This is a genomic window from Brachybacterium paraconglomeratum (genome assembly GCF_003994255.1).
Taxonomy (GTDB): domain Bacteria; phylum Actinomycetota; class Actinomycetes; order Actinomycetales; family Dermabacteraceae; genus Brachybacterium; species Brachybacterium conglomeratum.
The window spans coordinates 1-55,964 of record NZ_ML133862.1; the positions used below are offsets into that span (position 1 = coordinate 1).

Annotated in this window: 51 protein-coding genes (1 of these 51 running past the window's edge); 23 read left to right on the forward strand and 28 right to left on the reverse strand. The window is 71.9% G+C overall.

What is annotated here, in order from left to right; translation table 11 throughout:
- Window positions 1–222: 222 nt before the first annotated feature.
- A complete protein-coding gene (locus tag DS079_RS15205; protein ID WP_126988648.1) occupies window positions 223–1,149 on the forward strand; it encodes a capsular polysaccharide synthesis protein in 927 nt (308 codons plus the stop codon).
- On the opposite strand, the gene DS079_RS15210 is transcribed toward DS079_RS15205, so the two are convergent.
- From DS079_RS15210 to DS079_RS15305, 20 genes are all read right to left on the reverse strand, one after another.
- Window positions 1,143–3,011 (reverse strand): ABC transporter ATP-binding protein, encoded by a 1,869-nt coding sequence (locus DS079_RS15210; protein WP_126988649.1) that lies wholly within the window; start codon window positions 3,009–3,011, stop codon window positions 1,143–1,145. The genes DS079_RS15205 and DS079_RS15210 overlap by 7 nt on opposite strands.
- A complete protein-coding gene (locus DS079_RS15215; protein WP_126988650.1) occupies window positions 3,008–4,147 on the reverse strand; it encodes a glycosyltransferase in 1,140 nt (379 codons plus the stop codon). The genes DS079_RS15210 and DS079_RS15215 overlap by 4 nt, the downstream gene beginning before the upstream one ends.
- A complete protein-coding gene (locus tag DS079_RS15220; RefSeq protein WP_126988651.1) occupies window positions 4,147–5,094 on the reverse strand; it encodes a glycosyltransferase family 2 protein in 948 nt (315 codons plus the stop codon). Before DS079_RS15220 ends, DS079_RS15215 begins: the two co-directional genes overlap by 1 nt.
- Window positions 5,088–5,879 carry a hypothetical protein gene (locus DS079_RS15225; protein ID WP_126988652.1) on the reverse strand — a complete coding sequence of 264 codons (792 nt, stop codon included), beginning with the start codon at window positions 5,877–5,879 and terminating at the stop codon, window positions 5,088–5,090. Before DS079_RS15225 ends, DS079_RS15220 begins: the two co-directional genes overlap by 7 nt.
- A 52-nt stretch (window positions 5,880–5,931) precedes the next feature.
- Entirely contained in the window at window positions 5,932–7,005 is a 1,074-nt protein-coding gene (locus tag DS079_RS15230; RefSeq protein ID WP_126988653.1) for a glycosyltransferase family 4 protein, read from the reverse strand.
- Window positions 7,002–8,234, reverse strand: coding sequence for an ABC transporter permease (locus tag DS079_RS15235; RefSeq protein ID WP_126988654.1), 1,233 nt, complete (start codon window positions 8,232–8,234; stop codon window positions 7,002–7,004). Before DS079_RS15235 ends, DS079_RS15230 begins: the two co-directional genes overlap by 4 nt.
- Window positions 8,231–9,334 carry a glycosyltransferase family 4 protein gene (locus DS079_RS15240; protein ID WP_126988655.1) on the reverse strand — a complete coding sequence of 368 codons (1,104 nt, stop codon included), beginning with the start codon at window positions 9,332–9,334 and terminating at the stop codon, window positions 8,231–8,233. The genes DS079_RS15235 and DS079_RS15240 overlap by 4 nt, the downstream gene beginning before the upstream one ends.
- On the reverse strand, window positions 9,331–10,332 hold the full coding sequence (locus DS079_RS15245; RefSeq protein ID WP_126988656.1) for an acyltransferase family protein: 1,002 nt from the start codon (window positions 10,330–10,332) through the stop codon (window positions 9,331–9,333). The genes DS079_RS15240 and DS079_RS15245 overlap by 4 nt, the downstream gene beginning before the upstream one ends.
- Complete coding sequence (locus DS079_RS15250) at window positions 10,323–12,572, reverse strand: N-acetylneuraminate synthase family protein (RefSeq protein WP_126988657.1); 2,250 nt, start codon at window positions 12,570–12,572, stop codon at window positions 10,323–10,325. The genes DS079_RS15245 and DS079_RS15250 overlap by 10 nt, the downstream gene beginning before the upstream one ends.
- Window positions 12,569–13,276 carry an acylneuraminate cytidylyltransferase family protein gene (locus tag DS079_RS15255; RefSeq protein ID WP_126988658.1) on the reverse strand — a complete coding sequence of 236 codons (708 nt, stop codon included), beginning with the start codon at window positions 13,274–13,276 and terminating at the stop codon, window positions 12,569–12,571. Before DS079_RS15255 ends, DS079_RS15250 begins: the two co-directional genes overlap by 4 nt.
- On the reverse strand, window positions 13,273–14,361 hold the full coding sequence (locus DS079_RS15260) for a hypothetical protein (RefSeq protein WP_126988659.1): 1,089 nt from the start codon (window positions 14,359–14,361) through the stop codon (window positions 13,273–13,275). The genes DS079_RS15255 and DS079_RS15260 overlap by 4 nt, the downstream gene beginning before the upstream one ends.
- On the reverse strand, window positions 14,349–15,377 hold the full coding sequence (locus DS079_RS15265) for a CgeB family protein (protein WP_126988660.1): 1,029 nt from the start codon (window positions 15,375–15,377) through the stop codon (window positions 14,349–14,351). The genes DS079_RS15260 and DS079_RS15265 overlap by 13 nt, the downstream gene beginning before the upstream one ends.
- Window positions 15,374–16,351 (reverse strand): glycosyltransferase family 2 protein, encoded by a 978-nt coding sequence (locus tag DS079_RS15270; protein ID WP_241237686.1) that lies wholly within the window; start codon window positions 16,349–16,351, stop codon window positions 15,374–15,376. Before DS079_RS15270 ends, DS079_RS15265 begins: the two co-directional genes overlap by 4 nt.
- Window positions 16,348–18,075 (reverse strand): tyrosine-protein kinase domain-containing protein, encoded by a 1,728-nt coding sequence (locus tag DS079_RS15275; protein WP_126988661.1) that lies wholly within the window; start codon window positions 18,073–18,075, stop codon window positions 16,348–16,350. Before DS079_RS15275 ends, DS079_RS15270 begins: the two co-directional genes overlap by 4 nt.
- A gap of 439 nt (window positions 18,076–18,514) precedes the next feature.
- The gene (locus DS079_RS15280; RefSeq protein ID WP_126988662.1) at window positions 18,515–20,266 is read right to left on the reverse strand and encodes a pyruvate dehydrogenase; all 1,752 of its coding nucleotides are present in this window, start codon (window positions 20,264–20,266) and stop codon (window positions 18,515–18,517) included.
- Between the two features lie 191 nt (window positions 20,267–20,457).
- Entirely contained in the window at window positions 20,458–21,795 is a 1,338-nt protein-coding gene (locus tag DS079_RS15285) for a hemolysin family protein (protein WP_126988663.1), read from the reverse strand.
- Window positions 21,796–21,904: 109 nt separating this feature from the next.
- Complete coding sequence (locus DS079_RS15290) at window positions 21,905–22,834, reverse strand: serine hydrolase domain-containing protein (RefSeq protein ID WP_126988664.1); 930 nt, start codon at window positions 22,832–22,834, stop codon at window positions 21,905–21,907.
- 134 nt (window positions 22,835–22,968) lie between these two features.
- Window positions 22,969–23,982 carry a glycoside hydrolase family 43 protein gene (locus DS079_RS15295; RefSeq protein ID WP_164736282.1) on the reverse strand — a complete coding sequence of 338 codons (1,014 nt, stop codon included), beginning with the start codon at window positions 23,980–23,982 and terminating at the stop codon, window positions 22,969–22,971.
- A 194-nt stretch (window positions 23,983–24,176) separates the two neighbouring features.
- Window positions 24,177–25,256, reverse strand: coding sequence for a CPBP family glutamic-type intramembrane protease (locus DS079_RS15300; RefSeq protein ID WP_126988666.1), 1,080 nt, complete (start codon window positions 25,254–25,256; stop codon window positions 24,177–24,179).
- Entirely contained in the window at window positions 25,253–26,170 is a 918-nt protein-coding gene (locus DS079_RS15305; protein ID WP_126988667.1) for a class II glutamine amidotransferase, read from the reverse strand. The genes DS079_RS15300 and DS079_RS15305 overlap by 4 nt, the downstream gene beginning before the upstream one ends.
- Before the next feature lie 111 nt (window positions 26,171–26,281).
- On the opposite strand from DS079_RS15305, the gene DS079_RS15310 reads away from it, so the two are divergent.
- The 3 genes from DS079_RS15310 (at window position 26,282) to DS079_RS15320 (ending at window position 29,411) form a co-directional block, all read left to right on the forward strand.
- Window positions 26,282–26,968, forward strand: coding sequence for an NADPH-dependent F420 reductase (locus tag DS079_RS15310; RefSeq protein ID WP_126988668.1), 687 nt, complete (start codon window positions 26,282–26,284; stop codon window positions 26,966–26,968).
- A gap of 71 nt (window positions 26,969–27,039) precedes the next feature.
- Complete coding sequence (locus DS079_RS15315; protein ID WP_126988669.1) at window positions 27,040–28,491, forward strand: histidine kinase; 1,452 nt, start codon at window positions 27,040–27,042, stop codon at window positions 28,489–28,491.
- The gene (locus DS079_RS15320) at window positions 28,476–29,411 is read left to right on the forward strand and encodes a response regulator transcription factor (protein ID WP_241237687.1); all 936 of its coding nucleotides are present in this window, start codon (window positions 28,476–28,478) and stop codon (window positions 29,409–29,411) included. The genes DS079_RS15315 and DS079_RS15320 overlap by 16 nt, the downstream gene beginning before the upstream one ends.
- Window positions 29,412–29,418: 7 nt before the next feature.
- On the opposite strand, the gene DS079_RS17180 is transcribed toward DS079_RS15320, so the two are convergent.
- Entirely contained in the window at window positions 29,419–29,595 is a 177-nt protein-coding gene (locus DS079_RS17180; RefSeq protein WP_164736283.1) for a hypothetical protein, read from the reverse strand.
- Window positions 29,596–29,756: 161 nt separating this feature from the next.
- On the opposite strand from DS079_RS17180, the gene DS079_RS15325 reads away from it, so the two are divergent.
- The 5 genes from DS079_RS15325 (at window position 29,757) to DS079_RS15345 (ending at window position 35,341) form a co-directional block, all read left to right on the forward strand.
- Complete coding sequence (locus tag DS079_RS15325) at window positions 29,757–30,488, forward strand: cytidylate kinase-like family protein (protein WP_164736284.1); 732 nt, start codon at window positions 29,757–29,759, stop codon at window positions 30,486–30,488.
- Window positions 30,485–31,186: a response regulator transcription factor gene (locus tag DS079_RS15330; RefSeq protein WP_126988671.1), complete on the forward strand. Its 702-nt coding sequence runs from the start codon at window positions 30,485–30,487 to the stop codon at window positions 31,184–31,186. Before DS079_RS15325 ends, DS079_RS15330 begins: the two co-directional genes overlap by 4 nt.
- A gap of 139 nt (window positions 31,187–31,325) precedes the next feature.
- Window positions 31,326–32,246, forward strand: coding sequence for an ABC transporter ATP-binding protein (locus DS079_RS15335; protein ID WP_126988672.1), 921 nt, complete (start codon window positions 31,326–31,328; stop codon window positions 32,244–32,246).
- Complete coding sequence (locus DS079_RS15340; RefSeq protein ID WP_126988673.1) at window positions 32,243–33,025, forward strand: hypothetical protein; 783 nt, start codon at window positions 32,243–32,245, stop codon at window positions 33,023–33,025. Before DS079_RS15335 ends, DS079_RS15340 begins: the two co-directional genes overlap by 4 nt.
- Window positions 33,026–33,166: 141 nt before the next feature.
- A complete protein-coding gene (locus DS079_RS15345) occupies window positions 33,167–35,341 on the forward strand; it encodes a sensor histidine kinase (RefSeq protein ID WP_164736285.1) in 2,175 nt (724 codons plus the stop codon).
- 163 nt (window positions 35,342–35,504) lie between these two features.
- On the opposite strand, the gene DS079_RS15350 is transcribed toward DS079_RS15345, so the two are convergent.
- Complete coding sequence (locus DS079_RS15350) at window positions 35,505–36,497, reverse strand: aldo/keto reductase (RefSeq protein WP_271190712.1); 993 nt, start codon at window positions 36,495–36,497, stop codon at window positions 35,505–35,507.
- Between DS079_RS15350 and DS079_RS15355 the strand changes: the two genes are divergently transcribed.
- The 3 genes from DS079_RS15355 (at window position 36,411) to DS079_RS17185 (ending at window position 37,584) form a co-directional block, all read left to right on the forward strand.
- Window positions 36,411–36,644 (forward strand): hypothetical protein, encoded by a 234-nt coding sequence (locus DS079_RS15355; protein ID WP_164736281.1) that lies wholly within the window; start codon window positions 36,411–36,413, stop codon window positions 36,642–36,644. The two genes, DS079_RS15350 and DS079_RS15355, sit on opposite strands and share 87 nt — an antisense overlap.
- Window positions 36,645–36,688: 44 nt before the next feature.
- Window positions 36,689–37,267 carry a hypothetical protein gene (locus DS079_RS15360; protein ID WP_126988675.1) on the forward strand — a complete coding sequence of 193 codons (579 nt, stop codon included), beginning with the start codon at window positions 36,689–36,691 and terminating at the stop codon, window positions 37,265–37,267.
- Between the two features lie 173 nt (window positions 37,268–37,440).
- Entirely contained in the window at window positions 37,441–37,584 is a 144-nt protein-coding gene (locus DS079_RS17185; RefSeq protein WP_164736286.1) for a hypothetical protein, read from the forward strand.
- A gap of 199 nt (window positions 37,585–37,783) precedes the next feature.
- Here the strand turns inward: DS079_RS17185 and DS079_RS15365 are convergent, their stop codons facing one another.
- Together DS079_RS15365 and DS079_RS15370 are read right to left on the reverse strand one after the other, a co-directional pair.
- Window positions 37,784–38,806: an aldo/keto reductase gene (locus DS079_RS15365; protein WP_126988676.1), complete on the reverse strand. Its 1,023-nt coding sequence runs from the start codon at window positions 38,804–38,806 to the stop codon at window positions 37,784–37,786.
- Between the two features lie 447 nt (window positions 38,807–39,253).
- A complete protein-coding gene (locus DS079_RS15370) occupies window positions 39,254–40,720 on the reverse strand; it encodes a thermonuclease family protein (protein WP_241237689.1) in 1,467 nt (488 codons plus the stop codon).
- A gap of 148 nt (window positions 40,721–40,868) precedes the next feature.
- On the opposite strand from DS079_RS15370, the gene DS079_RS15375 reads away from it, so the two are divergent.
- Window positions 40,869–41,354: a DUF2087 domain-containing protein gene (locus tag DS079_RS15375; protein WP_126988678.1), complete on the forward strand. Its 486-nt coding sequence runs from the start codon at window positions 40,869–40,871 to the stop codon at window positions 41,352–41,354.
- A 94-nt stretch (window positions 41,355–41,448) separates the two neighbouring features.
- Here DS079_RS15375 and DS079_RS17190 read toward each other — a convergent pair whose 3' ends face one another.
- Window positions 41,449–41,970, reverse strand: coding sequence for a hypothetical protein (locus tag DS079_RS17190; protein WP_164736287.1), 522 nt, complete (start codon window positions 41,968–41,970; stop codon window positions 41,449–41,451).
- A 98-nt stretch (window positions 41,971–42,068) separates the two neighbouring features.
- Between DS079_RS17190 and DS079_RS15385 the strand changes: the two genes are divergently transcribed.
- On the forward strand, window positions 42,069–42,965 hold the full coding sequence (locus DS079_RS15385; RefSeq protein WP_126988679.1) for an ornithine cyclodeaminase: 897 nt from the start codon (window positions 42,069–42,071) through the stop codon (window positions 42,963–42,965).
- A 203-nt stretch (window positions 42,966–43,168) separates the two neighbouring features.
- On the opposite strand, the gene DS079_RS15390 is transcribed toward DS079_RS15385, so the two are convergent.
- Both DS079_RS15390 and DS079_RS15395 read right to left on the reverse strand, forming a co-directional pair.
- Window positions 43,169–43,501, reverse strand: coding sequence for an NIPSNAP family protein (locus DS079_RS15390; protein ID WP_126988680.1), 333 nt, complete (start codon window positions 43,499–43,501; stop codon window positions 43,169–43,171).
- Between the two features lie 27 nt (window positions 43,502–43,528).
- Window positions 43,529–46,156 carry an FAD/NAD(P)-binding protein gene (locus DS079_RS15395; RefSeq protein ID WP_126988681.1) on the reverse strand — a complete coding sequence of 876 codons (2,628 nt, stop codon included), beginning with the start codon at window positions 46,154–46,156 and terminating at the stop codon, window positions 43,529–43,531.
- Window positions 46,157–46,303: 147 nt separating this feature from the next.
- Here DS079_RS15395 and DS079_RS15400 point away from each other — a divergent pair, with 147 nt between their 5' ends.
- The 7 genes from DS079_RS15400 to DS079_RS15430 all read left to right on the forward strand — a co-directional run bounded on the left by DS079_RS15400 (window position 46,304) and on the right by DS079_RS15430 (window position 53,709).
- Window positions 46,304–47,350 carry an amino acid ABC transporter permease gene (locus DS079_RS15400; RefSeq protein WP_126988682.1) on the forward strand — a complete coding sequence of 349 codons (1,047 nt, stop codon included), beginning with the start codon at window positions 46,304–46,306 and terminating at the stop codon, window positions 47,348–47,350.
- Window positions 47,347–48,273 (forward strand): amino acid ABC transporter ATP-binding protein, encoded by a 927-nt coding sequence (locus DS079_RS15405; protein ID WP_241237690.1) that lies wholly within the window; start codon window positions 47,347–47,349, stop codon window positions 48,271–48,273. Before DS079_RS15400 ends, DS079_RS15405 begins: the two co-directional genes overlap by 4 nt.
- Entirely contained in the window at window positions 48,270–49,271 is a 1,002-nt protein-coding gene (locus tag DS079_RS15410) for a transporter substrate-binding domain-containing protein (protein ID WP_126988683.1), read from the forward strand. Before DS079_RS15405 ends, DS079_RS15410 begins: the two co-directional genes overlap by 4 nt.
- A complete protein-coding gene (locus DS079_RS15415) occupies window positions 49,268–50,344 on the forward strand; it encodes an LLM class flavin-dependent oxidoreductase (protein WP_126988684.1) in 1,077 nt (358 codons plus the stop codon). Before DS079_RS15410 ends, DS079_RS15415 begins: the two co-directional genes overlap by 4 nt.
- Entirely contained in the window at window positions 50,341–51,714 is a 1,374-nt protein-coding gene (locus DS079_RS15420; RefSeq protein WP_126988685.1) for an LLM class flavin-dependent oxidoreductase, read from the forward strand. The genes DS079_RS15415 and DS079_RS15420 overlap by 4 nt, the downstream gene beginning before the upstream one ends.
- Before the next feature lie 333 nt (window positions 51,715–52,047).
- The gene (locus tag DS079_RS15425) at window positions 52,048–52,965 is read left to right on the forward strand and encodes a LysR family transcriptional regulator (protein WP_126988686.1); all 918 of its coding nucleotides are present in this window, start codon (window positions 52,048–52,050) and stop codon (window positions 52,963–52,965) included.
- Window positions 52,966–53,103: 138 nt separating this feature from the next.
- A complete protein-coding gene (locus tag DS079_RS15430; RefSeq protein ID WP_241237691.1) occupies window positions 53,104–53,709 on the forward strand; it encodes a hypothetical protein in 606 nt (201 codons plus the stop codon).
- Between the two features lie 21 nt (window positions 53,710–53,730).
- On the opposite strand, the gene DS079_RS15435 is transcribed toward DS079_RS15430, so the two are convergent.
- The gene (locus DS079_RS15435) at window positions 53,731–54,015 is read right to left on the reverse strand and encodes a YciI family protein (RefSeq protein WP_010551819.1); all 285 of its coding nucleotides are present in this window, start codon (window positions 54,013–54,015) and stop codon (window positions 53,731–53,733) included.
- 289 nt (window positions 54,016–54,304) lie between these two features.
- On the opposite strand from DS079_RS15435, the gene DS079_RS15440 reads away from it, so the two are divergent.
- Both DS079_RS15440 and DS079_RS15445 read left to right on the forward strand, forming a co-directional pair.
- The gene (locus DS079_RS15440; RefSeq protein WP_053916291.1) at window positions 54,305–54,850 is read left to right on the forward strand and encodes an ArsR/SmtB family transcription factor; all 546 of its coding nucleotides are present in this window, start codon (window positions 54,305–54,307) and stop codon (window positions 54,848–54,850) included.
- Between the two features lie 2 nt (window positions 54,851–54,852).
- Window positions 54,853–55,964: the 5' portion of a serine hydrolase domain-containing protein gene (locus DS079_RS15445; protein WP_126988687.1), read on the forward strand. It continues 109 nt past the right edge of the window; 1,112 of the gene's 1,221 nt are visible here — the first part of the coding sequence; the start codon lies at window positions 54,853–54,855; the stop codon falls past the right edge of the window.

Consider the following 55,964-nt stretch of genomic DNA (forward strand, 5'->3'; position numbering starts at 1 on the left):
GGGGCACGTCGAGGTCTTCCAGATGGCGAGCGTCAGAACTTCCATCATCGGGAGACCTCGACGTCTATCCCGGCACCGACGCGCCCACCCCGTGACCCGCACCTACACCCTCAGATGCGAAGAGCCACTTAAGTGGAATGACGTAGAAGCAGCACGTAAAGCGGCTTCACAAATAAGTGATCCCCCACACCGCTCTCGGTGCACCTCAGAAGGAAACAGCCCATGACCTCCCGGTCCCTAAGCCAGCGCATCGCCGGCAGGCTCAGGCACTACCGCACACGCTGGCGTCAGACTTCACGTCGGGTGGCATTCGCTACCGAACGCACCCTGCACAGGCGGGACAGCTACAGCTACGATGCAGAACGCCACAAGCTCTATCTGGACCCCGGGCGAACACTCCATGCACCTCGAGCCTCGACCTTCGGCGTGGACCATCTCCTGCACCCCTCAGCAGCGACACATCAACATTCGCCGGCAGAAGTTCCTGCGCAGATCTTCGTGGCCTGGACCGGCGGCAATCCGATGTCGGAGAATCGCACTCGTGCACTCACCCAGCTCAGAGAGATAGCCGACGGAATTCCAGTACACCTGGTGACGCCGCGCACGATCGACGATTACGTGCTGCCAGGGCATCCGCTGCACCAGGCGTACGAGCACCTCAGCCTTGTGCACCGTTCCGACTACCTGCGCGCCTACCTCCTACGGCACCATGGCGGAATCTATATGGACCTGAAGCCGGTCATCGGACAGCCGCGGGACTTGCTCCTGCGCCTCACTTCCGACAACTCACTCTGGGCAGCCGGTGCCCAGGAGATCGGACCCGACAACCTGGCGAGCAACCCATTCGGACCGCTCGGAAGGGACGAACGTGTCTACTTCGACCGTATCCTTCAACAGGCGTTGCTCGCATGCAGACCTGACACTCCATTGGTAGTGGAGTGGTTTCGAGAGGTCGAGCGTCGCCTGGACTACTTCGCTGATCTGCTCGAGGAATATCCTGCGAAGACCCCTCGGGGGATCGAGGAGAACTATCCGGTCCCCTGGCACGCCCTTCTCGCAGAGGTCCTCGCCCCGCTGTGCCTCAAGCACGCGGCCCACATCGAGACATTGCCCAGCATCACGTTCGATTTCTCGGCTGAGTACTACTGACCCTCAGCGGAACCATCCTTGTTCGACGCAGAGAGGTCACCGAGCTGGACGAGGTGAGCGAAGCCAGCATTGTTCTGCCTGAGCTCGTCGAACGACCCCATCCCGGAGACCCGGCCGTCCTCCATGTAGACGACGGTATCCACGTTCTTGACCGTCGAGAGCCGGTGCGCGACGACGATGACCGTCATGTCGCCGTGCAGCGCGTTGACGGTCTCGGTGACCCTACGCTCAGTCTCGTTGTCGAGAGCAGAGGTTGCTTCATCGAGCACGAGAAGCTGCGGGGAGCGGTAGAGGGCGCGCGCGATACCCAGTCTCTGCCGCTGGCCACCGGAGAGTCGACTCCCCCAGTCCCCGACGTCGCCATCCAGGCCGCCGGGTAGCGACTCGACGACGTCCTCGAGCTGCGCCATCTTGACGGCCTGCCGCAGACGCTGCTCGTCGGCTTCCTCGACCGGCACATCGAAGAGGATGTTCTTCCGCACGGTGTCCTCGGCGATGAAGACATCCTGGGCGACGACACCGCAGATGCGCTGCCAACTGTCGATCCCCTCGGCGATGTCCTTGCCGTCGGACTTCACACTCCCGCTTGTCGGGCTCAGCAGGCCGAGCACCAGGTCCACGAGAGTCGTCTTCCCTGCCCCGGACGAGCCGACTAAGGCGACGGAGCTTCCCGCAGGAATGTCGAGGTCGATGCCCCGCAGCACTTTGTGCTCGGCTCCTGGGTATCGGTAGTGCACGTCTTCGATCCGAAGCGATCTCGAGAGCGTCATCGGGATGCGACCGCCTGATGCAGGCGTTCCCGCACGCTCACTGGCATCGCGAAGCTCTTCCTCGACCAGGAGGACGGACGCCCGCCCAATACGGAACCCGTTCACCGCACCCACAAGGGAGGAGATGTTCGGGAGGAGCCGGAAGCCGGCCGCGACGAAGAGTGCCAATGATCCCACGGCCTGGCTCTCGGCTCCGGAGAGGAAGCTGACCGCGAGGAGGGCTCCGACCCCGAGGATGAACAGGATCTCGAGGAGATACTTGGTGATCGAGCTGAAGAAGTTGCCTTCACGTGCAGCTCGCTCGTTCAGCAGGAGGCCCTTCGTGAAACGCCCGACGAAGAAGTGTGCGGATCCGCGGACCTTGACCTCCTTGAATCCCTGCAACCCCTGGAGGCCTGCGATCGTAGCGACCTTCGAGCCCTCCATGATGTCGTCGCCGACCTGCGCGATCCTCGGGCGGACGACTCGAAGATAGGCAAGAGCAGCGATGCCGAAGTAGATCAGGGCGAGCATCGCCTGCACTGGGGTGGTCACCAGCAGAGCGACCAGGATCGCGGTGACGGTGAGCCCGGACGAGACGATCGTGATCGTGGAGCTCACGGTGTTGAACACCTGCCCGACCGCAGCGTTCATGGTGCGGATGGCTTCACCGATGTTGCGCCGACGAAACTCTGCCATCGGTTCGTGAAGGAACCCCTGGAAGAGCTTGGTGGACATCTCGACCCGCTTGTCCATCACGAACCCGGACTGCCACCAGACGAAGGCCATCGCCAAGACGTCTTTCAGGATGAAGAGCCCCACGACGACGCCGACGAGGACCATGCCGAAAGTACCCCGTCCCGGCTGGCCCAGCAAATTCCACACCATTCCGGTCGCCCCGTCATCGAGCGGCGCCCCGGTGGCGATCTGGACCAGCGGGAGCACCGTCACGATTGCGACTGTCTCCACGAGGGCCAGGGCGCCCGAGAGCACCGCCGCGATCACGAGCCGCCACCGTGTCGGTCGATCGAGCAGCCGCAGCAGGAGACGGAGTGTTCCGGCCCGTTTCTCGTCTCTCACCTCGGGCTCCTCGGGGCCCTGCTGAACGGTCACGGGGTGGTGCTCCTTCTGACGTCGTCGATGTTCGCGCGCAGCTCGGCATGGAAGTGTGCTTCGGAGAACTTCTCCGCGTTCATCCGGATTGTGTGGGCGTTCAGGTGGACGGCCTGGGAATGTTGCTCGATAGCGCGGCGAATCGAGGTGGGCTCCGGCGAGTCGAAGAACGTTCCATTCACACCGTCCTGCACCGTATCGAGGTACCCGCCCGCGCGCAGTGCGATGGTCGGGACCCCATGTGCTCCCGCCTCAAGCGGGGTCAGGCCGAAGTCCTCATGGCTCGCGGTGATCAGCGCCGTGGCATGGCCGTATGCCCATCGCATCTGCGCGTCGGAGAGCCCCTCGACCAATCGCACGTTCTCGGGAGCGATGTCCAGCAGACGCTGCTTCTCGGGCCCCCGGCCGATCACGAGCAGGCGCCGCTCCGGCATCCCGGCTAATGCCTCGATCACGGCGCCGACGTGCTTGTACGGCTGGAGCCTCGAGACCACGAGGTAGTGGCCGCCTTCGGTCCCGTCCTCTCCGGCCCAACCGGCGAGCCCGCCGATCGGCTCCTGCTCGCCTTCGGCGACGGCGGGGCTGAACGGAGGGAACAGCGCAGGGGCGTCGAGCCCGTAGACACGGTGGATCCGTTCACGCACGACGGACGAGTTCGCAAGGTACTGGTCCGCCGTCCGTGCGGCGCGCTGGTCCCAGCGGGTGAGGAACGGGGTGAGCACCTTGAGCGCCAACCGCTTCGGATCGAACGGGCCGGCCTCGCCGAGGTAGTCCTCGGGAAGGTAGAGCCAGCGGGCCGGCGAATGGCAGTACACGATCTTCCGTCCCGTGGTCGGGTAGGCGTGCGCCCAGCCGGACGAGGACGCGATCACGACATCCGCATCGATCCTCATCCTCGACGACGCGGGAGCGAGAAGGGGCAGAGCGATCCGCGGGTCCCGCCGGAATGTGCCGACACGGTTCAGGCCGCTGGTGTGGATCCGCATCTCCCGGAACTCCGGGTAGGTCTGCTCCGGCTCGTAGAACAGCGTGTGGATCTCCGCTTCGGGGAACGCCTTGGCGAGGGAGAGCACCACCCGCTCTGCGCCCCCGCGTTGGGTGAGGTAGTCATGGGCGATCGCGATCTTCGGAGGCATCAGAAGTTCTCCTTCGCCGTGTGCGGGCTCCGGTATCCACCGAGAGCAGAGGATTCCACGCTGAGGGCGACGAGCTTGCGTCCGACTCCACGCGGCAGGAACCGCAGCAGGGCGTCCACGACGCCTGCGAGGCGGGCGGGATTCAGCGGGACTCGGGAGAGCCCGCGGACGAGTGCGTTCCAGAGGCTCCATCCGGGGACCGCGCTCGGAAGCCCTGCCTGCGGGTGCTTCCGCTCGAACAGCCGGCGAGCAGCACCCGAGTGGAACGCACGCCGGGCGCGAATCGCGGTGGTGACGGCTGCGACCCGATGCGGGGTCTCGAGCTCGGGCGCAAGGCGGACCTCGAAGCCGGCGGCGATGATGCGGTAGCCGTAGTCCACGTCCTCCCATCCATACAGTCGGTATTCGGGGTCGTACGGGCCGACGGACTCCCACACCTCGCGGGTGATCGAGCAGTTCCCTGCCCAGTAGCGCCAAACGACCGACGGTGCGGCGCTGTATGCGTCGCGTCGGAACCTCTCGTCAGCGTCCCTGCCGTACACCTCGGCGTAGGGGGTGGTCGAGTACTCGTTGAGGTATAGCCCGATCACGCCGCCCGAGCTGCCTCGGTGCGCGTTCACGTGCGCAGAGACGTAATCGGGTCCAGGGACGAGGTCGTCATCGCAACGGATCAGCACGTCACCACGGGCCGCCTCGAAACCTGCATTCAGCGCGGCGACCCGTCCACGATTCTCCGGGAAGACGATGCTGCGCAGGTCGAGCCGGGTCTCGTTCTCGAGGAGCGCCACCGAGCCGTCGTCGGCGCCGTCCACGACGACGATGACCTCGAAGGACGGCGTGCCGTCCTGCTGGTCGGCCAGGCTGTCCAGCAGCTGCGGAAGTCGATCCACGCCTCGATAGGACGGGACGATGATGGTCGCGTCAACCTCCGGCTTCTGCGTCACCATGCCTCCCCCGTTCCCGCACGCCCGCGTGAGCAGTTGCGCCAGCGGACGACCAGCGGCTTCAAATAGGGCTTGGCCCGGCCGATCGCTTCCTGGCGCAACGCCCTGCCAGACCGCTCAACACCGCTCATCGGGGACCTGACGGTGACGCTGTACTTGTCCAGCAGGTCTTCCGGCACCAGTTCGTGCCCCACGCCGAATCGTTCAGCGAATCTGGCGATGCCAAGAGGCTTGTCCCGATGCCCGCAGAAATGCATGACGGCCGCATCGCTCAACGAGCTCTCGTAATAATGACCGCGAGAGTTCAGCTCTCGATGGCCGACGACAGTTGTGTCCGAGATGAGGCCAGTCTCCTGCAGCACCCACCACATCTGGTCCTGGTCGCCGCCGGTGAAGACCCCGTCTCGCGTGTCATCCCACCATGCCCTGACAGCACCGAGGTCGGCGCTCCACATGCGGTCCAGCAGCTGCTCCCCTCGGATGTCGTTCTTGAGGAGGATCACCCCGGTATTGATGCGTGACCAGAAGCCGTTGGGTTCCTTCGGCCCTTCAGCGACGACGAGGAACTTGCCCTCGGACTCGGCAGCTTCGACCAGCTCGCCGATCGTGTCACGAGCGAAGTCGGTGAAGAACGCGTCATCATCGATCCATGCGATCCAGTCATATCTTGGGAGGATCCTGCGGAGGATCGTCGTCTTGTAGAAGAACTTGTTCGTCACCCCCTCGCCCAGGCCTATCTCCAGGCGGTAGTCCAGCCCATGCTCCTGGGCGTAGATCTGGTGGTTCACATAGGAGCGGAGCCGAACCTCATCGCCTCCTGAGACCAGGCAGACTCTCTGATCACGCATTTCGTCCTCCCCCTGCAGTCGGTACGTCGAACCGTCCTCCCATCGACCCGAGCAGCTCGGCAACTCTGCGGGATCCTGCCCGCGGGGAGTAGCGCGTCTCCCAGCGTGCGCGGCTGTTCTCGAGAGTTCGCCCGGACGTGCTCAGAGAAACGAGTGCCTCGCGGATGATGTCGGTGAGGTCTGCGGCGTTCCCGCGTCGAGCAATCCACGGGAAGTGCTCACCCGCCACTTCTGGAAGTGCGCCAGCATCCGAGATAACGAACGGCACCCCTCGCGCCATCGCCTCGGCAGCGACGAGTCCGAACGGCTCCTCCCAGACGGAGGGGAACACTGCCAGGTCCACCTGGTCGAAGAACGCTTCTCGGCGCACCCAGCCCAGATGGTCCACGGATCCGGTGAGCGGCTCGAGGGCGGCTTGGATCTCGCGATCGTCGGCCGAGTCGCCGAAGCGGTTCTCGCCGGCGAGAACCAGGCGCACCTCGCGCTCCGACCGTGCGATCACCTCGATCATCGCGCGTGCGAGCACATGCACGCCCTTGTCCTTCGTGAGGCGCCCGAGGAACCCCACGCGCAACGGCCCCTCCGGCCGGGACGCCATGTCCCGGAAGGCGATGTCCTCGGTCCAGTTCTCCAGCACGTGAGTACCGCGGATCCGAGAGGCCATGAAGTGCGAGGGGACCAGGACCCGTGCAGCGCCGAGACGACCGATCCGCGCCGCCAGCGCATTGACCCCGGTGGGGAGGATGTGGAGGTGCGCGATCCGCGGCCCCATCCCGGTGGTCGCGGCAGTCGGCACCAGCCCGTTGCACCACAGCGGGACCGCGCGGTTCCGCAGGCGCCAGGCGGCGAGCGCACGCATGTACCCGAGGCGGGTCGATGCCTTCAGTGGCACCACGTCGAAGCCGCGTGCACGGGCCTCTTCGAGCAGCTCGCCCGGCGTGGTCGGCGCCAGCACGGTCACGTCGATGTCCATCGACCGCAGGGCTGTCGCGATGTTGAGCAACATGACCTCGCCGCCGCCCATGTCGCCGTTGTTCGTGGCGATCGCGATCGTCGGAGTGCTCACCGAGCTCCCACCTCGGCAGAGGAGGGTCCGCCTGGCGTCGCCGTTTGCCGTGCCCGCGCATGCGCATAGAGCGCGATGGCGATGACGAGGGCCCACTGGAGGGTGAACAGCACCTCGCCGAGGCGCCAGGCGCAGATCAGCGTGGTCACGGTCGCGGCCTGGGCGACGATCTCCTGACGGCTCAGCTCGCGAGTAAACGGGCGCAGGGCGAACACCACGGTCACTCCGAGAACGATGAGCAGCCACGGCCACCCGCCCTCGACCAGTGCCGTCCAGTACGAGTTGTGGAACAGCCAGACCTTGCCCGGGTCATCGTCGAACACCACGTAGGCCTCGCCGAGCCCCGAGCCGAAGAAGCCGGCGTCGTGCACCTTGACCTCGGAGGCCGCGTCGATCCGACTGCGCAGCAGATCCGATCCCTCTCGATCCGAGAAGACCCCGATCTGGGAGTAATCTTCCGCGACCTGGGACACGCCGATCACGATCACGATCCCCAGCAGCCACCGCCCGAGGACCGACAGCTTCGGCGCCAGGACGATCCATCCCACCCCCGCCGCGAGAGCGGCGATCGACGTGCGAGAGCCCGTCTCCCAGACGAGGACTCCGATGAGGAGGACCAGCAGCACCCTCGCCCAGCGACGCTCCACCACAGCGAGCATCAGCACCCCGAAGACGGCATAGGCCATGCCCGCCACGTTCTTGTCCTCGAAGAAGCCCGAGAGGTATCCCCCGTAGTTGTCCGGCGCAAACCCGCCGTAGAACGCGAATGCGTTGAACAGCATCCCCACGCCGAGACCTGCCAGACCGGAACGGAAGTCGATGCGGCCCGAGGCGAGGACCATGAGCAGGACCGCCGTCAGAGCCAGCCTGATCAGCCGTCGCTTCCAGTCGAACGCGAACTCAGAGGGATCCGCGAACATCGAGATCATCCCGATGTAGAACAATCCGACCACCAGCAGCGGCACCAGCAGCTGAAGCCGGCCGAGCTCCACCTGCGGTCGGCGGATGATCGCGAGCAGGATGATCCCGACGACAACCACCTGGTTGAACGGGATCGGCAAGCCGAACATCGATCCCTCGAAGATCAGGCCGAAGAACAGCACGAACTCCGGGATGCGCAGCTTCCCGACAGCGGACAGCACGCCCGTGGTCTCGGCGCGCAGGCGGGAGCCGAGCGCGGTGGCGGTACGGTCGATCCGCGCATCCTGCGAGGCGGTGCGGGGGCTCATGCGGCCACCTCCCGGTACACGTCCGCGATCGCCGCGGTCATCCCCGCAACGGTGAGTGCGTGCGCCGCAGGCCCAGGTCGCGCCGCAAGGTCGCTCCCCTGCTCGATGATCCGAGCGGCCACGGCCTCCGGCGAGCGCGCCTCCTCGGCCGTGACCAGGCACCGCTCGGGCACGATCTCGCCGTTGCCGCCCACGTCGGTGGCGACCACGCCGAGGCCGTGGGCCACGGCGTCCAGCAGCGTGTAGGAGAGGTTCTCCCACGCGGAGAGCTGCACGACCACGTCGTGGGAGCGCAGCGCCTCGCCCGCATCCACATGGCCGGGGAAGTCGATCCGGTCCTCGAGGTGGAGGGAGTAGGCGAGGGTGCGCAGCGCGCCCTCCTCCAGACCGCGGCCGGCGATCGTGAGCCGAGCCTCGGGGTGCTCGCGGGCGACGTGGGCGAAGGCCTGCATCAGCTGGTCGATGTTCTTCTCCGGGGCGAGGCGCGCGAGGGACAGCACGCGCAGACCCTCGCGGGGCTGCGGAGCGGGCTGCGGGGCGTCGACGCCGTTGCGGATCACGGTGAGCTTCTGCCCGCTCCCCCACTGCGCCGCGACCTGCGCGGCGGTGGAGTCGCTGACGGCGATCACCCGGTCGGTGCGCAGCAGGCGGGCGCGATGCGCGCCGGCCTTCACCCGGGCCTGCAGGTCGCCGGACTGGTAGTAGCCGCGCACCCCGGAGATCCCGTGCTCGGTGGAGACCAGGTGGATCCGCTCACCGCGGCCGGAGCGCAGCCCGGTCGCCGCCGCGACCCCGGCGAGGTCCGCGAAGGCGAGGTGGGTGTGCAGGAGGTCGGGGCGCAGGCGCTGCAGGGTGCGGCGGATCGTGCGCACCGCGGCGGCGGTGCCGTCGGCCGGGGAGACCGGCCCGGTCACCACGGGCGCGCCCATGCCGCGCAGCGCCTCGGCGAGCGGTCCCTCGGGGCACAGCACCACCACCCGCCAGCCGGGGATCCCGGCGCGGGCGGCGTCGAGCACGTGGCGGGCCACGCCGCCGAGGTCGGCGACGGGCACGCACCACAGCGCGATCCGGTCACGGCTCCCTGCCGTCTCTACGGTCACGACCGCGCCTCCGCGAGATGGCGCGGGGCGTGGTTCGTGGGCACTCGCAGCTCGGGGAACACGAAGAGCCAGTCGAGCCGGGGGCGAGCCAGGATCAGCAGGGTCGGGACGCCGACGCCGGCGATCGCCAGCACGGGGACCACGATCCCCGACTCCCCCGCCCCGATCGCGGCGAGCACGCGGTAGGTCAGATAGACCGCGAGTGCATGCCCGACGTACACCACGATCGAGTTCCGTCCGTACCACTGCAAGAGCCGCGTCACCGGGGAGCTCGGGATGCGCGGCGCCAGCCACAGCGCGAACAGGATCCCGAGCACGGAGACCAGGAAGTACGCGGGCTTCTGGGAGATGACGAGCCTCTCGGCCGCGGCGACGCCGCCGGCCACGACGACGAGGCCGAGCAGCGCTCCGCCCCACCCCGGCAGACGGCGCTGCAGGGAGTCCAGATGCGGCTTCAGCGCGGCGCCGAGGAAGAAGAAGGCTCCGAACCACAGGAGCCGCTGCGGGACGCCCGACTCCGGCTCGAGGATCCACAACAGCACGAGGGGTGCCAGCACGAAGAGCTCCCACGGGAGCCACCTGGGCCTCAGCATCGCCACGGCGTAGCAGACGATCAGCACCGCCAGGTACCAGAGGATCCCGCCCGCGAGCCAGTTCGTCGGGTTGGTGAGGGTCACCAGGGAGTCGATCGATCCCATGATCAGCACGAACCACAGGGCATACGGCCACACGATGTGGCGGAGCTTGCCCACGACGTATCGCCGCGGCCCCTTGCTCAGCGAACGTTCGAGGAGCAGCCCGGAGAGCACGAGCAGCGTCGGGATGCGGAACGGGGCCACCGCCGCGTTGAACGACTCGAGGGCGTCGCTGGTCTCGTTGCCGCCGAACTGCTCCGGGATCGACACCGCATGCCAGGCGACCACGAGGAGCACCGCGACGCCGCGCAGCAGATCCATCCACTCCATCCGCCCTGTGGGCGGCGTCTCGGTCAGAACCATTCCTGCAGCCGATCCAGGGCCACGAAGAAGCCCTCTCCGGTGTTGACGTGCCCCATCCAGATCTCGGGGATGAACGGCGCGTCGGGGGCGAGACGGTCCATGCGCTCGGCGAGGTCCTTGAAGTCGACCTCGCCCTCGCCCACCTGCACGCCCTCGCCGTCCACGCCCACCGAGTCCACGATGTGCAGGTGCTCGGTGTGCGGGCCCATCAGGTCGATGTACTCGCTGAAGGGGCGCTGGTAGAAGTTCGCGGCGAGCTTCGAGTGGGACACGTCGAAGGTGAGGCGGCGGCCGTAGGTCTCGCAGAACCACACCGTGTCCTCGGGCTCCATGAACAGGTTGTGGTGCTGCTGGCCGCCCATCAGCCACGGGAACGGCGGAAGGGTCTGCGCGGTCAGGCGCACCCCGGCCTCGTCCACCCGCTCCAGGCCCTGCTGCACCCGCTCGTACAGCGGGTAGCGCTCCTCGGGCCGCAGGTGACGGTCCGGGAGGAAGCCGCCCATGGTCACCACCACGATCGGGTCCTGCTCACAGGTGAAGTGCTCGCGCAGGTCGCGCGTCAGGTCCACCACGCGCTGCACCTCGTGGATCGACCGCTCCCAGATCGCCTCGTCCGGGGAGGCGAGGTCGATCAGGAAGTCGCCCGGGTACAGGTCCGGGGCGTGCACGGTGAAGAACTGCTCGAGCTTCTCCCCCGGGGCGAAGAACTCGGAGAGATCGAGGTCCATGTCCTTCGCGCTCTGGTGGAACTCGAGGAAGTCCGGCTCGGAGACCTCCAGCAGGGCGCGGAAGTCGTGGAAGCGCACCGGCAGCCCCCAGGGGCGGCGGAAGCTGTAGCCGCTGCGCTGCTGGGGCCGACCCGCGAGGTCGCCGGGGTAGAAGAAGTCCCCGGCGGGCACGTCGCGGTGCAGGGTGGTGCCCAGCAGCGCCTCGCGCTGGTTGGGCTGCAGGCCGCGGCCGGGGCTCTTGACGTCCACGTCCGCGGCGGTGACCACGTCGCCGGAGCGCAGGTCGCGTGCGGCGACCAGCGACTTGGCGAGGTTCACGCGGTTCATCAGCTCGCCGGTGGAGAGCTCTCGCGGGCCGTCGGTGCCCAGCGCCTCCTCGACGTCGCGGATCTGGCGGACCATCTGCCCCAGCTCGTCGGGCAGCAGGGAGACCTTGTGGTCGTTGCCCTCGAGGGTCTTGTCCACGGTGACGTGCTTCTCGATGATGTGCGCGCCGCGGGCCACGGCCGCGACCGGCACGTGCCAGCCGCGCTCGTGCCCGGAGTAGCCCACCAGGCCGTCGCCCAGCTCGGCGAGGCGGTCCATGTACCGCAGGTTCACGTCCTTGTAGGGCGCGGGATAGGTCGACTGGGTCTGCAGCAGCGCGAACGGAGCGCCCTGGCCGCGCAGCACCTCGACCGCGCCGGTGATCTCCTGCTCGGTGCTCATGCCGGTCGAGACGATCATCGGGGCGCCGAAGCCGGCGACATGCGCGAGCAGGTCGTGGTTGGTGAGATCCGCGGAGGCGATCTTGTAGCCGGGCACGCCGTAGCGCTGCAGGGCATCGGCCGAGGGAAGGTCCCAGGGCGTGCAGATCACGTCGACCTCGCGCGCGGCGCAGTGGTCGAACACGCGGTACATGTCCTCGACGGACAGGGAGTACTTGGCCAGCAGGTTCATCGTGTACTGCGGGCCGAGGTCCTCGCCGGCGCTCGCGGCGCCGCCGGAGCGGTACAGCGCCGCCATGTCGCGCAGCTGGAACTTCACCACGTCCACACCGGCCGCCACGCAGTGGTCCACGAGGGTCTTGGCGAGCTCGACGTCGCCCTGGTGGTTGTTGCCGATCTCGCCGATGATCAGCGCGGGATGGTCCTCGCCCACGGTGCGGCGGCCGATGGTGAGGGTGCGCGCGCCGGGGGTGGCGACGGCGACGAGGCGGCCGCGCTCGTCGAGCACGGGGATGCGGTCCACGCCGTCGCGGAACAGCGGGACGATGTCGGCGACCGGGGTGCCCTCGAGGACCGAGACGAAGCGCGGGTTCGCGGCATCGACCGCGGGGGCGTCGAGGTCGGGGGCGGTGTGCTCCACGAGCCAGCGGCGGATGTCGCCGTCGCTCAGGGTGCCGCGCACGGTGCCGTGCTCGTCCAGAACGAACGCGACCCGGGCCTTGTTCGCGCTGATGCGCCGCAGCGCCTCGAGCACGGTCGCGGTGACGTCGACCGTGTAGGGGGCGGTGGTGCGGTCCAGGATCACGAGGTCCTCCATCCGAGTCGGGCGAGCATGCTCTCGGCGGCGGCGACGTCGGTGAGGGTGTCGATGTCCACACCCTCCACCTCGTCCAGCACGAACAGATCCGTGCGCCCGCCGATGCGGTTGTTCTTGGTGCGGTAGATGTGCGGCGCCGTGACGTAGAGGCTGCCGTTCTCGAAGTAGTGCATCTGCTGCGCGGTCAGCTCCTGGCGGCGGGGCCGGGCGTCCACGTCGTAGGCGGCGCGGGCGCTCTGCCCGGGCGACTCCGGAAGGCGCCAGAAGAACGGCGACTCCGGCACCACGCCCACCAGCGCATCGACGCCCTTCTCGCGGAACATGGCGAGCGCCCGGCGGATCGTGTCCGGGCGGCGCACGGGCGAGGTGGCCTGCAGCAGCACCACGGCGTCCAGCGCCGTGCCCTCGGCCTCGACCACGTCCATGGCGTGCAGGACCGTCGGCTCGGTGGGGGCGTCGTCGGTCGCGAGCTCGGCGGGGCGCTGGATCACGCGGGCGCCGTGCGCGGCGGCGGCCTCCGCGATCTCCGCGTCCTCCGTGGAGACGGCGACGATCACGTCATCGTCCTGCTGCGCCTCGAGGGCCTGCGCGATCGTCCAGGCGATCAGCGGCCGCCCGCCCACGCTCAGCAGGTTCTTGCGCGGGATGCCCTTGGAGCCGCCCCGCGCGGGGATCACGACCAGTGCCGTCATCCGGCGCCCTCGAGGATCTGGGCGATGAGGCGGGAGGGCTCGTCGGCCCCGGTGGGGAGTGCGGGGGTGGGCTCCCCGCCCCAGCGGCGCATGTCGTAGCGGTCCCAGAACTCGCGCACCCAGGCGGGCACCTTCTCGCCGGCGACCCAGGAGGGGATCCCGCGGGCGGCGGCCTCGAGCACGCCGGTGGAGAAGATCCCGACCACCGGGGCGCCCACCTCGTGCAGCGGGATCGAGGTGTCCTGGAACTCGACGCCGCGGCGCGTCATCAGCTTGTGCGCGGCACGGGAGAGGACGTCCACCTCGGAGGGGTGCGGGCGGTACAGCGCGCCCTCGGCGCGGCAGAAGGACATCGCGATCCCGGCGGTGAGGCGGCGTGGCAGCTCGGCGCCGTGCATCTGGCCGAGGAACACGGGCTTCTGCCCGGTCACGTCGACCTCGCCCTCGCTCTCCTTGCCGGCCTGCCACAGCAGCTGGGAGCCGACGGTGCGCACCTCCACGTCGTCGCGGCCGGAGCGGTAGAACTCCGCGTCGGCGTCGCTCCAGGCCAGCAGCGTGGTGCGGGGCGGCAGCGGCGGGGCGTAGGGAGTCAGGGCACCGTGCTGGACCACGGCGGAGGCGGTGTCGGTGGCGAGCGCCCACTCGTGGGCGGCGCGGCCCGCGGCGAGGTGCTGGCCGAGGGTGAGCACTGCGCCGATCCCGCGCCTGTCCAGCACGACGGCGAGGCGGCGGCGCTGCTCGTCCTCGGTGGTGGCGGGCTCGATCCGCTGATGGGTCCACTCGTCGCCGGCGAGCTCGGGCAGGTCGAGGCCGGCGGGGCTGAGCACGTCCACGCCGATGCGCAGGTAGGGCAGGGAGGTCAGCAGGCTCGCGCGGGAGGTCGGGGAGGCGGAGTCCAGCCCGATCAGCAGGCGGGTGTCCCCCTCTCCCTCGCGGGAGTGGAGCATCAGGCCGGGCATCTGCTGCGTGCCGCGACGCGAGCGCACCGCACTGGTGACGGCGTGCTTCACCTGTCGGGCGCGGTTCCGTGTGCTCTGCCATTCCTGCCAGCGCTCCAGGGAGCTGGGGTGGATCAGTCCTGCCACAGCGAATCGACCTCCTCGAGGCGATGATCGAAGGTGTGCTCGGCGAGGGTGCGGCGCCTGCCGGCTTCTCGCATCCTCTCCCCCCAGGCCCGGTCCTGCAGGGCGCGCCGCGCGAGATCGAGGAGCTCCTCGCGATCGTGCCACACGGCGACCTCGGTGCCGACCTCGTAGAACTGGTCCACGTCGTCGCGGTCCACGAGCTGCACCCCGCCCATGCCGGGGATCTCGAAGGTGCGCATCGCGTGCCCGTTCTGCAGGCCGTGGATCGCGACGGCCGCCGCGCCCTCGGCGTGGATCTGGTAGGCGCGCTCGAGCGGCACCTCGCGGGAGGCGGCGATCGGGGGCCGGGACCAGGAGAAGGTGCGGGCGCGGTCGAACGGGTGGCGGGAGAAGTCCCGGCCCCAGGCGTGCACGGGCAGGTCGTGCTCGGCGAGGTGTGTGAGCAGCTCCTTGCGGTTGGCGTAGCCGGACCCGATGAACACGATCTCGTCGGTGCGTCGGCTGGTGGGCTCGCTGCGGTGCGGGTCGAAGGCGTTGGGCACGAAGTGCGCATCGACGCCGCGGGCGCGGAGCATGTCCGTCTCGGAGCGGGCATAGTCCACCACGGGCCCGACCTGGCGCAGGAACTCGTCGGTGTAGTCGTGGCGGTGGAGGTCGTCGTAGAGCCACAGGATCCGCGGGGTGTCCCCCAGCGCGTCCCAGAACCGCTGATCCAGGCCGTCGCCCTTGATGACGACGACGCGGTGCGGGCGCACCTCCCGCATCCGCGTGATCACGCAGTCGGTGAGGCGGGCGCGCTCGGCGGTGCGGCGGTCGCCGGGCAGGTGGAGGCGGTCGGGCAGCTCGACGGTCGCCTTGAGCCGCAGCTTGTCGCCGACGGTGTCGTAGGCGTCGTAGCGGGCGGTGTGGACCTCGTAGCCGCGGCGGGCGAGGGCGTCGCCGATGCTGCGCCAGTAGCCGTGGAAGGCCGGGGAGATCAGCAGAAGCCGCTCCGGGGCGGAGGGGGCGGGGCTCATCGCGGGAGGGTCCTTCCGGCGCGGTGGATCAGGTCGAGTTCCTCGCGGGCCACGGCCAGCGGGGCCACGTCCCGTCCGGCGGCGCGGCGCCCGCTGTTCCACAGCAGGTTCGCGCCGGTCGCCAGCGTCATCGCGCCGCGAAGCAGGTGCACGTTGCCGTGCTTGCGGGCGTAGCGCATGCGGGCGCCGACGAGCCAGCGACGCCGGCGGGCCTCCCCGCCGGAGGAGCCGCCGCCCACGTGGCGCACCTCGAGGTCCGCATCGAGCAGGGCGGGGATCCCGGCGCGGCGCAGCCGCAGCTGGAGGTCCACCTCCTCGGTGTACATGAAGTACCCCTCGTCGAAGCCGCCGGCCTTCCGCACCTCCGCGAGCGGCAGCAGCAGCACCGCCCCGGAGACCCAGTCCACCGGCACCATCCCGCTGCCGCGCTCGGCATCGACGTCGTGGCCGACGGCGCGGTGCAGCACGTCGCGGTGGCGCTGGGAGGCGAGCGGCACCAGCCACTCCACCACCTGGTGGGAGATCGTGGGGAAGTACCTCGCGGCGTAGCCGGAGCCGCCGTCCTCGCCGACGTTCCGGCATCCCACCACGGCGGGCATCCAGGGCAGGGCGTGCTCGAGCAGCGCGGCGCAGAAGCCCGGCGGGATCTGCAGGTCGGAGTTCAGCACGAGGGCGTGCTCGATCGCGGGCCCGCCCGCGGCGTCGGCCGCAGCGACCGGCGCGGCGAGCGCGTCCAGTCCGGTGTTCACGGCGGCGCCGAAGCCGCCGTTGGCGGGCCGGCGCACCAGCTCGACCCCGGCCGGCAGCTCGCCGGCGGCGACGGGGACGGGGCTCGCGTCGTCGACCAGGACCACACGGGCGGGGCGCTGCGCGGCGGGCACGGCCTCGCCGCACAGCGACTCGAGCAGGGGCAGCACGGCAGCGAGCTCCCCGTGGACGGGGATGATCGCCCCGAGCCCGCGGAGGCTCATCATCGGCCCCAGGTGGAGGCGGCGCGGCGACCGCGCGGCGAGGTGCGCGCAGCGGGCGCGGAGTCCCCCTCGGGCTCGTTCTCGTCGTGCTCGACCGGCGCCGACTCGTCGGCCGCACGGGCGGGGTGAGCGACGGGCTGCGCCTCGGGGCGCGGCGAAGCCTGCGCGGCACGTCGCGGAGCCTCCGTGTCCGCGGGTCGCGGGGCGTCCGGGGCCGCGACGGCTGCGGCGGGCGCGGAGACCGGGCCGGGCTCGGCGGGACCGCCGGCCTGCTCGACGTCGACCTCTTCGGAGTCCGGCACCACGGCAGACTCGTCGTAGCCGCCGAGCGCGCCGTAGCCGTACTTGCCGTAGGCGCTGTAGCCGTAGACGGCGTCGCCGTAGGCGAGGCGGTTCAGTCGGCCGGTCGAAGCGCGGTTGAGCACCGCGCCGTAGGCGGTGCCGTTCACGGCGCGGATCGCCTCGACCGCCTTCTGCATCGCGGCGGTGCGGGTCTGGCCGGGGACGGCCACGAGGATCGCGCCGTCGGAGTGGCGGGTGAGCAGCTGCGCATCGGTGACCGCGAGCACCGGCGGCGCATCGATGATCACGAAGTACTGCCGCGAGAGCTCCTCGATCAGCTCCTGCATGCGGCGCGAGCCGAGCAGCTCGGAGGGGTTCGGCGGGATCTGCCCGGCCGGGAGCAGGGTCAGCAGCGGGACGGTCGTCGGCTCGGCGACGTCCTCGAGGCTCACCGAGGCGGCGAGCAGCTGGGACAGGCCCACCTCGCCGTCCACGGAGAACTGCTGGGCGATCATCGGGCGGCGCAGGTCCGCATCGACCAGCAGCGTGGGCTGGCCGGCGCGGGCCATGACGCGGGCGAGGTTCGCCGCGACGGTGGACTTGCCCTCACCGGGAGCGGAGGAGGTCACCACGATCGAGCGGGGCGGGTTGTCCACGTCGATGTAGCGCAGATTCGTGCGCAGCTTGCGCAGCGCCTCCCTGCTCGGGAAGGACGCGGGCTCGGGCAGCACGCCGTCCTTGCCGCGGGCGAGCTCCTTCGCGTCCGGGAGCGCACCGAGAGTGGGCAGGCCCACCACATCGGTGACGTCGTCGGCGGTGCGCAGGCGGCTGTCGTTGCGGTCCCGCAGCCAGGCGAGGCCCAGCGCGACCAGCAGACCGAAGGCGGCGCCGGCGAGCAGGAACTTCTCGCGGTCCGGGGAGACGGGGGCGCCGGGCACGACGGCGTTCTGGTAGTTGGTCAGCTGCACGCCGACGGCGGCGTTCTCGTTCCCGCCGGTCTCGAGCTCGCGGGCCTCGGCGGCGGTCGCTTCGACGGCGGCGTTCGCGATCGCGGAGGCCTCCTCCGCGGTGGGCGCGACGGCCTCGACGGTGATGATCGGGGCGTTGGGGTCCAGGGTGGTCTGCAGGGAGCCGGCGACCGCGTCGGGGCTCGCCTCGAGGCCCAGCTCGTCCACGATCCGCTGGCCCACCGCGCGGGTGTTGAACAGCGGCAGGTAGGACTGCGCCTTCTGGTACTGGAAGGCCATGTTCCCACTGGCCTGCTGGATCGGGTCGCCGTTCTCGTCGGACTGCGCGCTGGCGGAGACGTAGCCGAGCGCGCTCGCGGAGTAGGTGGTGCTCTGCGTGAAGGAGAGCCCGTAGCCGGCGGCGGCGCCGAGCACGAGGCCGGCGACGAGGAGCAGGAGGTTGCGCAGCAGCAGCCTGAGGAAGTCTTCGATCGTCACCGGAACTCTTCTTCTGAGGTCATTCGAGGGGGCCTGGTCATATTAGGTGAAACCGGTGCACAACCGACCGGAATGTCATCACGACCACGTCACGAACCGGCGCTTCGCCGGACCCTGCGCCGGTGTTCACCTGCCGGTCGCCGAACCAGCACCGGTCGAGCGGCCGGGGCCACCTCGTGCCAGGTCAGGCATGCACTGCGGCATCTCGGGATGTCTTCGCGCCGTCGACGCGGACGACCGATCCGTCCGATCTGATCGCTTTGGATCGAATGCCCGGCATGCCGCTTATCGTGTTCCAGGTCTCACGGCGAGATGATTCCTCCATGACGGCGCTGCTGATGCTCGCCGCCCTGGTGCTGCCCTCGAAGGGCGCACGATGCCGGCGACCCGGCGTGGAGCAGGCGCCCGCTCCGGTCCGAGCGCGGCGGGAGAGCCGCCGTCACCGCGGCATGTTGCGCAGGTTGCTCGCGGCCATGTCGACCATCCTCCCCACGCCGCCGCCGAGCACGATCTTCGTCGAGGCGGTGGCGAAGCCGCGGATCTGCTGCGCGGTGATCTTCGGAGGCATGGAGAGGGCGTCGGGATCGGTGACCACGTCGATGAGCACCGGGCCGGGGGTCGCGAGCGCGGCGGCGAGCTGCTTCTTCAGCTTCTTCGGATCCGTGATGCGCACCGCGCCGATGCCCACGCCCTCGGCGATCGCGGCGTAGTCCACGGCCTCGTGATCGGTGCCGTGATCGGGCAGGCCCTCGACCAGCATCTCGAGCTTGACCATGCCGAGACTGGAGTTGTTGAACACGAGGATCTTCGTGTCCAACTCATGCAGCTTCACGGTCAGCAGCTCCCCCATCAGCATGCCGAGCCCGCCGTCGCCGCTCATCGAGATCACCTGCCGGCCGGGGAACGCCTTCGAGGCGCCGATCGCCTGCGGCAGCGCGTTGGCCATGGTGCCGTGGTGCCAGGAGCCGAACACGCGCCGCTTCCCGTTGGGGGTGATGTAGCGGGCGCCCCAGACGTTGCACATGCCGGTGTCCACGGTGAACACCGCGTCGTCGTCGGCGAGCTCGTCGAGCGTCGCGGCGACGAACTCGGGGTGGATGGGCGTCATCCGCTCGACGTTCTTCGTGTACGCGGCGACCACACCGGAGAGCGCCTTGTGGTGCGCCTTCAGCTGGCGGTGCAGGTAGCGGTGCCCCTTGGTGGACGTCAGCAGCGGCAGCACCGCCTGGAGGGTGAGCGCGACGTCGCCGTGCACGGCGAGGTCGAGGCCCACGCGACGGCCCAGCCGGGACGCGTCGGCGTCGATCTGCACGATCCGCGGCGCCCGCTTGCCGTTCTCGCGCGGCAGGAACTCGCTGTAGGGGAAGTCGGTGCCCAGCAGGATCACGAGGTCCGCCTCGTGCATCGCGTCGTAGCAGGCGCCATAGCCGAGAAGGCCGCTCATGCCCACGTCGAAGGGGTTGTCGTACTGCATCCACTCCTTGCCTCCGAAGGCGTGGCCGATCGGCGCCTTGACCCGCTCGGCGAGCGCGAGCACCTCCTCGCGGGCGCCGCGCACCCCGGCGCCGGCGAACAGCATCACGGTGTCCGCCTCGTCGATCAGCTCGGCGAGGCGGCCGACGGGGCCTGCGGCCGGCTGGACCGCGCCGAGCTCGGTGGCGAGATCCCGGGTGAGCGGGGCGTCGACCTCCTGGTCGGCGACGTCGCCGGGCAGCACCAGCACGGAGACGCCGCTCTTCGCGATCGCGGTCTGGATCGCGATGTGCAGCATCGTCGCGCCGTGGGGGCCGGAGTTGACCATCTCGCAGAAGTGGGAGCACTCCTGGAACAGCCGCTCCGGATGGGTCTCCTGGAAGAAGCCGGTGCCGATCTTCTCCGAGGGGATGTGGGAGGCGATCGCGAGGACCGGCGCGTTGTCGCGGTGCGCGTCGTACAGCCCCTGGATCATATGGGTGTTGCCCGGGCCGCAGGAGCCGGCGCACACGGCGAGCTTCCCGGTCAGTCGGGCCTCGGCTCCGGCGGCGAAGGCGCCGGCCTCCTCGTTGCGCACATGCACCCACTCGATGCCCTCGGTGGTGCGGACGGCGTCGACGACGGGGTTCAGCGAGTCGCCGACCACCCCGTAGATGCGCTCCACGCCGAGGTCGCGGAGCTGGGTGACGAGGAGATGGGCGAAGCTGGTGCGGGCCATGGGGTTCCTCCCTGGGTGGCGGTCCGTGGGCGCGGCGCCGGGGAGCACGGCTCCCGGGCGGCGTGCATGCTCCTCGAGCCTACTCGCGAGACGCTCCGGTGGTAGGGCCGAGCCCCGACCGATCGGCTCGGCGACGGATCGGTCGCGGGCGGCAGCGGAGGCGAGGCGCGGCGGGGGCGGGCCCCGCCCCCTCAGACGGAGGGAGTCTCCTCGTCGGCCTGCTCCTCGCCCTCGGCGGGCGTCCCCGGGATGAAGCGCACCGTCTTCACCCGGCGCTCGTCGACCTCGGCGACCTCGAGGGTGCCGCCGTCGACCGCGACCGTGTCCCCGGCCTCGGGGATGCGACCCAGCTGCGCCATGAGGAAGCCGCCGACGGTCTCGTAGCCGCCGGTGTCCGGCAGGGGGATGTCGGTCGCGGCCTCGAACTCCTGCAGGATCAGGCCGCCCTCGAAGGTGCCGTCCGCCGCGAGGATGCTGTCCAGGCCGCCGGGAGCGGGCCAGGTGTCCGCATCGAACTCGTCGTAGATCTCGCCCACGAGCTCCTCGAGCAGGTCCTCGAGGGTGACGATCCCGTCGGTGCCGCCGTACTCGTCCACGACCACGGCGATCTGGTCGGCGTGGGCGCGCATCCGGTTCAGCGCCGAGAGCACCTGGACGGTGCCGGGGATGTGCTCGATGGGGCGCACCAGCTCCGACATGCGGGTGCGGACCGGGTCCTCGACCAGGAGCATGTCGCGCACGTGCACGAAGCCGAGCACGTCGTCGACGTCGTCGCCCGTGACGGGATAGCGGGAGAAACCGGTGTCGCGGATCTCCTGTCGGCTCTCCTCGACGCTCTGGCGCCCGTCGAGGAAGTGGACCTGGTGACGGGGCTGCATGACCTCGACGACGGTGCGCTCGGAGGCGTCGAACACGTCGGCCAGCACCCGCGACTCGGCCTGGTCCAGCGCGTCGGAGTCGCGGACCATCGCCTTGATCTCCTCGGCGGAGACCGCCTCGCGGTTCGCGTTCGGGTCGCCGCCCAGCAGGCGCACGATGAGGTTCGTGGAGGCCGACAGCAGCCAGATCACCGGGCGCATCAGCTGACCGAACAGGTGCAGCGGCGGGCCGACGACCCGCGTCATGCCCAGCGCGTTCTGCATGGCCAGGCGCTTGGGGACGAGCTCGCCGAGCACGAGGGAGAGGTAGGCGATGATCAGCGTCATCCCGATCAGCGCGGCGGTCCCGGCGGTGGCCTCCGGCAGGCCCAGCCCCGTCAGCACCGGCACGAGCGACGGCGCGATCGTGGAGGCGCCGTAGGCGGAGGAGAAGAACCCGGCGACGGTCACGCCGATCTGCACGGCGGAGAGGAACTGGTTGGGGTCGCGGACCATCGTCGCGGTCTTCGCGCCGCGGGGCCCGGACTCCTCGAGCTGGTCGATCTGCGACTCGCGGAGATTCACGATCGCCATCTCGGTGCCCGCGAACACGCCGCCGATCAGCACGAAGAGCAGAACGAGGCCGATGTTCACCAGTACAGAGGGATCCATGGGGACAAACCTACCGGTGCGTGCCAGGGGCGCGGCTCAGGCAACGGGCCGAGCTGGTCGCGGCAGGGTCGGCCCTCGCGGCACGCACCGGACGGCGACGCCGGACGGTTCACAGCAGGGGCAGCAGCTCCTCCCACACGGCGCGGAGGATCTCGGCGCCGGCGCGGCCCTCGAGGTGCGAGGTCACGGTGAGCACGGCCTGCTGCGCGGGCAGGACCAGCAGGAACTGGCCGTAGGCACCGTCGGCCCGCCAGGCCCCGTCGACCGTGCAGTCCCAGACCCCGAAGCCGTAACGGGCGGCCTCCGGCTCGGGGTCGCCGGTCGTGACCCAGGTGCCCTCGGCGTGGAGGGCGTCGATCCAGTCGGCGGGGACGAGCTGGGTGCCCTCGTGGGCGCCGCGGTCCAGGAGGAGGCGGCCGAGGCGGGCGAGCTGACCGCTTTTCAGGTGCAGGCCGGTCGCGCCCCACGTGCGGCCGTCACGGGTGGTGAACCACTGCGGGTTCAGGATCCCGAGCGGTGCGAACAGGCGCGGCATCAGCCAATCGCGCAGGGTCTGCCCGGTGCGCTCCTCGATCACGCGGGCGAGCAGGAAGATCGAGCCGTTGGAGTACTCGAACCGCTCCCCCGGCGCGGCGGTGAGGTCGGTGGCGAGCAGGTGGGCGGTGAGGTCCTCGTGCTCGCGCTCGGCGTCGAGGAAGCCGAGCACCGGGGAACCGGAGGTCATGGTCAGCAGGTGCCGCAGCCGCACCTCGTCCACACCCTGCCCGTACCCTCCGGTCGGGGCGGACAGGTGGTCGACGAGCAGGTCCTCGACCTGCAACAGCCCCTCGGCCTGCGCGATCCCGACGGCGAGGGCGGTGACGGTCTTGGAGACCGAGTAGATGTTCTCGGCGGTGTCCTCGACGAAGCGGTGGGAGAGCTCGGGATGGCCCGTGCGGTGCAGGTGCAGGGCGCGCACGCCGAGCCGCTGCTCCAGGACCCGCTGGCGCAGCGGCAGCAGGAGGTAGGGGTCGGCGGGGGTGACGGCGGCGGTGCTCATGGCTCGACCGTAGCGGGTGGGCCGACGGACAGGTGGGCCGAAGAACGGGTGGGCCGGTGGACATATGGGCCGACGGGTCGGACATGCGCGGGCCGGCCCCGGAGCCCGGCGGCGGTGAGCGGCCTCGCCGGAGGTTAACTGCGGTAGATCGTCCGCGGGCGCGTCGGGTTCTGGTGCGCGGGAGGATCCATGCTCACGGTTCCGCCGTCGATGTGCACCTTCGAGAGCCACGTCTGACGGCCCGGGTCCTCGCCGATCCGGTCCGGCCGCCAGGCGTGGTAGACGTACCAGATCCCGTCCGAGGTGCGCACCGGCATGCCGTGCCCGGGTCCCGCCGCCACCTCGTTGGCGGACAGCACGGGCTCCTCGGACAGCTTCGTCCACGGCCCCTCGATCCGGTCGGCCACCGCGACGCCGACGCCGTAGGTCTCGTTCCAGTACTCGCCGGCGGAGTAGAAGAGGTAGTAGCGGCCGCCCTCGACGATCACCGCCGGTCCCTCGATCGTATAGATCTCCCAGGCCTGGTCGCGCTCGAGGATGCGGGTGCGCTCCCCGATGAGAGAGAGTCCGTCGGGCGCCATGCGCTGGGCGAAGAGGAACGAGTCCTGATCGGCGGCGTTGCCGTCGTTCTTCCACAGCAGCCACAGGGTGCCGTCCTCGTCGCGGAACGGGGAGGCGTCGATGCACCCGCCCTCCTCGGGAGTGGACAGCAGCGGCGCGTCCATGTCGTCGACGAAGGGGCCGCCGGGGCTGTCGGCGACCGCGACGCCGATCGACTGGCGGTCGGTGGCACGCTCCCAGGCCGTGTAGTAGGCGTGGAAGCACCCGTCCACCTCGATCACCTCGGGCGCCCAGTGGCGGCCGCTGTTCGCCCAGGCGGCGATGACGGGTTGGCCGTCCCCGACCCGTCGCCAGGTGACCAGGTCCGGTGAGCGCAGCACGGGCATGTTCCCGTCGGCGCCGGCGGTGGAGTAGAGGTAGTACCCCTCGGGGGTGCGGAGAATCCCGGGGTCCGGCTGATTGGTGGTGATGACCGGGTTGGTGAACCCGGACGAGGCCTGGGCCGCGGACATCCCGGTCCCGGCGAACGCGGTGAGCGAACCGGTGACGAGCAGGGTGCGGCGGGAGGGGCGGGCGGGAGGAGTCATCGTCGGCATCCTTCGTGGGGTCCGGCCCGGCCTCGATGCCGCGCCGCGACTATTCCAACGTAGTAAAACCTGGATGTCCAGACCCGTCGCCGGGTACGCGGAGCACGCCCGGCGGCCGCTCCGCACTCGCCCCGCAGTCAGTGTGGCCCTTCCCGCGCAGGTCACCGCGCGAGTGTGCCGGCGCCGCGGAGACCTCAGATGTGCACGGGCGCCGGGGCCTCGAGCCCTGCGGGGCGGGCGACGGGCTCGAGCAGGCGCACGCCGTCGCGTCGGCCGATCCACACCACGAGCAGACCGGTGAGCAGCAGCAGCGCGATCGCGCCCGTGATCCCGCCGGCGAGCGCGGCCTCGGGCGCGCTCGCGGCAGGGACGGAAAGCGCAGCGGCGGAGGTGCCCGGCGCGGCGGAGGCCGCCCCGACCGCGCCGACGCCGGCGCCCGCGCCGCTGCCCGCGCCGAAGGCCCCGACCAGGTGCGCGAGAAGGGTGAGCGTGGTGGTCAGCGCGATCGGCAGCTCGAGCCCGCCCGTCTTCCAGGCGAGCACTCCGGCGCTGAGGCCGAGGGCGAGCGCGGGAAGCAGCACAGCCGGGGTGAGATCCCGGCCGATCAGCATCACGGCGGTGCCGGCGAGGACGGGCAGGGCGGGGCTGCGCAGCCAGGTGCCGAGCGCCTGCATCACGGTGCCGCGCAGGCTCAGCTCGAGTCCGATCGCCTGCACCGGGGCGAGGACCAGCACCAGCAGCACCACCAGCAGCAGCTGCGGGATCGAGGCGCCGGCCCCGGCGGCGTCGGGGGCTCCGGCGAGCATGCCGGCGAGCGCGGCGAGCACGACCACCGCGAGCCCTCCCCCGGCTCCGGCGAGCAGCAGGGAGCGGTCCGGGCGCAGACGGGCCGCGACCGACCAGGCGGTGCCGAGCGGTCGCCAGCCGCCCACGCGCACGCCGACGATCCCCGCCGGCAGCCACATCGCGCCCATCGCCAGCGCCAGGCCGACGTCCAGGGGGCTGGTCGGGTCGCCGCTGGTGACGCCGCGGGCGATGTTCACGCCGGGCACCACCGCGAGCAGCAGCACCGCGGTGACCAGCACGACGGAGCTGAGCACCACATAGGCGAGGAGGGCCGCGCCGAGGCTGAGCAGCGGCTTCGCGGGCCGGGACCAGGCCGGGCGGAGGGCGGCGAGGCGGTGGTACGCCGTCGCGGGGGCGTCCGACGGTGCGGCGTCGGGGGTGCTGTCGGGCGCGGCGGCGCCGGCCGAGCCGGAGCTCGCGGCGCTCATGCGGCGCGCTCGGCGAGGCGGCGGCGACGCTCCTGCTGCGCCTGGTCCTGGGCCGCATGCGCCTGGGACGCGGCGGCGGAGAGGCCGAGGTCCTCCAGCGCCAGCGGCTGGGCGACGGGGCCGAAGGGGCGCTCGCGGTGCATGGAGCCGTCGGCCGCGAGGTGCAGCAGCTCGCCGGAGTCCATGAGACGCCAGGCGGGGTCATCATCCATCGGCTCGGAGGCGATCACCACCGAGTCGATGCCGGCGAGGTCCTCGCTGCGGGTGCGCAGCGTGGCGGAGGACTGGTCCAGCGCCTCGCGGGGCGCTGCCGTGGTCGCCTCCCGCTCCAGCACCCACAGCTCGTTGGTGGCGGGCAGACGCACCGCGATCAGCTCCTCGTCCTTCAGCACCAGCACGTTCACCGAGTACACGGGCACGTTCCGCGCGATCCAGTCCAGCGCCGCGACGACGCCGTCGTGCAGGTCGCCGTCGTGCGCGGCGACCTCCCCGGTGATCAGCGCGGCCATCCACTCGCTGTCGGTGACGCCGCGGACGTGATGTGCGGCGCCGAGCGCGCGCACCCGCTCCTTCATCTGCTCGGTCACCTCGAGCACGCCGTTGTGGGCGGAGAGGATCCCGTCCTGCAGGAAGGGATGGGTGTTCTCGTCGCTGTGCCCGGTGCCGGAGGAGAGCCGCACGTGCGCGATCATCGCGCGGGACCGCACCGCAGTGGCGATCTGCCCGAAGCGCTCGGAGGCGTAGGCGGCCACGGGCTTCTTCGCGACCTGCGGGGCACCGTGCTCGTCGATCCAGCCCAGCCCCGTCCCATCGGCGTTGAAGCGGGACTGGCGGAGCAACGAGTAGGGGGCGTCCAGCAGCCAGAAGTCGGCGGTGATGGGCTGGTCGGAATGGAGGGCGAGGAGTCGGCACATGACGCCTCCACTGTAGAGCGGGAGGCCTGTGAGCGCCGTGAGGGCCGACACCCGGGGGCAAGACCCATCACCTCCGGGAAGGCCTGCGCGGCCGGCCGCGTTCCTGCGGGCATGAACCACTCCTCTCGCCTCACGCTCGGGATCCTCGGCGCCGGGAAGGTCGGCACGGTCCTGGCCCGCCTCGCGGTCGCCGCCGGTCATGAGGTGCTGATCGCCGGCTCCGGCGATCCCGCGAAGATCGCGCTGATCACCCAGTTCCTGGCCCCGGGCGCTCAGCCCGTCACCGCCCGTGAGGCGGCCGAGCGCGCTGACCTCGTGATCCTCGCGCTGCCGCTGGGCAAGCACGCCACCATCCCCGCCGACGCCTTGGAGGGGAAGGTCGTGATCGACGCGATGAACTACTGGTGGGAGACCGACGGCCAGATCGAGGAGTTCTCCTCCCCCAGCGCCTCCACCAGCGTGTTCATCCAGGAGCAGCTGCCGGACGCGACCGTGGTCAAGGCGTTCAACCACATGGGGTATCACGATCTCGAGGACCTCGCCCATCGGCCCGCGCCCCGCGCCGCGATCGGGATCGCCGGCCCCTCCCCCGCGACCGACGAGGTCGCGCGCCTCGTCGACGGCCTCGGCTTCGACCCGGTGCTGATCGGGGAGCTCGGCGAGGGGGTGCGCCTGCAGCCCTTCACCGAGGCGTTCGGGGCGAGCACCGATGCGGACGCCCTGCGGGAGATCGTGGAGCGGTTCCCGGGGACGGACCGTGGCCGGGAGGTCATGGCCGCGCTCGGCGCCCGGGCCTGAGCCGGATCCTCCGCACGGAGTCGACCGCACGGACGATCCGTCGAGCCCCGACTCGTCCCTACCCTGGGGCCATGACCACGCACCGGCCCGTCGGCCCCGCCACGCCGCAGGAGACGGTCGCGTCGCCCGCCCCCGAGACGCCGCCGAAGACGGCGGTGCCTCTCGAGCCGGGGACGCCGTCGTGGCGCAGCGTGCGCGGCTGGGTGATAGCCGCCCTGCAGACGCTGCTCTGCCTGGGACTCGGCTGCCTGATGTTCCTGATGGTGCTCGGCGAGCTGCTGTTCGAGTTCGACGACGCGCCGCCCGAGGGGCTGGTGGCGATGGTGGCTGTCGACGCGCTGATCGGGGTCGCGGCGACGGTCGTGATCGGCCCGCTGCGCCTCCTGCGCCCGGGCCGGCTCCATGCGACGGCCCACCTGCTGATCACGACCGTAGCCGGGCTGAGCGTGTGGAGCGTGCCTGCGGCAGCGATCGCCCTGTACCGGCTCGGGCTGCGGCGCCGACTGGGACTGGACGTCGCCGCGGTGGCGCTGCTCGGCGTGACCGCCATGGCCTGGCTGACGCTCGACATGCGGCTTCGGGGCGACGACGATCCGCGCTACGTCGCCACCGCGCTCGGGGTGATGATCATCGGCGCCCTCGTGCCGCTGCTGATCGGCCGCGTGGTCGGCACCCGTCACGAGCTGATCCGCACGCTGCGCGAGCGCGCGGACGCCGCCGAGCGCGAGCGCGCCTCCGCGGAGCGGGAACGGATCGCCGCCGAGCGCGAGCGGGTCGCCGCCGAGCAGGCCCGATCCTCCGCGGACCAGGCCCGGCGCTCGGCCGAGCAGGCCGGGCTGTCGGCGCAGCGGGAGGCCGACGCCCTGCGGCGCGGCCGCGATGCGGAGAGCGCCCAGGTGCGGGCGGAGGAGCGGGCGGCGCTGGCCCGCGACATGCACGACAGCGTCTCCCACCACCTCGCCTCGATCGCCATGCACGCGGGCGCGATGGCCTATCGCGAGGACCTCGACCCCGCGACGCTGCGCGAGACCGCGCGGACGGTTCGCGACGCCGCCCAGCACGCGAACCGGGAGCTGCGCGAGGTGCTCATCGCACTGCGCACCGCCGACGACCACGCCGCCGACGACGCCGCGCCGCTCGCCACCGCCCCCACCCTCGAGGAGACGGTGGAGCGGGCGCGGGACGGTGGACAGGAGGTCTCCCTCGAACTCGACGGACTGGACCTGGCCGAACTCGAGCAGCTCGGACGCGGCACCGTCGTCGCGCTCGCCCGCATCCTCGGCGAGGCGCTGACCAACGCGGCCAAGCACGCACCGGGCGCCCCGGTCACCGCGCTCCTCGCCCGGCGGGCCGAGCAGGTGACGCTGACGGTCGAGAACCCGCTGACCGGTGAGGCACAGCCCCTGTCGACCGGCCACGGCCTCATCGGCGTCGAGGAGCGAGCGCGCCTGCTCGGCGGCGGGGCCCGCTGGACGCGCACCGAGCACGGCACCTTCGAGATGGAAGCATGGCTGCCATGGTGAACGACGGATCGGGCGCGCACCGAGGCGCCTGCGACAGCAGCGGCACGGACAGCCCGGGCGGCACGGACGGCCCGGGGGACCAGGGCGGCGCGGCCCCGGTGCGGGTGCTGCTGGTGGACGACGAGGCGCTGATGCGCTCCGGCCTGCGCCTGATGATCGACGGGGCGCGCGGCATCGAGGTGATCGGCGAGGCGGCCGACGGGCACGCCGCCCTCGAGCAGGTCGCCGGGCTCGGCCCGGACGTGGTGCTGATGGACATCCGCATGCCGCGCATGACCGGGCTCGAGGCCCTCGCCGCGCTGCGCGAGCGCGGCGACCAGGCGCGGGTGGTGATGCTGACCGCCTTCGACACCGACGAGTTCCTGCTCGAGGCGCTGCGGTCCGGGGCGGAGGGCTTCCTGCTCAAGGACTCCCCGCCCGAGGAGGTGGTCGAGGCGGTGCTCGCCGCCGCCGCCCAGCGGCCCCGCTTCTCCCCCGAGGTGCTGCGCCGCCTGGTCCGCCTCGCGGCCGACGGGGGTTCGGTCGGCGTCTCGGGCAGCAGCGAAGGGCGCGGCGCATCCGGCAGCGGACGAGCGGCCGGCCCGCACATCAGCGGGACCGCGAACGGCGACTTCCACCGGACCGCCACCAACTCCCTCGGCGGAGCGGGCGTCGCGTCGGCCGCAGGGGCGGGACCGTCATCCCCGTCGGCGGGATCCCCGTCGGCCGAGGCTTCCCTCTCCCCCGCGCCCGAGGGGATCACCGAGCGGGAGTGGGACGTGGCGCGGCTGGTCGCGCAGGGGCTCGCGAACCCGGAGATCGGCGCGAGCCTGTTCATGTCGGTCGCGACGGTGAAGACCCACCTGGGCCGGCTCTACCAGAAGCTGCAGGTCACCAACCGCGTGCAGCTCGCGATCGCGGTGCTCGAGCTCGGCGGCTGAGAGCGCCTCAGTTCATCAGGACCACGGCGGCGAAGGCGACGACCAGGCACGCGGCGCCGAGGCCCCACACCCACGTGGGCACGTTCTTGCTCTTCGAGGTCACGACGGTGGCGTAGAGCGAGATGATCGTCGCGAACATCAGCATGCCGGAGAGCAGGAACAGCAGCACGACGGCGGTGCTCATGCCGCCACCTCCGTGCTCCGCGTCGACGTCGGCATCCGTGGTCCTTCCCTCGCCCTGGCCTGACCCGCCGAATGGTAGTACAGGCCGCCCTGACCGGGAACGATGCCACCCACGACAGAACCCTCGTATCCTGGAGTCCTGATCTCGATGGGGAGGTTGTCATGGACCGGGACGACGGCAGTCCGGCCGGGAGCACCGGCGCCGCGACGCCCGCCGCGGGCGGGACGCATCGCGCGGCAGCGCCCGGGGTCGAGGGCCCGCTCCCGGTGGTCACCCTCTGGGAGCATTTCGGGGCCGGGGCCGACGCGATCGGCCGCGAGGTCGCCGAGCGGCTCGCCCTGCCCTACCACCAGCAGGCCTTCAGCTCCGAGGAGATCGAGTCCGACGGCCGCGACCGGGGCCCCTCCGCCGAGCAACAGGCCGCGCAGATCGAGTCCAGCCTGGCGCTGGCGCAGGTGTTCTCCGCGATGGGCGGGATGTACGGCGGGTTCGACGGCCGCGACATCATCGACACCCAGGAGCAGAAGCGCACGCTCATCGCCGAGAACGACGCGACCGTGCACCGCTGCGCCGAAGAGGGCGGGGTGATCGTCGGCCGGAACGCCACCGTGCTGCTCGCGGACCGGCCCCGCACCCTCCACGTGCTGCTCACCGCCGATCCGGAGACCCGCATCGCCCGCGCCGCCGAGCGCGCCGGGATCTCCCACGACCGCGCGGCCAGGCGGCAGAAGCGGGAGGACCAGGTGCGGGTGGACATGTCGAAGTCGCTGTACGGCTGGGACCCGAGCGCGGTGGAGAATTACGACATGGTCCTGAACACCTCGCGCCTCTCCCAGGACGCCGCCGTCGAGGCGATCGTCCATGCGGTGACGGGGCCGGGCTCCGCCCGGTGACCGCCTCCCGCGTCCTCGTCGTCGAGGACTCCCCCGACGTCCGCGCCCTGCTCGTCGAGGCCCTGCGCGACGAGGGGCACGAGGTTCTCACCGCCGCCGACGGGCTCGCCGCCCGTGCCGCGCTCGCCCCGGGCCGCGAGGCCGCGGGCGTCGACCTGGTGGTGCTGGACCTGATGCTCCCGCACGTGGACGGGTCGGTGCTGCTGGCGGAGATCCGCCGCGCGGGCGAGGTGCCGGTGCTGGTGCTGTCCGCGAAGGACGCCGTCTACACCAAGGTGGACATGCTGCGCCTGGGCGCCGACGACTACGTGACCAAGCCCTTCGACCTCGCCGAGCTCACCGCCCGGGTCGAGGCGCTGCTGCGCCGCTCCGCCCCGCCCGCCGCCGCCAAGCCCGCCCCGCTTGTCCACGGGCCCCTCTCCCTCGACCCCGCCGCCGCGCGCGTGCGGATGGACGGGGCCGAGGTCGCGCTGACCGCGACCGAGCTGCGGCTGCTGTACCTGCTGCTGGCCTCGCCGGGGCAGGTCTTCTCCCGGCCCCGGATCTACGAGGCGGTGTGGGAGGAGCCGTTCGTCGGCGACGACGCGGCGGTGAAGACCCACGTCTCGAACCTGCGCGGCAAGCTGCGCGAGGCCGCGCCGGCGCTGGACCCCATCGAGACCGTGTGGGGGCTCGGGTACCGGCTGCGCGCGCTCTGACCCGTCGGTCGGGGCATCTGCGCCGTCGGCCGCGCCGATCTTCACGCTTTCCTGACCTTCTCCGCCCCGCTCCTCACGCCTGCCCGACCTCTTCTCCGTAGCGTCGTCCCCGACACCACGAGCCAGAAGGGAGCCCGGCATGAGCGAGACCGTCCTGAGAACCCGGGACCTCACCAAGCACTACGGCGACCACGCCGCCGTGCACGCGATGAGCATCCGCCTCGAGCGCGGGCGGATCTACGGGCTGATCGGCCGCAACGGCGCCGGCAAGACCACGCTGATGCGGCTGATCGCAGGGCTGTCGATACCGAACTCCGGGAGCATCGAGCTGTTCGGTGCCGACGCCGAGCGCCCCCGCACCGCCGACCTCGCCCGGATCGGCACCCTCATCGAGTCCCCGTCCCTGCACGGCGGGATGACCGCGCGGCAGAACATGCACCTGCACCGGCTGCTGCGCGGCGTGCCCGATCCCCGCGTCGAGGAGCGTCTGCTCGAGCTCGTGGGCCTCGCCGGGACGGGCCGGAAGAAGGTCCGCGACTTCTCCCTCGGCATGCGCCAGCGGCTCGGGATCGCCCTCGCCCTGATCGCGGACCCGGAGCTGCTGATCCTCGACGAGCCCGTCAACGGCCTGGACCCGCAGGGCGTGGTCGAGGTGCGGCGCCTGGTGCGCTCGCTGGCGGAGGAGCGCGGGATGACCGTGCTGATCTCCAGCCACAACCTGCCCGAGCTGTTCCAGACCGCGACCGACTACCTCATCGTCGAGGGCGGCGAGCTGCGCATGACCCTCACCCTCGAGGAGCTCGAGGCCCAGACCCAGCAGTACCTCGAGGTCGCCGCCGCTGATCCCGCCGCCCTGCTCACCGCGCTCGAGGAGGCCTGGCCGGACGCGGAGGCGCGGGTCATGCCCGGCGGGACCGTGCGTCTGCCCCACCACGCCGACCGCGCCGAGCAGGTGCTGCGCACCCTCGTCGCCGCCGACGTGTGGCCCACGCGCCTGGCCCGCGAGGGCGAGAGCCTCGAATCGTTCTTCCTGTCCGTGATCGGAGGAGAGAGAGCATGATCAACCAGCTGCGCGCAGACCTCTACGCCATCGGCCGCACCGGCCCCGTCCTGATCTGCCTCGCCGTCGCCGTGCTCGCCGCGGCGCTGTACACCGTGCTGCAGCACAGCCTCGCCGCCGGCGACCTCGGCCCCGAGGCGGCCAGCGGCGTGCAGGTGCTCAGCGACGCGCTGATGGTCTCGCTGATGGGGCCGTTGCTGTTCGGGGCGCTGGTCGCCCAGCCCTTCGAGACCACGTCCGTGCACAACTCCCTGCTCGCCTCCGGGCGCGGAGCGTTCGTCGGCGCGAAGACGGTGCTGACCGCCGCGGCCGTGACCGCCCTGTCCCTCCCCTACGGGATCGCGGTGCTGATAGGCCTCGCGACCGAGCAGGAGTTCGCCCCGGCGATCCCCACCGCGTTCTCGCAGCTGCTCGCCGCCGGCGGCGGTCTCGACGGCGGCCGCGTGGGCGAGATCCTCGCGATCACCGCGACCATGGCCGTGCTCACCACGGCGAAGCTCTCGGTGTGCCTGCCGCTCGCGTTCGTGCTGCGGCGCCCGCTGGTGGTGATGGCGATCGGCTTCGTGTGGGGCTTCCTCGCGGACCTGATCGGCTCCACCGCGGCCGACGTCGAGGGCCTCGACGCGCTCGTGCGTCTGACCCCCTTCGCCCGCGACCACGTGCCGGGCCTCGACGCCACCGGCGGCGACCTGGTGGGCACCCTCGCCGTCTCGCTCGTGTTCATCGCGCTGATGGGACTGGTGTCCTGGCTGCTCTTCCGCCGGGCCGACGTGAAGTGAGCCGGGGCCGAGGCCTCGCCGCGCGGGGCCGCCCGCGGGCGGCGCCGTCCGGGTGGCCGCGCCGTGCGGGGCGGGTCTGGGATCATGGCCGGACCCGCCCCGCCCCTGTCGCCCCGGGGACACGCCGACCAGGGAGGCCCGATGACGGTCCTGCTCGTGGTCCTCGCCGTGCTGTGGCTGGGCACCGCCGCGTATCTCGTGGTGGTGCTGCGGCAGATCGCAGTGGTACGGCGCCGGCTCGAGGAGCGCGCCGGGCAGGAATCCCCCTCCGCGGTGACGCTCGCGCTCGTGGTCCCGCAGCTCGAGCAGCTCACCGCCCGGGTCAACAAGACCGTGGAGCAGGCCCGGCAGGCCTCGACCCGCACCCGCGCCGAGGAGCGGCGGATCCGCTCCTTCATCGCGGACGTCTCCCACGACCTGCGCACCCCGCTGACCTCGGTGCGCGGCTACCTCCAGCTGTTGGAGCGCACCGAACTCGACGCCGTCCAGCGCGAGCGCCTCGCCGCCGCGCACCGACAGACCGTCGAGCTCGGCGCCCTGGTGGACCGGCTGTACGAGTACGCCTACCTGCTGGACGCCGAGCCGCGCCAGGAGGTCGAGCGTCTCGACGTCGGCCTGCTGATGGGCGAGGTGCTGCTGGGGATGAGCGGCGAGATCGAGGGCGCCGGGCTCGAGGTGCAGCTCGATCCGCCGACGGGGCTCGTGCTCGCCACCGACCGCGAGATGCTCACCCGCATCGTGCAGAACCTGGGCCGCAACGCCGTCCAGCACGGCCGCGGGACGCTCGCCGTCGAGGTCGCGGCGTGGGGCGGGGCGGGGCCTGGGGGCACCGAAGCGGACATCGCGCCAACGCCGGGCACCGGGTCGACCGCAGGCAGCGGGCCGACGACCGGGGTCGAGCTCCGCTTCCGCAACGGCGTCGCCCCCGATGCCGAGATCGACACCGCCCGCCTGTTCGACCGCTTCTTCACGGCCGACGCCTCCCGCTCCGCCCGCACCAGCGGACTCGGCCTGTCGATCGTGGAGGTGCTGGTCACGGGCCTCGGCGGCACGGTCGCCGCCGTGCACGACCCGGTCGCGGCGACGCTCGAGATCCGCGCGCGGATCCCGTCGGCCGAAGCACCGTCGACGCGCTCCCCTCGCCCCCGCCCCCCCGCCCCCCGCCCCCCCCCCATGTTGTGGAGCGCTGTGTTCCAGGCGTGGAACACAGCGCTCCACAACATGGCGGCGCTGAGGCGGAACGGGCGTGCTGCGCGACCTCGCGTGCGGGATATCCCCGTGCCCCGTCACCGCAGCGCCGATAGCCTCCCGTCCATGCCTGCCGCACCAGCCCCCGACGCACCTCCCCCGCGCGCGCCCCTCCCCTCCGCCCTTGACACCGTCGGCCCCGAGACCCACTACCGCGAGGTGGAGCGGGTGCTGCGCGGCGAGGGCTGGACGCCCTGCGGCACCGGTGACTGGGCCGTCGCGCTCGCCTCCCCGGACGGGACGGCCGCGGCCCGGATCAGCCCCTTCGACCCCGTCGGCCCGTTTACCGCGCACCTCTACGAGGAGGCGGCCGCGACCGGCGCCGTGCCCCGCCTGGACCTGCACCGCCGCCTCGCCGGAGGCGCTGACCTGCTGGTCATGGAGTTCCTGCTGCCCATCGGCGAGGAGGAGGCGACGGAGTTCTTCGAGCGGATGCGGCGCGGGGACGGCGAGCTCGCCGGCGTCTCTGAGGTCGTGCACCGGGTCCATACGGCGGCGCTCGCGGAGCTGCCCTGGTGCGGTCCGCTGGATGCGAACCCGTCGAACGTGATGCGCGGGGCCGACGGGCGCCTGGTGCTGATCGACCCGTTCTACGCCGACGGCCCGGCGCTGTACGGCATGGCGCAGGAGGACCCGGACCGGTTCGTCACCACGCTCCCGCCGGCGCAGCGCCGGCACCTCACCGAGATCCCGCTCGGCGACTCGGGGCCCTGGCCGGAGGAGGAGCGGGAGGCGCTGCGGGCACGGCTGCAGCGGGCCGACCGGGAGCGTCCGGCCGAGGACCTGATCACCGAGGCCGCCGCGGCCGACGTGGACGGCTGGGGCTTCGACTGGCTCTCGGGCCGCGCCACCGAGGAGCGTCCCGAGTGGGGATACGCGCGGCTGCGGATGGAGTTCTTCGACATCGGCGCCGTCGCCTGGATCCTGCGGAAGTGCCCGTGGTGGGTGCCGGGATTCGGGGTCGACACCCACCGCGCGCAGCTGCTCGAGGTGGACCGGATCATCCGCCGCGACGGCGCCTTCGTCGCCCACTCGACGAGGCACCTGCTGCGCGCGCGGCGGCGGTGACCCCGGGCGGCGACGGGCCCGCGGGCACGGCGTCTGCCGCCTGCGAGTACGCACAGTGGCGCTCAGCCGGCAACCGACTCCGTATACGGGGACGGATGCTGGCGGAGCGCCACTTCTCGCCACGGTGCCGCACCACCGGAGATGCTCACCGGTGGATCGGGCCTCAGCGGTTCCTGGCTCCCGCGCCGAGGGTCGACTCGCCCGGGGCGAGCGCGCCGACGACCCTGTGGGGGACGTAGGGCGCCTCGAGCGCGGCGATCTCGTCGGCCGTGAGCTCGAGGTCGAGCGCGCCGAGCGCGCCGTCGATGTGCGAGGTCTTGGTCGCGCCGATGATCGGGGAGACGACCGGGTTCTTCGCGAGCAGCCAGGCCAGCGCCACGTGGACGCGCTCCACGCCGCGGTCTGCGGCGATCTTCGCGACCTGCTCGACGATGGCGCGGTCGGTGTCCTCGGTGGAGTCGTACTTCGACTTCGCCGTCTGGTCGGTGCGGGCCCGCTCGGTGTCCGCGTCCCAGTCGCGGGTGAGGCGGCCGGCGGCGAGCGGGCTGTACGGGGTGGAGGCGACGCCGAGCTCGCGCAGCAGCGGCATCATCTCCCGCTCCTCCTCGCGGTAGAGGAGGTTGTAGTGGTTCTGCATCGAGACGAACTTCGTCCAGCCGTTCACCTCGGCGACGTGCTGCGCCTGCAGGAACTGCCAGGCGAACATGGCCGACGCCCCGAGGTAGCGGACCTTGCCAGAGCGGACCAGGTCATCCAGCGCCTGCATCGTCTCCTCGATCGGGACGGTGTGATCCCAGCGGTGGATGATGTACAGGTCGATGTAGTCGGTGCCGAGCCGGCGCAGGCTCGCCTCCGCCTCGGCGAGGATCGCCTTGCGGGAGAGCCCGCCGCCGTTGGGGCCCTCGTGCATCGTCCCGTGCACCTTCGTGGCCAGCACGATCTCGTCGCGGTTCGCGTAGTCGACCAGGGCCTTGCCGACGATCTCCTCGCTGCGGCCGATCGAGTACACGTTCGCGGTGTCGAAGCGGCGGGGCTGGAGATCCTGGAACTGCGCACCGTTCGGCTGCGGATGGAGTTCTTCGACATCGGCGCGGTCACCTGGATCCCGCGCAAGTGCCCGTGGTGGGTGCCGGGGCTCTCCGTCGACACCCACCACGCGCAGCAGCTCGAGGTCGACCGGATCATCCGCCGCGACGGCGCCTTCGTCGCCCATTCGACTAGGCACCTGCTGCAGGCCCGGCGGCGAGAAACGGGGGTTGACGCGACGCAGGGAGGCTGTCTACGGTCGACAGCGCATTGCTGATGAACTGCATCACACGAGAAGTGCATATCGACAAGGAGAACCCCATGCCGAAGGCCGCCTCGAATTTCATCAATCGCCGCACACTCATGGCGGCTTGTCTCGTCGCTCCCGCCACCGCGCTCTCCACGGGCGTCGCATCTGCCGCACCCTCCGGAAAGAACCTCCCCGACGGCCAGTCAGTCGGCAGCGCCGTCGCCACCGCCGATGACGGCTCGAACATCTATGAGGTTCTCGACGCGCAGGGCAATCGTGTGGGCTTCACCCTGGAAGCGGCGAAGCTGGAGTCACTGAACGCCTCCGCGGCCGAGATCGACGCCGAGACCCAGGCCGCGTCACCAGAGTCCCAGGCCGCTTCGCCCGAGGCTCAGCCGGCGGGCGCCACAAACGTCGCCGCCTGCGTCGCAGCGATCGCCTGGTTCGCCGCACAGACCGTCTTCCCCACTGTACGCATCGCCAACCTCGCCATCCGACTCGGGAAGCTCGTCAGCAAGTACGGTGCGCGCACCGTCGCGCGGATCTTCATGGGGGCACGAGGAATCGCAGGACGCACCGCAGAGCAGGAGATCAAGGAGTTCGCCCTCGCCGCGAGCGGGATCGGCGGACTGATGGCCTGCGGCATCTGACTCCCCTCGCAGCACCACCAGTGACACCCGCGGATAGCATTGCCAGATGCTACCCAGGCAATGTCGCCCGCCGAAAGGGGGCTTTTATGCACAGCGCATATGAGAAGTTTCGATGGCGTTGTATTCAAAAGATGATCGCAGGAGGAGCAGTCGCACTTGCGGGACTCGTCCTAATGTTCACCGAGATCCGTTTCGGCGAAGCCTCGGTGCCAGGAAATCAGGTTCTCGGCATCGTTATAGCCATCGCCGGGGCGCTGTATGCGGTTTCCGCCGCCGCAGCATTGCGCCAGCGGAAGAAGCCCTCCGTCCGACGATGATCCGCAGATCACGACGTGGTCGCGGCACCTCTTTCACCAGAGGCGCGGCGGTCACGCCCTGATCCGCCTTGCCACATCGCCGTCGCTCCACGGCCACGCCCCCACCTCGTGCGCCGCTGCGTTCCATGACGAACACAGCGGCGCGCGAGATGTCGACGAGGTGGCGGGGCAGGCACGCGGCGGGCCGGACCGTCGGGCCTCAGCGAGTCCGGGCTCCCGCGCCGAGGGTGGACTCGCCCGGGGCGAGCGCGCCGACGACCCTGTGGGGGACGTAGGGCGCCTCGAGCGCGGCGATCTCGTCGGCCGTGAGCTCGAGGTCGAGCGCGCCGAGCGCGCCGTCGATGTGCGAGGTCCTGGTCGCGCCGATGATCGGGGAGATCACCGGGTTCTTCGCGAGCAGCCAGGCCAGCGCCACGTGGACGCGCTCCACGCCGCGCTCCTTCGCGATGCGGGCGACGGCCTCGACGATGGCGCGGTCGGTGTCCTCGGTGGAGTCGTACTTCGACTTCGCCGTCTGGTCGGTGCGGGCCCGCTCGGTGTCCGCGTCCCAGTCGCGGGTGAGGCGGCCGGCGGCGAGCGGGCTGTACGGGGTGGAGGCGACGCCGAGCTCGCGCAGCAGCGGCATCATCTCCCGCTCCTCCTCGCGGTAGAGGAGGTTGTAGTGGTTCTGCATCGAGACGAACTTCGTCCAGCCGTTCACCTCGGCGACGTGCTGCGCCTGCAGGAACTGCCAGGCGAACATGGCCGACGCCCCGAGGTAGCGGACCTTGCCAGAGCGGACCAGGTCATCCAGCGCCTGCATCGTCTCCTCGATCGGGACGGTGTGATCCCAGCGGTGGATGATGTACAGGTCGATGTAGTCGGTGCCGAGCCGGCGCAGGCTCGCCTCCGCCTCGGCGAGGATCGCCTTGCGGGAGAGCCCGCCGCCGTTGGGGCCCTCGTGCATCGTCCCGTGCACCTTCGTGGCCAGCACGATCTCGTCGCGGTTCGCGTAGTCGACCAGGGCCTTGCCGACGATCTCCTCGCTGCGGCCGATCGAGTACACGTTCGCGGTGTCGAAGAAGTTGATGCCTGCGTCGAGGGCGTGCTTGATGACGGGGCGGGAGTCGTCCTCCTCCAGGACCCACTTGTGGATCCAGCGCTCGGCGCTGCCGAAACCCATCGTGCCCAGGCACAGCCGCGACACGTCCAGTCCGGTGCGGCCCAGCTTCACGTACTCCATGCGGTGCTCCTCCTGCTGCGATGGTGCGGGCGTCGCTCGCCCGACGAGTCCATGCTGGCCCGTGACGCGCCGCGATGGGAGGACCTGTCAGAGCACCCCTCCCGCGGCCGACGAACAACGCCCCGCTGCCCGCCCGGTCGACGAGACATACCGCAGCCGGCCCAGTTGTTCGACGTCCGGTACCAGAAAAGCGATACGGGACGTCGAACCACTCCGGATGCGGGCCCGGACAGCGCCGTCGCAGACGCACGGCAGAGCTCCGCTATGGCGATCCCGGAGTTCTTCGACGAAACGTGCCACGGCCTGACCAGTTGTTCGACGGGAGGTACCAGAAAAGCGGTACCGGAGGTCGAACAACTGCGCCACACCGCGTCGCAGGTGGTACCGGAGGTCGAACAAATCCTCTCGACACCCCGCCGTCCGCCGCGCCGCGCTGTCAGCAGCCGGTCAGCTGCACTTGCGGAAGGTCTTGCCGCCGGGCATGCCGTAGCGCTTGCCGGTGTAGCCGCCGTCGTCCGAGTAGGGGATCTCCGGGCCGTAGGGCTCACAGCCGGACTTCCCGCCACCGGACTTCCCGCTGCCCGAGCTGCCGCCGCCGGACGAGTCACCGCCGGAAGCGCCGCCGCCCGAGCTGCCGCCGGAGTTCGAACCGCCAGAGCTCGAGGACCCGCCGCCGGAGCCGGACTTCCCGCCGGAGCTTCCCTGCCCGGAGCTGCCCGAGCTCCGACTGCCGGACCCCTTGCTCTGCTTGCCCTTGTCACCGGAGCTCGCGCCGCTCGAGCTCTTCTCCCCCGAGCCCGAACCGGAGCCCGATCCGTCCCTGCTGCGTCCGTCGGACCCCGATCCCGAGACGCCGGAACTGGACTTCCCATCGGACCCCGAGCCGCTGCCGCTGCCCGAGCTCGTCGCTCCGGAGCCCTCCTCGTCGGACGGCACTGCGGCCGGCGCCGCCTCCCGCTCGCGACGCTCCTGCTCCTCGCGCTCCTGGCGCTCTCGCTCCTCCCGCTCGATCCGCTCGCGCTCCTGCCGCTCCCGTTCCTCGCGCTCCTTCTGCTCGCGCAGCCGCTGCTGCTCCTCGTCCCAGTCGTCCTTGAGGACCTGCACCCGGTCTCGCCCGTCGACGGCGCGCTCGCGCACCTCGTCGGCGGCCTCCCGCTGCCCGTCGAGGAAGGGGGCGGCCAGCGGCAGGGCGAGAACCGCGTTCGGGCCGGTCGCGAGCACGTCCGCGTCGAGGGCGTCGACGAGCGCCTCCGCGTCCTCGACCAGCGTCGTCGCGTCGGCGAGCGCCTGGGCGGGGTCGCCCGTGACCGTCTGCGGGATCGCCTGGACCGCGGCGCCGAGCTGCTCGACCTGTGCGGGGACCGTGCACTCGGTCGCGGCGGAGAAGAGGCCGAGCCCCTCGGACTGCGCGGTCGCCGCGGCCTCCTCGACCTCGGGCAGGAAGCGGTCGTTGGGCTCGAAGTAGACCGGCACGCCGAGTCCCTCCGCGGCGATCTCGGCGTTCACCAGCGAGCCCGACTCGTAGACACCCGCGAGGGTGCGGTCGTAGCGGTCCAGCCGCTCCTCGTCGTACTCGAGCTCGATCTCGGTGCCGGCCGGGAGCCGCTCGGCGAGGAAATCCGTCGCTTCGGGGCCCAGGCACTGCACAGGCAGGTCGGGGTGCTTCGTCTCGGGGGTGTCGATGTTGAGCAGGCGGATCGTGGTCTCCTCCCCGGCGACGACCGCGACCAGGGTGTCGCCGTCGATCACGCGCACCACGGTGCCCTCGCCGCTGCCGTCGTCGCAGCCGGTGAGCAGGGTCCCCGCGAGCAGGGCGCTGAGGGCGAGGCCCAGGCTCCGCGCACGCCGCGGCCGACGCCCCTCCTCTCCGACGCTCGCGATCCGACCCCGACGCGACCCGCTGAACCTGCCCATGACCACCTGATTCGTTCCTCTCAAGAGCACCTGCTCGTCAATGCTTGAAGCATCTCCGACCGGTGCGACAACCGCACCTCGGGAAGACGCCCAGTCGCCGAGATCACACGGGTCGTGCCACCCTGGAGCGAGCCGCGAAGGAGGACCCATGACCACCGCCCCAGACCACCCCGCCGAGCTGGGCCGCGCCCGGCAGCTCGTCGCGATGCTCTCCGCCGAGAAGCTGCGCCGCGGACTCGGACGCCTGCTCACCGGGGACGGACCGGCCGAGGACCCCTCGGTGCGCGGGCCGCTCTCGCGCCTGGACTGGCTCGGCGAGGACGGCACGGCGGACGTCCCGGCGCTGCGTCGGATCGCGGACTCGCTCGCGCTGATGCGCTCGGACCGGGCGATCCTCGAGGTGCCGCGGCTGGACGGCATCCCGATGAAGACCGAGGAGTCCCGCGAGGTCAGCGGCCGGATCGCGCGGATCGTGTTCGAGCGGGTCGGGTCGGCGCGCAGCCTCGGCGAGGCGGAGCTGAACGCCGCGATCGCGATGTTCGCGGCCGACGTGGCGCTCGTGCGGCGCGACGCCGTGGACTCGGGCGTGCTGGAGCGTTCGGCCGACGGCGCCTGGTACCGCCTGGCCGGCTGACCTCTCCGCCGGCTGCTCGGTCGGCCACGCAGCCGACCTGCTCAGCGCCGTCCCGGCCCGTCGGTCGGCCGGCTCGACGCCCGGCCGGCCGCGGCTACTTCCGGAAGGACTTGATCACGTTGGCCAGCATCGGAACCAGCATCACGAGGGCGATCCACCCGAAGCTGAAGTTGTCGCGGAAGAACTCGTTCCTGGCGAAGAACCCGAAGAAGATGACGAGGAACACGACGATCGGGATCGCCTTGACCAGGGCCTTGCCCACCTCGACCGCCCTGTTGCGGACCTCGGGATCGGGACTGCCTCCGGACTCCCACTCCTCGTACCGGCGCTCGGCCCTCTCGCGAGCGTCGTCCCCGAACTCGCCGAAGCGCGGCCCGGAGTGCTGCGGGGCCGAGTCCGCGGAACTCGGGCCGAAGTCCTGGTCAGCGCGACGGGACGAGCTCCGCGAGTCGAAGTCCGAGGACCAGGTGCTGTCCCCGCTCGGCAGCGGCCCGGGCCTGCTCTCCGCCGCCCCGGCACCGTCCGCCCCCGTTCCCGGTCCCCCGCGGTCCTTGCCCCCGAGCCACGACGGATCCCCGCCCGGTCCGTGCTCGTCGTTCCCCCACTGATTCATCATGTTCACAGGGTAGACATTCTTCGCACGACGGTCGCCCCCGGTCCCGGACCCCGAATGCGGCACGGGGACGGCCTCACGCCCCGCGATACCGTCGAGGCGTGATCCACCTCGACGATGCCCAGGTCAGCACGCTCCTCCCCGCCCCCGCCCAGCAGGTCGCGCTCATGCGCGAGACGCTGCTCGCCCTCGCCGACGGCTCCGCCTCGGTGACGCCGAAGACTCAGGTCGTCCACGAGGAGGGCGGCTTCGCCAACGCGATGCCCGCAGCCTGGCCGGAGCGCGGACTGCTGGGCGTCAAGTGGGTGACGGTCACCCCGTCGAACCGTGCGCGGGGCCGGGAGATGATCGGCGGGCTGATGGTGCTCTCCGCGGCCGACGGCTCGACCCGCGCCACGATGGACGCCGCCGAGCTCACCGCCCAGCGCACCGCCGCAGTCACCGGCGCGAGCCTCGCACTGGACGACCGGCCGATCACCTTCGTCGGCACCGGTGTGCAGGCCCGCTCCCACGCCCGGGTGATCGAGGCGCTGGGTCGGGGCCCGCTGACCGTGTGGGGCCGCCGCCCCGAGGCCCTCCGGGAGCTCGCCGCCTGGTGCGCCGAGCACACGCCCGGCCTCGAGCTGCGCACCACGACCGACCGGGCCGAGGCGCTCGCAGGCGCGGGGGTCGTGATCAGCGCCCTGCCGATCGGGCTGACCGACGCGACGCTGCACCCGGGTGACGTCGCCGCCGACGCGACGCTGCTGCCGATCGACTACGCCTCGGTCGCCGGCGCCGAGATCTCCCGCACCGGCACGGTCGTCGCCGACGACGTCGAGCAGTTCGAGTCGCTGAGGCCCCTCAAGCACGGCAAGGACTACCCCCGCGCGACCGGGTCGACCGGCGACCTGCTGCGGGACGGCCGGCCGAGCGGCCTGGTCGTCGCGCAGAACCTCGGCTCCGGCCTCGGCGACGTGGTGCTCGCCGACGCCGTCGCCCGCGCCGCCGGGGCCTGACCTCCGCACCTCCGGTCGGCACGCCCGCCTACCCCTGTGCGGCCCGGCCCGTCGGCCCAGACTCGAGCACTTCACCCACCGAGACCTGATTTTGTGTCGCTATAGCCCTCGATAACGACACAGAAACACGTCTCGATGGCCGCCCCGGGCCACCAGGACCACCCGCCCCGCCATCGGGGCGGACGAGTGGCTGGAGAAGGACCTCAGGAGCCGCTGACCTGCGACTCGGTCGAGGGCAGGAGGGGCCTGAGGAAGGTGCGCTCATAGCGGCGGACGCATCCCGACTCGTCCCGGATCCGGTCGGCCTCGATGAACTCCGGGTCGACGCCGAACAGGGTGCGGTACTGCTCGTACGCGGCGAGGCTCGGAAAGCTGAACAGCGCGTACGCGATGTCGCTCGCACCCTCCGCGGGCAGGAAGTAGCCGTGGTGGGTGCCGCCGTGTCGCTCGACGAGCTCCATCCACCGCGTGGCGAATCGCTCGAAGGCCTCGATCTGCGCGGGGTCGATCTCATAGCGGACGTGGCACGTGATCATGCCGCGACGCTACCGGCCGACGACCGTTCAGGCGGCGCGGACCTGCTCGGCGCGTCGCAGACCGAGCTCCTCGGACGTGCTCCAGCCGCTGAACAGGGCCTCGCCCGGTTCGAGGTCGCGGCCGGCGGCGAGGGCGCCGAGGTGCACGGGCTCGTAGCCCAGGCGGTGCAGCAGCGTGGTGACGAGCTCTGCGGCCCGGTCGTCGTCGGCGGCGAGCGCGATCGCCCGACGGGACGGGTCGCCGTGGTCGCGGCCGTGCTCCTCGACGTCGTGGTAGCCGATGTGGTTCAGCGTCTTGACGACGTGCGCGCCGGGCAGGCGCGCGGCGAGCAGCTCGCTGGTGGAGAGCTCGCCGGCGTGGTCGCCGAGCTCGGCGCGGGCGGCGTCGACGGCGGTCGCATCGGCCTCGCCCCAGGGGTTGGTCGCATCGACCACGACCGCGCCCTGCAGGGCGCCCGCCTCGAGGGACAGCACGACGTGCAACGGCAGGGTCAGGGCGATGACGTCGCTGGTCACAGCGAGATCCGGAAGGCCGACGTGCAGAGCACCGGGCAGCTTCGCGGCGAGCGCGGGCGGGGCGGAGCGGCCGGTGACGGCGACCTCGAGCCCGCGGCGCAGCGCCGTGCGGGTCAGCGCCGAGCCGATCTTGCCCGGGCCGAGCACGCCGAGCCGCGGGGTGTGCGGGGCGCGGACGGCGACAGGGGCGAGCACCGGGGTGCCGCCGTCGGCCTCCCCTCCACCGGGCTCCTCGGCCTCCGGCCGGGGCGCGTGCCCGCGCAGCGCGGTCTCGAGCAGCTCTCGGGCGAGGGCGTCGTTGCGGCGGTGGCAGGGGGCGTTGGTGTTCGGGCGGGCGAAGGCGGCGATGGGCAGCTCGGAGGTCCAGGGGCCGACGGCCCACAGCCGCTCGCGCGCCGTGCCGTCGGGGCCGATCACGCGGTGGCGGGCGTCGGTGTCGAGGGCGCCGGGCGAGGCGGCGGACTCCCGCCCGAGGGCTGCGTCGCCGCCCGTGACCAGGTCGCGCAGCAGCGGGTTGGTCGACTCCTGCAGCGAGGGCTCGGGCAGGAAGGCGTCCACGAGCGCGCCGGCCGCGACCTCGATGCCGGTGGCGCCGCGGGCGCGGAACCGGCCGCTGACCTCGTCGGCCGTGACTCGCAGGCCCGGTCCGAGGAAGCGGATGATGCCCGCGCGCTCGAGGGCGAGCAGCTGCTGGAGGCGGTGCGGGGGCGGGCCGGAGTCGACGAAGCTGAACAGCGAATGCCACCAGCGGGGGTAGCCGCTGGCCGCGCCGCCGCGCAGGCGGGTCGCGGGAAGCTGGTCCACCAGCACGCCGTGCAGCTGCAGCAGCAGCTGGAAGAGGGTGCGGGCGGCGGTGACCTCGTCGCCGATGCGGTCGCGCAGGTCCGCCTCGATATGGCCGACGACGGCATCGCGCGTGGCCTGTTCCGCGAACTCGGGCAGCGTGGTCGCGCCGAGATCAGAGAGCGGCTCGTCGAGCCAGGCCAGCGGCTCCTCCCCCTCCTGCGGGAGAGGCGCGCCGGGGACCTGGTGGGCGATCTCGGCGGCGATGAGCGGCAGCACATCGGTGCGGAAGTCGAGCAGGCCGTTCTCGTCCTCGAGGGCGCGGAGGTTCGCGGGGGTGACGTGCACGAGCTCGCCGAGCCCGGTCGGGGCGCCCTCGTCGCGCACCTTCGAGTGGTAGGGGACGCCGCGGCGGGAGCCGGCCCAGAGCCGGGGCTCCTCGCCGGAGGGGAGGTAGTCCAGGCGGCCTCGCAGATCGGCGGCCGCGTCCGCTCCCGCGCTCTCCGCCTCGGAGGCGGGGACGAAGCGGCCGCCGCGCCCCTCGGTCAGCAGCGCCATGAGGTCGATGAACGCGAGTCCCATGCCGCGCACGATCACGTCCTGCCCGGCGCCGAGCAGCTCGACCTGCGCGTCGGAGGCCTGGGAGGGGCCGAGATAGGTGCCGCCGTGACGGCGGGCGAAGGCGGCGAGCTCGTGGCGGGCGGCGTTCGGGCGGGAGTCGGTGTGGCCGGCTGCCAGCAGCAGCAGGTCGGCGGGCAGGGGGGCGCGGTCCTCGAGCTCGACGTTCCAGGTCGCGGGACCGTCGCCCGCGCGCACTGCCGTCGCGGTGGTGCGGTGCGCGGTCACGGACACCGTGGAGGGCAGCGCCGCGAGCACCTGCCCGAAGAACCACTCGAGGTAGAGCGCCTGGACGCGCCGGGAGGCGAAGTCCGTCGGCCCGAGCGCGTGGATCTCGGCGAGACGGGTGGTGCCGGCCGTCGGCGCGGCGATCGTGCCGCGGCGGATCCCGTCAGCCCATTCGGCCAGCGACGGACCGGCGACCACGGGCCCCTCGGCCTCGACGGTCTCATCGGTGAAGATCGAGACGTCCGCGGCGCGGGAGTTCATCAGCAGCAGGGGGCTCTCCTCGGCCCGCCAGATCCGGCCGGCGCCGGGCATGTGCGGGTCGACGATGTCCACGTGCAGCGGCGCCTGGGCGAGGCGCTCGGCCGGCCCGGGCACGCCGGCGTTCGCGCCGAGCCGCTCGAGCACGCCGATCGCGCGCGGCCCGCCGCCGACCATCACCAGGCGCGACGGGGCGCCGCGGCGGGTGTCGTCCGCGCTGGTGGGGGTCGGTGCGCTGTGCCGAGAGTTCATGCGTGCGGGTCCCTTCCGAGGCTCCTCTGTGTCACAACGTGACGCGTCATAGTCGTCACCTTGCATCTCCATTAGATTCGCTTATAACGTCGAGCCTCGCAAGCCTCGACCGGCCTGCGGTTCACGTTCCGTCACGGAAGGCACACCATGACCTCCTCCGTCGTCACCCACGACACAGCCCGCCGCGCCGACGCGCCCGGCGCCGCCTCGGGGACCGACATCATGTCGTGCCCGCCCGAGACAGGCCCCGAGGATCGTGCGTCGCTCGGCCCGATCAGCGATGAGGAGCTCTCCCGCCTGCGCGTCGTCCCCGCCCGGCACCCGGGCCGGATCGTGCTCGCGGTGCTGGTGGGCCTGCTCGCGGCCGCAGTGCTGTGGTCCTTCGTGACCAATCCGCGCTGGGAGTGGGGAGTGGTCGCGCAGTGGTTCTTCGCCGAGTCGATCATCCGCGGGCTGCTGGAGACGCTGAAGCTCACCGTGCTCGCCGGCGCCGTCGGCTTCGGACTGGGACTCGTCCTCGCCCTGATGCGCCTGTCGAACTCCTCCCTGATCTCGTCGGTGAGCTGGACGTTCTCCTGGATCTTCCGCTCCACGCCGCTGCTGGTGCAGCTGCTGCTCTGGTACAACCTCGGCTACCTCTACGAGAGCATCACGCTCGGCATCCCGCTGACCGACGTCACCTTCGTCGACGCCCGCACCAGCGACCTGATGACCCCGATGATCGCCGCGGTCCTCGGGCTCGGCCTGCACCAGGCCGCCTACGCCGCCGAGCTCATCCGCGGCGGGATCCTGTCGGTGGACCAGGGCCAGATCGAGGCCGCCAGCGCCCTGGGCATCCCCGCCCGCGACCGCTCGCTGCGGATCGTGCTGCCCCAGGCGATGCGCGCGATCCTCCCCACCGCGTTCAACGAGATCATCGGCCTGGTCAAGGGCACCTCGATCGTGTACGTCCTCGCGCACGCCGAGCTGTTCTTCACCGTGCAGCTGATCTACGGCCGCACCCAGCAGGTGCTGCCGATGCTGCTGGTCGCGACGGTCTGGTACGTCGTGATCACCTCGCTGCTGTCCATCGGGCAGTACTACATCGAGCGCCACTACTCCAAGGGCGCGGTGCGCACCCTGCCGCCCACCCCGCTGCAGCGGCTCCGCGCCCGCCTCGGCCGCCGCCCCGTCACCGCAGGAGCCGCCGCATGAGCCCGCTGACCTCCCTGCTCCGCCGCCGTTCGGCCGACGGGACGCAGTCGACCGCCGACGCCCGTCCGGCCGACGCGACCAGCCCGTCGGCCGCCCTCCCCTCCTCGTCGGCCGACGGTCCGCGCGGCGGCCTCGTCGAGATCCGCGGGGTGCACAAGTCCTTCGGCGACCTCGAGGTGCTGCGCGGCATCGACCTCACGATCGCACCCGGCGAGGTGACCGCGATCCTGGGCCCCTCGGGCTCCGGCAAGTCCACCCTGCTGCGCTCGATCAACCATCTCGAGCCCGTCACCAGCGGCCTGATCAGCGTGGACGGCGAGGTGATCGGCTACCGCCGCGACGGCGACCTGCTGCACGAGCTGCGCGAGCCCGAGGTGCTGCGCCAGCGCACCGCGATCGGGATGGTGTTCCAGTCCTTCAACCTCTTCGCCCACATGACGGCGCTGGAGAACATCACTGAGGCGCCCCGTCGGGCGCTCGGCGTGAAGCGCACCGAGGCGGAGGCGCATGCCCGGGAGCTGCTCGCGCTCGTGGGCCTGTCCGAGAAGGCGGGCGCCTATCCGCGCCAGCTCTCCGGCGGCCAGCAGCAGCGCGTCGCGATCGCCCGCGCGCTCGCCCTGCGCCCGAAGGTGTTGCTGTTCGACGAGCCGACCAGCGCCCTGGACCCCGAGCTGGTCGACGAGGTGCTCGCGGTGATCCGTTCACTCGCCAGCGCAGGGACCACGCTCGTGATCGTCACGCACGAGATCTCCTTCGCCCGCGACGTCGCCGACACCGTGGTGTTCATGGACCAGGGCCGGATCGTCGAACAGGGCCCTCCCGCGCAGGTCATCGACTCCCCCACCCATGAGCGCACCCGCTCCTTCCTGCAGCGGGTCCGCACCGACTCCCCCACCGCCACCACCTCCGAGGACCCCTCATGACCCTCCCCCGCCCCGCGCGCCCCACCCGACGCACTGTCGCCGCAGGCGGCCTGCTGCTGCCGCTCGGCCTGCTCGCCGCCTGCTCTGATCCGGTACCCGCCGCGACCGGCGCGGCCGAGGGCTCCGGTTCCGACGCTTCCGACGGCGGCGGCTCCGGCCCCGCCATCGACACCTCCGGCACGCAGGAGCTGATCCGCGCCGAGGCCGATGAGCAGGTCGCCGCGCTGCTGCCGACGGAGATCGCCGAGTCCGGCGTGCTGCGTGTGGGCATCAACGGCACCTCCTCCGCGCCGCTGAGCTTCCTGGCCGACGACAACCAGACCTACATCGGCTCCGAGATCGACGTGGCCCGGATCGTCGCCGACAAGCTGGGCCTGGAGTTCGAGCTGAAGCTCACCACCTGGGAGAACTGGCCGCTGAAGCTCGAGGCCGGGGAGTTCGACGCGGTCCACGCCAACATCGGCATCAACGCCGAGCGCCTGCAGAAGTTCGACTTCGCCTCCTACCGCGCCGCGTACATGTCCTTCCTGGTCAAGAAGGGGGCCGAGGGCTGGCTCGAGGACGCCGACTCGCTGTCCGGGAAGATCATCGCCGTCGGTGCCGCGACCAACCAGGAGCGGATCCTCACCGACTGGAACGCCGAGCTCGAGAAGGCTGGGAAGGCCCCGGCAGAGCTGAAGAACTACTCCACCGAGGCCGACACCCTGCTTGCCCTCGGCTCCGGCCGCGTGGACGGCTACATCGCCCCCTTCGCCTCGCTGAGCTTCATCGCCTCCCGCCGCGACGACGTCGAGCTGCAGGGCCGGATCAACGCCGGCTGGCCCGACGAGACCCTCGTCGCGGGCACCTTCCCGGCCGGCAGCGGCCTCGCCGAGCCCTATGCCGCCGCGCTCAACGCGCTGATCGCCGACGGCACCTACGCGCAGGTGCTCGAGCGGTGGCAGCTGACCGAGGAAGCCCTCCCCGAATCCCGCGTCCACACCAAGGAGAACCCGTGAGCACCACCGTCACGCCCGACGAGACCACCCGCCCGGGCGCCGCGCCCGGCACCGATTCGTCGGCCGGCCCCGCCGCCGAGGGAGGCGCGGGCACCCTGCCCGTCCTCGCCGTCGACCTGGTCACCGCCCCGTCGCTGCTGGAGGGCCTCGCCCCGCTCGCCCGCGGCCTCGAGGACGCCGGGATCGGCGCGCTGACCCTGAGCGACGGCGGCCTGCACCCGATCCACGTCGCCGCGCACCTCGCACCCCTGACCCGCGGGATCGGCCTGCTGCCCCGCACCGACGCGATCTATGTCGAGCCGTTCCACCTGGCCACGCAGCTGATGAGCCTGGACCACATCAGCCACGGCCGGGCCGGCTGGCTGCTGCAGGCCGAGACCGACCCGTCGGCCGCCGAGGCGGTGGGCCGCGAGGTGCTGGGCCTGGAGGCGACCGCCCGCGAGGCCGCCGACGTGCTCGAGGCCGCCCGCACGATCTGGGGCACCTGGGCGCCGGACGCCGTGGTGCGCGACACCGAGCGCGGCGTGTACGTCGACGCCTCGCGCCTGCAGTACGCCGATGTCGAGGCGGAGACCTTCAGCGTGCGCGGCCCGGCGATCACGCCCCGCTCCCCGCAGGGCCTGCTGCCCGTCCTCGTCGCCGACACCGATAGCGCGGCCGCCGGCGAGCGCGTGAGGGGCGAGCTGGCCGACGGGCGGGTGCTGGACCTCGACGTCTCCGGTGGGGCCCGTGCCGAGGAGCTCGCCGCGAAGATCGCCGCGGCCCTCGAGCAGGCCGGGGCCGGCCCGTCGGTCGATGCCGAGCAGGTGCGGCTCGTGCGCCTGGTGGGCCTGGACCTCGAGGCCGACCCGCTGGGCACCGTGCGCCAGCTGGCGGACGAGCTCCGCTCCCGCGGCCTGATCGCCCCCGCCCCGGCCGCGTCGGACGCATCGGACGCGGCCTCGGCCTCGGCCTCGGTGCCTGCGTCGGGCCGCACCCTCCGCGACCTGCTCGGCCTGCCCGAGACCCCCTTCCGCCTCGATCCCTCCCGGCGCGCCGACCGCGCCCGCCTCACCTCCGAGGAGAACGCATGAGCACCGCCACCACCCCGCTGTCCGACGCGCCGCTGTCCGAGGAGGCCGCCGCGCTCGCGACCGGCCCCGCCGAGCACCCGCTCCACCCCGAGCACACCCCCACCGGGCAGCTCTCCTTCGGCGCCTTCTTCCAGGGCGTGAACTCCTCGACGATCTGGCGCCTGCCCGAGAGCGGCGACCAGGTCGCATGGGAGTCCTTCGAGTCGCTGGTCCGCACCGCCGAGCGCGGGAAGTTCGCGGCGTTCTTCCTCGGCGAGGGCCTGCGGCTGCGCGAGCACCGCAGCGTCCCCTTCGAGCTCGACGTCGCCGGTCGTCCCGACGCCCAGACGCTGCTCGCGGCGCTGGCCGGCGTGACCGAGAAGATCGGCCTGGTCGCCACGCAGAACACCACCTTCAACGACCCGGTCGACCTCGCGCGGCGCCTGCAGACCCTCGACCTGCTCTCCGGCGGCCGCGCCGGCTGGAACATCGTCACCACCGACAACACCTGGACCGGCGAGAACTTCCGCCGCGGCGGCTACCTCGACCACGCCGACCGCTACATCCACGCCGAGGCATTCCTGCAGGTCGCCGAGCAGTACTGGGCCGGCCAGAAGATCTCGCACGACGGCGCCCACTACACGGTGCGCGCCCAGGGCGACCTGCCCCGCTCCGCGCAGGGCCGGCCCGTCCTCTTCCAGGCCGGCGCCTCCCCCGCCGGTCAGGACTTCGCCGCCCGCACGGCCGACGTCATCTTCTCCCCGCACGGCTCCCTCGCCGCGGCCGTCGAGTTCCGTCGCAGCATCGTCGAGCGCACCGTCGCCGCGGGCCGCGACGCCGGCGCCGTGAAGATCCTCCCGGGCGCCGAGATCATCCTCGCCCCCACCGAGGCGGAGGCCGACGAGAAGGTGCGCTGGGTGCGCGACCACCAGATCGGTCCCGAGCAGGCCATCGCCCTGCTCGAGCAGTACTGGGGCCGCGACCTCTCCGAGTTCGACCCCGAGGGGCCGCTGCCGGACGTGCCGCCGGAGGTCGTCGAGTCCGGCGTGACCCGCGGCGCCGGCTTCCAGTTCGAGAAGGCAGAGCAGCTCACCCGCCAGTGGCGCGAGGAGGCGGCCGAGAAGGGCCAGAACATCCTCGAGTTCGCCCGGGAGAAGTCCGGGGCGCGCCGCGGCGAGTTCACCGGCAGCTACGACGACGTCGCGGACCGGCTGACGGAGTTCGCACGGCTCGGAGCGATCGACGGCCTGAACATCACGCCGTGGCTGATCCCCTCGGGGCTCGACGACATCGTCGACCACCTCATCCCGCGCCTGCAGGAGCGGGGCGTCTACCCGGCCGAATACGCCGGCAGCACCCTGCGCGAGAACCTGGGCCTCTCGCGGCTGTGACCCGGTGAACGGGGCGGGGCGGGGGCGGCGCAGCCGATCACGGCCCTCCCCCGCCCGGACGCCGCGTGCGCTCACCTTTTGCTGGCGCCACGACTCATCCGGCCCACCGCATGAGTCCTGGCGGCAGCAAAACCTGCCGCGCTTCGGCCGATCCAGGCCCAGCACGGCGCTGGGTTCATCGTCTCGCCGCACTGCCGGAGAGGTCCGACGGGGCCGACGGGCCGGCCGCCTCCTGACGGTCCGGACGGGCATGACCCCGCCCTCCCGAACCGCCCAGAACGCCGTCGGCGAAGTCATAAGCCAGGCTTGCCACCGGCGGATACCATGGCAGGCATGGACCCCCGCAGGCTTCTCATCTTCCGGACCGTGGTGCGCAACGGCTCGATCGGCGCCGGCGCGCGCGAGCTCGGCTGGACGCAGCCCGCCGTCTCCCAGCACCTCGCCGCGCTCGAGAAGGAGGTGGGCACACAGCTGCTGCTGCGCTCCTCCTCCGGGATCACCCCCACGGAGGCGGGCTCGCGCCTGGCCCTGCACGCCGAGGCGATCGCCGCGCAGCTGCACGCCGCCGAGGAGGAGCTCGCCGACATCACCGCGCTGCGTCGGGGGACGGTGAAGTTCGGGACCTTCCCGTCGGCCGCGGCGGTGCTGCTGCCGCCGGTGCTCGCGCGCCTGGGCGAGAGCGCCCCGGATCTCGACGTCACCTTCGACGAGCTCGAGCCGCCGGACGCGGTGCCGGCCGTGCGCGAGGGCGAGCTCGACCTCGCGCTCGTGTTCCGCTACCCCTGCAGCGACATCGGCGACGAGGGCACGCTGGAGTGGACCCCGCTGATGGAGGACCGCGTGATGGTGCTGCTGCCCGCGGAGCATCCCCGCGCCGAGGACCCCGAGCTCACCCTCGGCGATCTCGCGAAGGAGCCGTGGATCGCGGGCTGCGAGCGCTGCCGGGCGAACCTGCTCTCGAGCGCACGCCGCGCCGGGTTCACGCCGCAGGTGCGCCACTCGACCGACGACTCGATCGTGGTGCAGCGCCTGATCACGCACGGCGGCGGCGTCGCGCTGATGCCCGAGACCACTCTCGAGGCCGCCCCGCCCACCGACGATCTCGTGGTGCGCCACCTGCCGGACCTCGACGACCGCATGATCGGCCTGATCAACCGTCGCGGCGCGCTGTCGATCCCGGCCGTCGCCGCGCTGAAGGACGCCCTGGTCGCCGAGACCACCAGGCGCCTCGCCACCGCCGCATTGATCTGACGCCGCGGCTCAGCCCCGCCTGCACAATGGGGACTCCAGCAGCACGCCGCGGAGCTGAGCTCCAGCGCGTGCCGCTGGAGTCCCGTTCCTGCAGATCGCTCTCGACGCGGATCCAGGCGTGGTCCGTACCCTGGGCAGATGCCCGGTCCTGATCCCGTCCCCGACACTTCCACGGCCCACGTCCCTGCCCGGGCGTGGCTGCGGCCCGTGCTGCTGCTCGTCGGCGGTGCTCTGCTCACGCTGCTGATGGTGCTGGCCGATCAGCTCATCGCCGCGATCGCGGTGGGGGCGTTCTCCCTGTTCATGGCGTACTGGACGAGCCCGCTGCGCTCCGGCCCGCACATCCCGCTCGCCTCCGCGCAGGAGCGGGTGCGGGAGGCCGACGGGACGGCGCCGACGATCGTGCTCTGGGCGCCCGGGGACCCGGCCTCGGCACGTCTGCAGGCCGCGATCCGTGCCCCGCGCGAGGACCTGATCTGGGTGAACGTGTTCAAGGACCCGGCCGCGCAGCAGCTGCTGGGCCGGTACGGCGGGGAGCGGATGCTGCCGCTCGCGCTGCAGGGCGAGGACGCCGCGCGCATCGACAACGTCTCCGAGCTCTTCGCCTTCCAGGACCGGACCCGGCAGGACGGTGCGCCCGGCGGCGCCGCGGGGGCGGGGCCGACGACGCCTGACCCCGGCGCCGACCCGTCGGCGCACACCGAGGAGCCGGGCGAGGACGAGTCCGACCCGCCGCGCGCCTGAGAGGGCGCGGCCGTCCCCGGCTCAGGCGCCGGGCAGCTCCCCGATCACGACCTTCCACTCGCGCGCGACGCGGTCCACGATCACGCGCTCGCGCTTGAAGGGGTCGCCGTCGAGCTTGGCAAGCGCGTCCTCGGCGGAGTCCGCGACCACGATCAGCAGCGCCTCCGAGCCGTCGTCCAGCGGGCCCGACAGCAGCAGCGTGCCCTCGCGGAGCAGCTCGGCGAGGTGCTCGCGGTGCTCGGGCCGGAACGTCGCCAGACGCTGGGCGTCGTCGATGTAGGTGTACTGGACGGCGAAGACGGCCATGGGATCCCCTCGGTGCGCGGCGGCCGACGGCGATGCCGGCCGATGATCTCCCGCCCATCCTGCCGCACCGCACGCCGCGGCCGACGGGACGTCCGGGGCCGGGTGCGCCGCCGACCTCGACAGCACCGGCCCGGGCCCGGTGGTCCTGACCGCACCGCGCCCGCCGTCGCTTCACCGAGCCGCACCACCTCGATCCTTCGCCCCCACTATTCCGCTCCTCCGTAATTCCGGATACCCTGATCGTGATCGACGGCCACCGCCGCCGACCCGTCACCTCAGGAGGTGGGAGATGGCCGAGGATCCGGAGCTGCGGCGGCGGCTCGACGCGCTCGAACGCCGGATCACGCAGCTCGAGGAGCGCGACGAGCCCGGTGCCGCGCCGCCTGCCGACGCTCCTCCCGCGGGCGCCCGATCCCGCTCCACCGCCGACGAGGACCCGTTCTGGGCCCTCACCGCCCTGAAGGCGCAGGTCCCGCCGCCGGGCGCCGTCGTCTACGCAGGCAGTGTCGAGGTCGGGGCGGGGCATGTGGAGTACCAGTGGGGCCGCCCCACCGAACACCTCCTGGCCGCGGACTGGGCCGAGCACGCCGAGACCGTCGCCGCGCTCGGACATCCGCTGCGCCTGGCGATCCTGCGACGGCTGGTCGACGGCGAGCACACCGTCGCGCAGCTCGTGGACGAGTTGGAGCTCGCCTCGACCGGCGTCGCCTACCACCACCTCTCCGCCCTGCAGACCGGCGGCTGGGCCACATCCCCGCGCCGCGGCAGCTGGGCGATCCCGCCGAGCCGCATCGTCCCGCTCCTCGCCATCGTCACCGCCCTCGAGAAAGGCTGACCATGCCGGACCTGCCCGCGACCCCGCCCGACGACGAGTCCCCCGACCCCCGCATCGGAATCCCGGGCAGCCCGTTCGCCGACCGTTCCGGTCAGCCCGCCCAGGCCGTGCCTGCTCCACGCCGCCGCCGTCCCTCACGGCGCATCGTGCTGACCGCGGCCATGCCCGCGGCAGCGGCGGTCGTCGGCCTGACGGCGCTCACCGCACCGCGCCCCGCCTCACTGGGCGCCCCGGCCGGCGACGAGGAGCTCGCCGCAGCACTCGCCCCTCACCTGGGCGGACACCGACGGGTCGCTGCGATCCTGGTCGAGGACGGGCAGTCGCGCCTGGCCGGCTTCGGCACCGGCGAGGGCGCAGCGCTGGAGAGCTCCGAGTTCGAGATCGGCTCGGTCTCCAAGACCTTCACCGGCGCACTGCTGGCCGTCGCGGTCGAGCGCGGGGAGCTCGCCACGGAGACCACCGTCGCCGAGGTGCTCGGCGCGGAGGCGGAGGGCAGCGCGATCGCGGACGTCATCCTCGCCGAGCTCGCCACCCACAGCTCGGGCCTGCCGCGCCTCGCCTCGGCCGCCGCCGGCGGCGGGAGCATCCTCGCAGGAATGCTGCGGAAGGACCCCTACCGGGGCCGCGATGCGCAGCAGGTCATCGCCGACGCCCTCGACGAGACGCCGTCGGGCCGCGGCGAGCATGCCTACTCGAACCTCGCCGTCGCCCTCGAGGGGCAGCTGCTCGCGACCGCCGCGAACACCGACTACGCCACGCTGCTCACCGAGAGGATCCTCGAGCCGCTCGGCATGACCAGCACGTACGCACCCATCACCGCCGAGAACCTGCGGGAGACGGCTCGGCGCGGGCACGGCACGAGCGGCCTGCGGCAGGGCATGTGGACCATGGACGGCTCCGCCCCGGCCGGCGGCATCCGCTCCACCCCGGCGGACATGACCCGGTATCTCACCGCCATGATCGACGGCTCCGCCCCGGGCGCCGCAGCCGCGACGGAGGTGCTGTTCGAGGAGAGCGGGGCGAGCTCCACGGCGATGAACTGGTTCCTCGAGGACTTCGGCAGCGGTCAGCCGATCACCTGGCACAACGGTATGACCGGCGGCTACGCCTCGTT

Bases quoted from the DNA above. Each gene is read 5' to 3' on its own strand.
- DS079_RS15290 (WP_126988664.1), bottom strand. From the start codon at position 22,834: ATGAGCACCGCCGCCGTCACCCCCGCCGACCCCTACCTCCTGCTGCCG.
- DS079_RS15310 (WP_126988668.1), top strand. From the start codon at position 26,282: ATGAACCACTCCTCTCGCCTCACGCTCGGGATCCTCGGCGCCGGGAAG.
- DS079_RS15400 (WP_126988682.1), top strand. From the start codon at position 46,304: ATGACCTCCTCCGTCGTCACCCACGACACAGCCCGCCGCGCCGACGCG.
- DS079_RS15375 (WP_126988678.1), top strand. From the start codon at position 40,869: ATGACCACCGCCCCAGACCACCCCGCCGAGCTGGGCCGCGCCCGGCAG.
- DS079_RS15255 (WP_126988658.1), bottom strand. From the start codon at position 13,276: ATGACGGCACTGGTCGTGATCCCCGCGCGGGGCGGCTCCAAGGGCATC.
- DS079_RS15335 (WP_126988672.1), top strand. From the start codon at position 31,326: ATGAGCGAGACCGTCCTGAGAACCCGGGACCTCACCAAGCACTACGGC.
- DS079_RS15430 (WP_241237691.1), top strand. From the start codon at position 53,104: ATGCCCGGTCCTGATCCCGTCCCCGACACTTCCACGGCCCACGTCCCT.
- DS079_RS15220 (WP_126988651.1), bottom strand. From the start codon at position 5,094: ATGGTGACGCAGAAGCCGGAGGTTGACGCGACCATCATCGTCCCGTCC.
- DS079_RS15300 (WP_126988666.1), bottom strand. From the start codon at position 25,256: ATGAGCGCCGCGAGCTCCGGCTCGGCCGGCGCCGCCGCGCCCGACAGC.
- DS079_RS15270 (WP_241237686.1), bottom strand. From the start codon at position 16,351: ATGATGAGCCTCCGCGGGCTCGGGGCGATCATCCCCGTCCACGGGGAG.
- DS079_RS15360 (WP_126988675.1), top strand. From the start codon at position 36,689: ATGCCGAAGGCCGCCTCGAATTTCATCAATCGCCGCACACTCATGGCG.
- DS079_RS15325 (WP_164736284.1), top strand. From the start codon at position 29,757: ATGGACCGGGACGACGGCAGTCCGGCCGGGAGCACCGGCGCCGCGACG.
- DS079_RS15365 (WP_126988676.1), bottom strand. From the start codon at position 38,806: ATGGAGTACGTGAAGCTGGGCCGCACCGGACTGGACGTGTCGCGGCTG.
- DS079_RS15235 (WP_126988654.1), bottom strand. From the start codon at position 8,234: ATGAGCCCCCGCACCGCCTCGCAGGATGCGCGGATCGACCGTACCGCC.
- DS079_RS15295 (WP_164736282.1), bottom strand. From the start codon at position 23,982: ATGACTCCTCCCGCCCGCCCCTCCCGCCGCACCCTGCTCGTCACCGGT.
- DS079_RS15425 (WP_126988686.1), top strand. From the start codon at position 52,048: ATGGACCCCCGCAGGCTTCTCATCTTCCGGACCGTGGTGCGCAACGGC.
- DS079_RS15405 (WP_241237690.1), top strand. From the start codon at position 47,347: ATGAGCCCGCTGACCTCCCTGCTCCGCCGCCGTTCGGCCGACGGGACG.
- DS079_RS15280 (WP_126988662.1), bottom strand. From the start codon at position 20,266: ATGGCCCGCACCAGCTTCGCCCATCTCCTCGTCACCCAGCTCCGCGAC.
- DS079_RS15345 (WP_164736285.1), top strand. From the start codon at position 33,167: ATGACGGTCCTGCTCGTGGTCCTCGCCGTGCTGTGGCTGGGCACCGCC.
- DS079_RS15355 (WP_164736281.1), top strand. From the start codon at position 36,411: ATGGAGTTCTTCGACATCGGCGCGGTCACCTGGATCCCGCGCAAGTGC.
- DS079_RS15410 (WP_126988683.1), top strand. From the start codon at position 48,270: ATGACCCTCCCCCGCCCCGCGCGCCCCACCCGACGCACTGTCGCCGCA.
- DS079_RS15340 (WP_126988673.1), top strand. From the start codon at position 32,243: ATGATCAACCAGCTGCGCGCAGACCTCTACGCCATCGGCCGCACCGGC.
- DS079_RS15205 (WP_126988648.1), top strand. From the start codon at position 223: ATGACCTCCCGGTCCCTAAGCCAGCGCATCGCCGGCAGGCTCAGGCAC.
- DS079_RS15285 (WP_126988663.1), bottom strand. From the start codon at position 21,795: ATGGATCCCTCTGTACTGGTGAACATCGGCCTCGTTCTGCTCTTCGTG.
- DS079_RS15305 (WP_126988667.1), bottom strand. From the start codon at position 26,170: ATGTGCCGACTCCTCGCCCTCCATTCCGACCAGCCCATCACCGCCGAC.
- DS079_RS15215 (WP_126988650.1), bottom strand. From the start codon at position 4,147: ATGCCTCCGAAGATCGCGATCGCCCATGACTACCTCACCCAACGCGGG.
- DS079_RS15390 (WP_126988680.1), bottom strand. From the start codon at position 43,501: ATGATCACGTGCCACGTCCGCTATGAGATCGACCCCGCGCAGATCGAG.
- DS079_RS15420 (WP_126988685.1), top strand. From the start codon at position 50,341: ATGAGCACCGCCACCACCCCGCTGTCCGACGCGCCGCTGTCCGAGGAG.
- DS079_RS17180 (WP_164736283.1), bottom strand. From the start codon at position 29,595: ATGAGCACCGCCGTCGTGCTGCTGTTCCTGCTCTCCGGCATGCTGATG.
- DS079_RS15315 (WP_126988669.1), top strand. From the start codon at position 27,040: ATGACCACGCACCGGCCCGTCGGCCCCGCCACGCCGCAGGAGACGGTC.
- DS079_RS15245 (WP_126988656.1), bottom strand. From the start codon at position 10,332: ATGGTTCTGACCGAGACGCCGCCCACAGGGCGGATGGAGTGGATGGAT.
- DS079_RS15440 (WP_053916291.1), top strand. From the start codon at position 54,305: ATGGCCGAGGATCCGGAGCTGCGGCGGCGGCTCGACGCGCTCGAACGC.
- DS079_RS15370 (WP_241237689.1), bottom strand. From the start codon at position 40,720: ATGGGCAGGTTCAGCGGGTCGCGTCGGGGTCGGATCGCGAGCGTCGGA.
- DS079_RS15265 (WP_126988660.1), bottom strand. From the start codon at position 15,377: ATGAGCCCCGCCCCCTCCGCCCCGGAGCGGCTTCTGCTGATCTCCCCG.
- DS079_RS17190 (WP_164736287.1), bottom strand. From the start codon at position 41,970: ATGATGAATCAGTGGGGGAACGACGAGCACGGACCGGGCGGGGATCCG.
- DS079_RS15395 (WP_126988681.1), bottom strand. From the start codon at position 46,156: ATGAACTCTCGGCACAGCGCACCGACCCCCACCAGCGCGGACGACACC.
- DS079_RS15435 (WP_010551819.1), bottom strand. From the start codon at position 54,015: ATGGCCGTCTTCGCCGTCCAGTACACCTACATCGACGACGCCCAGCGT.
- DS079_RS17185 (WP_164736286.1), top strand. From the start codon at position 37,441: ATGTTCACCGAGATCCGTTTCGGCGAAGCCTCGGTGCCAGGAAATCAG.
- DS079_RS15320 (WP_241237687.1), top strand. From the start codon at position 28,476: ATGGCTGCCATGGTGAACGACGGATCGGGCGCGCACCGAGGCGCCTGC.